The sequence below is a fragment of the Teichococcus wenyumeiae genome, assembly GCF_003696345.1.
GTDB classification, from domain to species: domain Bacteria; phylum Pseudomonadota; class Alphaproteobacteria; order Acetobacterales; family Acetobacteraceae; genus Pseudoroseomonas; species Pseudoroseomonas wenyumeiae.
Genome location: NZ_RFLX01000008.1, coordinates 166,396 through 212,838, shown reverse-complemented (window position 1 = coordinate 212,838; position 46,443 = coordinate 166,396). Strand labels below are relative to the sequence as shown.

Below are 46,443 nucleotides of genomic sequence, written 5' to 3'. Positions count from 1 at the left end.
CATGGACCAGGGCCTGCGCTTCGCCATCCGCGAAGGCGGCCGCACCGTCGGCGCCGGCGTCGTCGCCGAAATCAGCGCGTAAGCGGCGCGGGAAAGTATAGGCACCAGACAATGGACAGCCAGAACATCCGCATCCGCCTCAAGGCGTTCGATCACCGCGTGCTGGATGGCAGCACGCGGGAGATCGTGAACACCGCGAAGCGGACGGGCGCGCGCGTGCGCGGGCCCATCCCGCTGCCGACGGAAATCGAGCGTTTCACCGTGAACCGTTCGCCGCACGTCGACAAGAAGAGCCGTGAGCAGTTCGAGATTCGGACGCATCGGCGCCTGCTGGATATCGTCGATCCCACCCCGCAGACTGTGGACGCGCTGATGAAGCTCGACCTGGCGGCTGGTGTGGACGTCGAGATCAAGCTCTGAGGCCGGGGAGTAAACTACCATGGCCGCGAAGAATGGTCGCACCGGCCTGATCGCCAAGAAGCTGGGCATGACCCGGCTGTTCAATGACGATGGCTCCACCGTGCCCGTCACCGTGCTGCACCTGGATCAGGTGCGCGTGGTGGCCGTCCGCACGGCGGAGAAGGACGGTTACGATGCGGTTCAGCTGGGCTTTGGCCTGGCGAAGCCGAAGAATGTCTCGAAGCCCAACAAGGGCCACTTCGCCAAGGCGGGTGTCGAGGCACCGAAGAAGGTCGCCGAGTTCCGCGTTGGCAGCGATGCCACCCTGGAAGTGGGCGCGAAGCTCTCTGCGGAGCACTTCGTGAAGGGCCAGATCGTCGACGTGACGGGCACGTCCAAGGGTAAGGGTTTCGCCGGCGCCATGAAGCGCTGGAACTTTGCCGGCTTGGAAGCCTCGCACGGCGTGTCGATCTCGCACCGCTCGCACGGTTCGACGGGTAACCGTCAGGACCCGGGCAAGACCTTCAAGAACAAGAAGATGGCGGGTCATCTCGGCGTCGAGCGCATCACCACGCAGAACCTCGAAGTCGCGGGTTTCGACCTCGACAAGGGCCTGCTGATGGTGAAGGGCGCGGTGCCGGGCGCCAAGGGCGGCTATGTGCTGGTGCGCGACGCTGTGAAGCACGCGCGTCATGCCGACGCGCCGTTCCCCGCGGCCGTGGCCTGAGGAAGTAGAGCAATGCAGGTTCCGGTCATCACGCTGGATAACGGCAAGGCGGGCGATATCGATCTGCCCGACGAGATGTTCGCGGCTTCCCCCCGCGCCGACATCATGGCGCGCGTGGTGCATTGGCAGCTCGCCAAGCGCCGCGCCGGCACCCACAAGGTGAAGGGGATGGGTGAGGTTTCTGGCACGACCAAGAAGCCTTACCGCCAGAAGGGCACGGGTAACGCCCGTCAGGGCTCGCTGCGCGCGCCGCAGTACCGCACCGGTGGTGTGGTGCACGGCCCCGTCGTGCGCGACCATGGCTACTCGCTGAACAAGAAGGTCCGTCGCCTGGGCCTGATCAGCGCGCTGAGCCAGAAGGCCGCCGAGGGCAAGCTGATCGTGCTCGACACGGCCAGCCTGGGCGCCGATGCCAAGACCTCCGCCATGGCCGCCAAGGTCAAGGCGCTGGGCTGGAAGAGCGCGCTGGTGGTGGATGCGACGGTGGAAGAGGGCTTCAGCCGTTCCGTCCGCAATCTGAAGCACGTGAACGTGCTGCCGACGGTCGGCGCGAACGTGTACGACATCCTCAACCATGATGTGCTGGCGGTGACCCGCTCAGCCATCGAGGCCCTGAAGGAGCGTCTGTCGTGAGCGAGACTGCGAAGACGAAGAAGCCCGTCCTTTCGCGCGAGATGATGTATCAGACCATCCTCTCGCCGCTGGTGACGGAGAAGGCGGCCGGTCTTGGCGAACAGGGCCAGGTCTCCTTCAAGGTCCTGCTGTCCGCGACGAAGCCGGAGATCAAGGCTTCGGTCGAGGCTCTGTTCGGGGTGACGGTTGTCTCCGTGAACACCTCGGTCGTGAAGGGCAAGACCAAGCGGGTGCGCGGCCGTGAGGGCGTGCGTTCCGATTGGAAAAAAGCGGTCGTCCGCCTGGCCGAAGGCCAGAGCATCGACCTGACGACGGGGCTCGCTTAACGCCATGGCGCTGAAGCACTTTAACCCGGTCACCCCGAGCACGCGCGGCACGATCCTCATCGATCGTTCCGAGCTGTTCAAGGGCAAGCCGGTCAAGCAGCTGACGGAGGGCAAGAGCCACTCCGGCGGCCGCAACAATCATGGTCGGATCACCGTCCGGTTCCGTGGGGGTGGGCACAAGCAGTCCTACCGCATCGTCGACTTCAAGCGGCGCAAGTTCAATGTGCCCGCGACGGTCGAGCGGCTGGAATACGACCCGAACCGCACGGCCTTCCTGGCGCTGCTGAAGTACGAGGATGGGGAGCTTTCCTACATCATCGCGCCGCAGCGCCTGAAGGTGGGCGACACGGTCGTTGCTGGTGAGAAGGTCGACATCAAGCCGGGCAACGCGATGCCGCTCGGCGCGATCCCGGTCGGCACCATCATCTACAACATCGAGATGAAGCCCGGTGCGGGTGGCAAGATTGCGCGTTCGGCTGGCACCTATGCCCAGCTGGTCGGCAAGGATGCCGGTTACGCGCAGATTAAGCTGATGTCCGGTGAGCTGCGCCTGGTGCGCGGTGAGTGCATCGCCGCCATTGGCGCGGTGTCCAACCCGGACAACCAGAACCAGCAGATGGGCAAGGCAGGTCGCAGCCGCTGGCTGGGCCGCAAGCCGCATCAGCGCGGTGTTGTCATGAACCCGGTCGACCACCCGCATGGTGGTGGTGAAGGCCGGACCTCGGGTGGCCGCCACCCGGTGACGCCGTGGGGTAAGCCGACCAAGGGCTACAAGACCCGCACCAACAAGCGCACGGACAATCTGATTGTCCGCCGCCGCAACGTAACGAAGGGCTGACCGCGATGTCGCGCAGCGTCTGGAAGGGGCCGTTCGTCGACGGCTACCTGCTGAACAAGGCGGAAGCGGCCCGTGCCTCCACCCGCAACGAGATCATCAAGATCTGGTCGCGCCGGAGCACGATTCTGCCGCAGTTCGTCGGTCTGACCTTCGGTGTCTACAACGGCAAGAAGTTCATCCCGGTCCAGGTCTCGGAGAACATGGTGGGGCACAAGTTCGGCGAATTCTCGCCGACCCGTACCTTCACCGGGCATTCTTCGGACAAGAAGGCGAAGAGGGGCTAAGGCATCATGAGCAAGCCGAAGCATCCCCGCACTCTGACCGAGACCCAGGCTCAGGCCGTCACGCGGAACATCCGCGTGTCGCCGACCAAGCTGAACCTGGTCGCCGGTCTGATCCGCGGCAAGAAGGCGCAGGACGCGGTTGCGATCCTGACCTTCTCGAAGCGCCGGATCTCCGACACGGTGAAGAAGACGCTGGAAAGCGCCATCGCCAATGGCGAGAACAACCACTCGCTGGACGTCGACCGCCTGGTCGTGTCCCGCGTGGAGGTGGGCCGCGCCATCGTGATGAAGCGCTTCCAGGCGCGTGGTCGCGGCAAGGCCGCCCGCGTCGAGAAGTGGTTCAGCCATCTCTCGATCACGGTGGCCGAGGCGCAGGCTGACGCCGCGCCCGCAGAGCAGGAGGCCGCGTAACATGGGCCATAAAGTCAACCCGATCGGGCTGCGGCTCGGCATCAACCGGACGTGGGATTCCCGCTGGTTCGCCGATGCCGACTATTCCCGCCTGCTGCACGATGACATCAAGCTGCGGAACACGCTGAAGACCCGCCTCAAGGGCGCCGGCGTTTCGAAGGTGATCATCGAGCGTCCGGCGAAGAAGCCCCGCGTGACGATCCACGCCGCCCGTCCGGGCGTCGTGATCGGCAAGAAGGGCGCCGACATCGAGGTGCTGCGCAAGGACCTGGCCAAGCTGGCCGGAGCCGAGGTGGCGCTGAACATCGTCGAGATCCGCAAGCCGGAGATCGAGGCGCAGCTGGTGGCCGAGAGCATTGCGCAGCAGCTGGAGCGCCGCGTGGCCTTCCGCCGCGCGATGAAGCGCGCCGTGCAGTCCGCGATGCGCCTCGGCGCCGGCGGCATCCGCATCAACTGCGGTGGCCGTCTGGGCGGAGCCGAGATCGCGCGCATGGAATGGTATCGTGAGGGCCGGGTGCCGCTGCACACGCTCCGCGCCGATATCGATTACGGCACGGCTACGGCGAAGACCACCTACGGCACCTGCGGTGTCAAGGTGTGGATCTTCAAGGGCGAGATTCTGGGCCATGACCCGATGGCGCAGGACAAGCGCGCCGCCGAGCAGGCGCCTCAGCGCTAAGGGATTGGCACCATGTTGAGTCCGAAGCGTACGAAGTTCCGCAAGGCGCACAAGGGCCGCATCAAGGGTCTCGCGAAGGGTGGCTTCAGCCTCACCTTCGGGGCCTACGGCCTGAAGGCGCTGGAGCCTGAGCGGGTCACCGCGCGTCAGATCGAGGCGGCCCGCCGCGCGATCACGCGTGCGATGAAGCGCGCTGGCCGCGTGTGGATCCGCATCTTCCCCGACGTTCCCGTGTCCACGAAGCCTGCGGAAGTCCGCATGGGTTCTGGTAAGGGTGCGCCGGAATACTGGGTGGCCCGTGTTAAGCCTGGCCGCATCATGTTCGAGATCGACGGCGTTCCGCTGGAAACCGCTCGCGAGGCCCTGAGCCTTGGTGCGGCCAAGCTGCCGATCAAGACCAAGCTGGTCACCCGCTTGGGTGCGGCGGAGCTCTGATCGATGACGAAGATTGTGGATGTCCGGGGCAAGACCCCGGACGAGCTCAAGGCGATGTTGCTGGATCTGCGGAAGGAGCAGTTTAACCTCCGCTTCCAGCGCGCAACAGGTCAGCTTGAAGCGGTTTCCCGCATCAAGGTGGTGCGTCGCGACATTGCCCGTGTTAAGACGGTGCTGGCCGAGCAGTCTCGCTCGGCAGCCAAAGCCTGACGAGGAGACCCCGGCAATGCCGAAGCGCGTCCTCACCGGGCGGGTGACTAGCGACAAGCAGGACAAGACCATCACGGTCCTGGTCGAGCGTCGTGTCATGCATCCGCTCTACAAGAAGTTCATCCGGCGCTCGAAGAAGTACGCCGCGCATGACGACGCGAACCTGTGCAAGGAAGGCGACCTCGTGACCATCGAGGAATGCCGTCCGATCAGCAAGCGCAAGACCTGGTTGCTGGTCCAGCGCAACGGCGAAGCCGTGGCCCCGCCGGCCGGCTTCGACGCCGCTGCCGAGCCGGCCACGGTCTGAGGTAGCGATCGATGATTATCGTCGAATCCAACCTGGAGGTCGCCGACAACTCCGGCGCCCGCCGGGTTCAGTGCATCAAGGTGCTGGGCGGCTCGAAGCGCCGTACCGCGTCGGTGGGCGACATCATTGTCGTCTCCGTCAAGGAAGCGATTCCGCGCGGTAAGGTGAAGAAGGGCGACGTGCAGCGCGCGGTGATCGTGCGCACGGCCTATCCGGTGCGTCGTGGCGATGGCACGGCCATCCGCTTCGACCGCAACGCCGCCGTTCTGATCAACAAGCAGAACGAGCCGATCGGCACCCGCATCTTTGGCCCGGTGGTCCGTGAGCTGCGCGCGCGCAAGTTCATGAAGATCATCTCCCTGGCGCCGGAGGTCCTGTAAGCATGGCCGCCAAGATCAAGAAGGGTGACCAGGTCCAGGTCCTGACGGGCAAGGACAAGGGCAAGCGCGGCGAAGTGCTGCGCGTGCTGCCCGAGGACAACCGCGCGGTTGTCCAGGGCATCAACATCGTGAAGCGCCACACCAAGCCCCGCGGTGCGGGTCAGGAAGGCGGGATCGTGGAGAAGGAGGCGACCATCGACCTCTCGAACCTGTCCCTGCTCGACCCGAAGTCCGGCAAGCCGACCCGCGTCGGCTTCAAGGTGCTTGAGGACGGCAAGAAGGTCCGGGTGGCCCGTCCCTCCGGCGAGGTGATCGACGCATGAGCGAGGCGAAGGAGCTTCCCCGCCTGCAGACGCACTACGCCGAAGTGGTGCGCAAGAAGATGATGGAAGAATTCGGCTACGGCAATCCGATGGAAGTGCCGAAGCTGGAGAAGATCGTCATCAACATGGGCGTCGGCGAAGCCGCCGGCGACCAGAAGAAGCTTGATGTCGCGGTTGCCGAGCTGACGCTCATCGCCGGCCAGAAGCCGGTGAAGACGAAGGCGAAGAAGGCCATCGCCGGCTTCAAGATTCGTGAAGGTCAGGCCATCGGCACCAAGGTGACGCTGCGTCGCGCCCGGATGTACGAGTTTCTCGACCGTCTGGTGACGATTGCGCTGCCCCGCATGCGTGACTTCCGCGGCCTTCCTGCTACGAAGGGCTTTGACGGCCGGGGCAATTTCGCCCTGGGCCTGAAGGAGCAGATCGTGTTCCCCGAAATCAGCTATGATAAGGTGGACACCATCCGCGGCATGGACATCGTGTTCGTCACGACGGCGAAGACGGACAAGGAATGCAAGGCCTTGATGAAGGCCTTCGATCTTCCTTTCGTCAACTGAGTTTGGAAAACCGCCCCGGCTGGCAGTAAGGCCAGACCGGGCAGGTTCCGGAGGATTAGAACCGCATGGCCAAGACATCGGCTGTCGAGAAGAACAAGCGCCGAGAGCGCCTCTCGAAGCTGCACGCTGGCAAGCGCGCTGCCTTGAAGGCCGTGGTGATGAACCGCGAGCTGCCGGTTGAGGAGCGCTTTGACGCGACGCTGAAGCTCGCTGAGCTGCCGCGCAACGGTGCGAAGAACCGTGTGCGCCTGCGCTGCGAGCTGACGGGTCGTCCGCGCGCCAATTATCGTAAGTTTAAGCTCAGCCGTAACATGCTCCGTGAGCTGGCCTCGAATGGCCAGATCCCGGGTCTTGTTAAGGCCAGCTGGTAAGGCAGGGGGCACACCATGTCTCTCTCCGATCCGCTCGGCGATATGCTGACGCGCATCCGCAACGGTCAGCGCGCGCGGCAGAGCCGTATCGTCTCGCCCGCCAGCCGTCTGCGTTCCGATGTCCTGGAAGTGCTGAAGCGCGAGGGTTATATCCGCGCCTGGCGTTCCGAGCAGGTGCGCCCCGGCGTGTCCATGCTGGACATCGAGCTCAAGTATTCGGAAGGCGAGCCCGCCATCAAGGAGATCACCCGCGTCTCCAAGCCTGGTCGGCGCGTCTACACGAAGATCAAGGAGCTGCAGAAGTTCTACAACGGACTTGGCATCTCCATCCTGTCCACGCCGTCCGGCGTGATGAGCGACAATGAGGCCCGCGCTGCCAATGTTGGCGGCGAAGTCCTCTGCCGCGTGTTCTGAGGGAGGGAGAAGCATGTCGCGCGTCGGCAAATATCCCGTCTCCGTTCCCGCTGGTGTCACCGTCTCGTTGAACGACGGCGTCGTGACGGCCAAGGGCAAGCTCGGTGAGCTGTCCCTGCCGATCGCCACGGAGGCCGTCGAGGTCGAGGTGAAGGGCAACGAGGTTTCGGTCTCCCCCAAGGGGTCCGATCGCCGCGCCCGCACCATGTGGGGCACCACCCGCAGCCTGATCAATGGCATGTGCGTCGGCGTCTCCACCGGCTTCTCGAAGTCGATGGAAATCACCGGCACCGGCTATCGCGCCGCGATGCAGGGCAGCGACCTCGTGCTGAACCTCGGTTACAGCCACGAGATCCGTTACCCGGTTCCGGCCGGCATCAAGATCACCGTTGAGCGTCCCACGGCCGTCAAGGTCGAGGGTGCGGACAAGCAGCGCGTCGGCCAGGTGGCCGCCGAGATCCGCGGCTTCCGTGGCCCCGAGCCCTACAAGGGCAAGGGCGTGCGCTACGACAACGAGACGATCCTCCGGAAGGAGGGGAAGAAGAAGTAAATGGCGAACAAACTCGCTCTGCAGGTCCGCCGCCGCGCGCGCCTGCGCTTCCAGCTTCGTCTCAAGAGTGGTGGCCGGCCGCGTCTGTCGGTCTTCCGCTCGGGTCGTCACATCTACGCCCAGGTCATCGACGACCGCGCCGGCCGTACGCTGGCCGCCGCGTCTTCGCTGGAGAAGGTGCAGCGCGACAGCCTGCGCACCGGCGCCGACAAGGATGCCGCGACCGCCATCGGCAAGCTGCTGGCGGAACGCGCCATCGCCGCCGGGGTGACCGAGGTCGTCTTCGACCGTGGGCCCTACCTGTATCACGGCCGGGTGAAAGCCCTGGCGGACGGCGCCCGTGAGGGCGGGCTGTCGTTCTAAGGAGCACAGAAGATGGCACGTGAACCGAGGAGCGGCGGCAGCGACGACCGTCGCGGCCGTGGCCGTGGTCCCGATCGCAACGCCGAGCGCGAGCCCGGCGATGAGCTGAAGGACAAGCTGGTCACCATCAACCGCGTCGCCAAGGTGGTGAAGGGTGGCCGTCGCTTCTCCTTCGCAGCCCTGGTTGTTGTGGGCGATGAGAAGGGCCGGGTTGGCTGGGGCGCCGGCAAGGCACGCGAAGTGCCGGAGGCGATCCGCAAGGCCACCGAGCGCGCGAAGAAGACGATGATCCGCGTCCCGATGCGTGAGGGTCGTACCCTGCATCACGACGTGGTCGGCGACTTCGGCGCGGGCAAGGTGATCCTGCGCGCGGCGCCGGCTGGTACCGGCATCATCGCCGGCGGCCCGATGCGCGCGGTGTTCGAGACCCTGGGCATGGGCGACGTCGTCGCGAAGTGCACGGGTTCCACGAACCCGCACAACATGGTCAAGGCGACTTTCTCCGCCCTGGCGCGCTGCACCAGCCCCCGCGCTGTTGCCTCGCGTCGTGGCAAGAAGGTTTCCGATCTGCTGGGCGCCCGCAAGGACGAGAGCGGCACGGAGGCTGTGGCCAATGGCTGAGAAGAAGACCGTTCGGGTGACGCAGGTCGCGTCGCCCATCGGCCGCAAGCCCGGTCAGCGCGAGACGCTGATCGGTCTCGGCCTCAACAAGATCCGCCGTTCGCGTGAGCTGGAAGATACTCCGGCCGTGCGCGGCATGATCCGCAAGGTCGCGCACCTGATCCAGGTGGGCGAGACCACGGAGAAGTAAGATGAAGCTGAACGAACTGCGCGACAATGAAGGCGCGCGCAACAAGTTCAAGCGCGTTGGTCGCGGCATCGGTTCCGGTAAGGGTAAGACCTCCGGCCGTGGCGTGAAGGGCCAGAAGGCCCGTACCGGCGTGTCGCTGAACGGCTTCGAGGGTGGTCAGCTCCCGATCTACCGTCGTATGCCGAAGCGTGGCTTCGTGAACATCTTCCGCAAGGAATATGCGCCGATCAACCTCGGCACCCTGGAGCAGGCGCTGGAGTCCGGCCGCCTGACGGGGACGGAGATCACCGAGGACGCGCTGAAGGCCGCTGGCCTGGTGCGGACTGGTGGCAAGGTCGTCGGCGTGCGCCTGCTGGCGCGCGGCGAGATCAAGCGCGCCATCACCGTGACCGTTTCCGGAGCCTCGGCGGCGGCGATCGCCGCGGTGCAGGCCGCCGGTGGCAGCGTCACTGTGACGGCCCCGGCCGCCGCGGAAGAAGCGCCCCAGGCGTAACGCCTTGCGCCCCCGGCTTCGGGGGCGCTAGGTGCTACATCGAAGGGCTGGCAACGGCGCCGTGGGGCATGCTCCCGGCGCCGCAGTCATGTTGAAGGGTCAGAACTCATGGCGTCCGCCGCCGAGCAGCTTGCAGCCAACCTCAACCTCGGCGTGCTCTCCAAAGCCACCGAGCTGAAGAAGCGCATCTGGTTCACGCTGGCTGTGCTTATCGTCTATCGCATCGGCACCTATGTGCCCGTGCCGGGCGTGGATGCGACCGTGATGGCCGATATCCTGCGCCAGCACGGCAGCGGCATCCTGGGCATGTTCGACATGTTCACGGGCGGCGCGCTGGGGCGCATGACCGTCTTCGCGCTCAACATCATGCCCTACATCTCGGCCAGCATCATCGTGCAGCTGCTCAGCAGCGCCGTGCCGACGCTGGAGGCCCTCAAGAAGGAGGGCGAGTCCGGGCGCAAGAAGCTCAACCAGTATACCCGCTACCTGACGGTGGTGATCGCCGTCTTCCAGGCCTGGGGGCTTGCCATCGGGCTGGAAAGCATGCGGGGCACGATGGGACAGAGCGCGGTCTTCGAAACCGGCATGTTCTTCCGCATCTCCTGCGTCGTCACCCTGGTGGGCGGCACGCTCTTCCTGATGTGGCTGGGCGAGCAGATCACGGCACGCGGCATCGGCAATGGCATCAGCCTGATCATCTTCGCCGGCATCGTGGCCAATCTTCCTTCCGCAGCCATCGCCACGCTGGAGCTGGGCCGCACGGGCGCGCTCTCCACGCTGTTCATCATCGCCTTCCTGCTGATCGCCCTGGCCGTCATCGCCTTCGTGGTCTTCATGGAGCGGGCGCAGCGCCGCATTCCGGTGCAGTACCCGAAGCGCCAGGTCGGCAACCGCATGTTCGGCGGCGAGAACACCCACCTGCCGCTGAAGCTGAACACCGCCGGCGTCATTCCGCCGATCTTCGCCTCCTCCCTGCTGCTGCTGCCGGCGACCTTCGCGGGCTTCGCGGGCGGGCAGCAGACGGATAGCTGGCTGACCACCATCGCCAATGCCCTGGCCCATGGCCGGCCGGCCTACATGGCGCTCTATGTCGCGCTGATCATCTTCTTCGCCTTCTTCTACACGGCCGTGGTGTTCAACCCGACCGAGACGGCGGACCAGCTGAAGAAGAATGGCGGCTTCATTCCGGGCATCCGCCCGGGCCAGGCCACGGCCGATTATCTCGACCGCGTGCTGACCCGGCTGACCGGCATCGGCGCCATCTATCTCTGCATCGTCTGTCTGCTGCCGGAGATCCTGATCAGCCAGTACGGCGTGCCTTTCTACTTCGGCGGCACCTCCCTGCTGATCATCGTTTCCGTGACCATGGACACGGTGGCGCAGATTCAGTCTCATCTCTTCGCGCACCAGTACGAGGGCTTGATTCGCAAGTCCCGGCTGGGTGGGCGCGGTGCTCCCCGCGCACGCTGAGCGCGGGTCCTGCTGGGGAAACGCTTCGATGAACCTGATCCTGCTCGGCCCGCCGGGCGCCGGCAAAGGCACCCAAGCCAAGCGCCTGGAAGAACGCTACGGGATCGCGCAGATCTCGACAGGCGACATGCTGCGGGCCGAGGTCAAGAGCGGCAGCGAGATCGGCTTGCAGGCCAAGGGCATCATGGAGCGCGGCGAGCTGATGCCGGACGCCATCATCACCGCCATGCTGGCGCTGCGGGTGGAGAAGCCGGACGCGGCCAAGGGCTTCATCCTGGACGGCTTCCCGCGCACCACGCCCCAGGCCGAGGCATTGGACGTGATGCTGAAGGAGAAGGGGCTTCAGCTCGACCACGTGATCGAGCTGAAGGTGGATGACGGCGCGCTGGTCGAGCGCATTGCCGGCCGCTTCACCTGCGCCAAGTGCGGCGAGGGCTATCACGACAGCTTCAAGCCGACCCGGCTCTCCGGCATCTGTGATGTCTGCGGCAGCACCGACTTCACCCGCCGCGCGGACGACAAGGCCGAGACGGTGGCCGCCCGGCTGGAAGCCTACCACCGGCAGACGGCGCCGCTGCTGCCCTACTACCAGGCGCAGGGCAAGTTGAAGCAGGTCGACGGCATGGCCGCGATGCACGAGGTCTCGGCCCAGATCGCGGCGATCCTGGGCGAGCCGTCCTGAAGTTTCATGCCCTCTTGACTCTTTTGTGTCAGGGGGGCTAAACCGCCGCCTCTTGCGGACGGGGTTCTCCTCGGCCGCGAGGCTGTTTGCGTTTCGTGCTAAGCGGGGCGCAGACGATCACCTTGGCCGGCATCATACGGGTGTCTGGCAGGACGAACGGGAGCCCACAGGGGCTCCGGGAGCAGGTACGTGGCGCGCATTGCAGGCGTGAACATCCCCACCAACAAACGCGTTCTCATTTCCCTTCGCTACATCTACGGCATCGGTCCGGCGAATGCGAAGGTGATCTGCGAGCAGCTCGGCATCCCCGAGGACCGGCGCGTCAACCAGCTGACGGACGAAGAGATCGTCAAGCTGCGTGAGACGATCGACCGCGATTATCGGGTCGAGGGCGATCTGCGTCGCGAGAACGCGATGAACATCAAGCGCCTGATGGACATGGCCTGCTATCGCGGCCTGCGTCACCGCAAGGGCCTGCCGGTCCGCGGCCAGCGCACCCACACGAACGCCCGTACCCGCAAGGGCAAGGCCGTGGCGATCGCCGGCAAGAAGAAGGTGACGAAGTAACATGGCCCGTCAGCCCAGCGGTCGCCCCCGCAAGAAGGAACGCAAGAATATTGCGTCCGGCGTGGCCCACGTCCTCGCTTCCTTCAACAACACCATCGTCACCATCACGGACAGCCAGGGCAACGCCATCGCGTGGTCCTCGGCCGGCAGCCAGGGTTTCAAGGGCAGCCGCAAGTCCACGCCGTATGCCGCCCAGGTCGCGGCCGAGGACGCGGGCCGCAAGGCGCGCGAGCACGGCATGGAGACGCTGGAGATCATGGTGTCCGGTCCCGGTTCGGGGCGTGAGTCGGCTCTGCGCGCTCTGCAGACCGTCGGCTTCTACGTCACCGCCATCCGCGACGTGACGCCGATCCCGCACAACGGCTGCCGTCCGCGCAAGCGTCGGCGCGTCTGAAGGCACACGGCTGCAGGAGGCAACCACATTGCTCGAGCGCAACTGGCGTTCCCTGATCCGTCCCGAGAAGCTCGACGTCGAGCTGGGGGCGGAGCCGTCCCGCACCGCGACCGTGGTGGCGGAGCCGCTGGAGCGCGGCTTCGGCATGACGCTCGGCAATGCGCTGCGGCGGATCCTTTTGTCGTCGCTGCAGGGTGCCGCCGTCACGGCCATCCGCATCGACGGCGCGCTGCATGAATTCTCCAGCCTGCAGGGTGTGCGGGAAGATGTCACCGACATCGTCCTGAACATCAAGCGCTTGGCGATCCGCATGCAGAGCGAGGGGCCGAAGCGCCTCCAGCTCACCGCGACCGGCCCCGGCGAAGTTACCGCCGGCCAGATCCAGACCACTGGCGACATCGAGATCGCCAACCCGGATATGGTCATCTGCACGCTCGACGACGGCGCCAAGCTGTCGATGGAGCTGACGGTGGATGTGGGCAAGGGCTATGTCCCGGCCAGCGAGAACCGTCCGGAAGACGCCCCCATCGGGCTGATCCCGGTCGATGCCATCTATTCCCCTGTCCGCCGCGTGGCGTACCAGGTGCAGCCGACTCGCGTGGGCCAGCGCACCGACTACGACAAGCTGGTGATGACGGTGGAGACGGACGGCACGGTGGCGCCCGATGACGCCATCGCGCTGGCCGCGCGCATTCTGCAGGACCAGCTCCAGCTGTTCATCAACTTCGATGAGCCGCGCGAGCGCAAGGTGGAAGAGGTGCAGGACGACCTGCCCTTCAACCGCAACCTGCTGCGCAAGGTGGATGAGCTGGAGCTGTCGGTCCGCAGTGCCAACTGCCTGAAGAACGACAACATCGTCTATATCGGCGACCTCGTTCAGAAGACCGAGCAGGAAATGCTCCGCACGCCGAACTTCGGCCGCAAGTCGCTGAATGAAATCAAGGAAGTCCTCGCTTCCATGGGCCTCTCCCTCGGCATGACCGTGTCGGGCTGGCCCCCGGAGAATATCGAGGACCTCGCGAAGAAGATCGAAGAGCCGTTCTGATTTTCGGCCACCTGAAGGAATAGACCCATGCGTCACGGGGTTGCCGGCCGGAAGCTCGGCGTCACCTCTACCCACCGTATTGCGATGCTGCGCAATATGGCGACCAGCCTGATCAAGCACGAGCAGATCACCACGACCCTGCCGAAGGCGAAGGAACTGCGCCCCTACGTGGAGCGCATCATCACCCTCGGCAAGCGCGGCGACCTGCATGCCCGCCGTCAGGCTTTTGCCCAGATCCGCGATGAGAAGGTGGTGGCCAAGCTCTTCACCACCATCGCGGAGCGCTACAAGGGCCGTCAGGGCGGTTACACCCGCGTCCTGAAGGCCGGCGTGCGCTACGGCGATGCCGCCGACATGGCGGTGATCGAGCTGGTGGAGCGCGATGTCGCGGCCAAGGGCCTGGACAGCGGCCCGAAGGCCGAGGTTGAGGCCGAGGGCCAGCAGGACGCGGCGTAAGCCACGGACTGCGGATGCGGCCAGTCCGCATCCAAGCACCGGATACAGAAAGGGGCGGGTGGGCAACCACCGGCCCCTTTTTCTTTGCGCCGCATCATATCTTCACCGGCGGGCTGTCTTGCGGGCCAGCGGCGGCCGGGTAAGACTTCGCGGCATGCCCCGCCCCCCAGCGCCTCCGGACTTCCGACCATGACGGCCGCCCTGATGGGCGCGGCCGTGCAGGGCCCGGAAACGCCGGAACTTCCGGCGGATCTGCGGGGCCGCATCGCCTTCCTGGCGGCGCCGACCGAGGTCGCCACGGCGGCGCGGGACCGCCTCGCGGCCCTCTATGGTGATCCCGATCCTGACACGGCCGCCGTTGTTGTCGCGCTCGGCGGCGACGGCTTCATGCTGGAAACCCAGCACCGCTTTCTGGGTCGCAACCTGCCGACCTATGGCATGAACTGCGGCAGCGTCGGCTTCCTGATGAACGGCTATCATGAGGAGAACCTGCCGCAGCGCCTCCAGGCGGCGCAGGCGGCGACGCTCTATCCGCTGCGCATGACCACCGTGGCGGGGGATGGCACGCGGCAGGAGGCCCTGGCCATCAATGATGTCAACCTGCTGCGCGAGACCCGCCAGGCGGCCAAGATCCGCATCCTGGTGGATGGCAAGGAACGGCTGCCGGAGCTGATCTGCGACGGCATCCTGGTCTCCACCCCGGCGGGCAGCACGGCCTACAACCTCTCCGCCCATGGCCCCATCGTGCCGCTCGGCGCCAACCTGCTGCCGATGACGCCGATCTCCGCCTTCCGCCCCCGCCGCTGGCGTGGTGCCCTGCTGCCCAGCGAGGCCGTGGTGCTCTTCGAGATCCTGGAGCCCACCAAGCGGCCGGTGGCCGCTGTGGCCGATTATGTCGAGGTGCGTGACGTCCGCTCCGTCGAGGTCCGGGAGGACCGCAACAGCCGCCTCACGTTGCTGTTCGACCCGGACCACGGCCTGTCCGAGCGCATCATCGCGGAACAGTTCACAGTCTGATCGGGAGAAAGACCCATGAAGCTCCATTGGTGTCCCAGGACACGATCCCTGCGCGCCTTGTGGATGCTGGAGGAAGCCGGCGCGGCCTATGAGCGCGTGCTGGTGGATATCCACGCCGGCGAGCAACGGGACCCGGCCTTCCTGGCCCTGAACCCGATGGCGAAGGTGCCGGTGCTGGAGCAGGGCAGCATCGTCATCGCCGATTCCACCGCCATCTGCGCCTGGCTGGCCGACCGCATGCCGGAAGCAGGGCTGGCGCCGCCGCTGAACCACACCGACCGCGGCCGCTACCTGCAATGGCTGATCTTCCCCTCGGCCTATATCGAGCCGGCCATGGTGGAGCGGCATGGCGGCTGGCAGGGCAACCCGCAGGCCTATGGCTGGGGCGACTTCGACCGTGTCATGGCCACGCTGGATGCCGGGCTGGCCCAGGGCCCCTGGCTGCTGGGCCAGCAGTTCTCGGCCGCCGATGTGGTGCTGGGCTCGGCGCTGCGCTGGGGGCTGCTGTTCGGCCTGATCCCCGGCACGCCGCTGCGGTCCGATTACGTCCGGCGCTGCGAGGCGCGGCCGGCGCTGCAGCGGGCGCTGGCGATCGATGCCGGGCCGGAGGAGGCGCTGGCCAGTACCGGCGCCGGCCCAAGGCCGCCGCGGAACTGAGGCCATAAAAAAAACCCCGCCACGCGGCAGCGCGGCGGGGTTTTTTCTGCGGGACCTGATGCCGCCGGCTGTCAGCCGGTGGTGTCGTTCAGGTGGCAGGCGCTCCGGTGGCCCGGGGCGATGGTCTTCAGCGCCGGCCGCTCCACCCGGCAGCGCTCGAAGGCATGCGGGCAGCGCGGGTGGAAGTGGCAGCCCGGGGGCGGGTTGAGCGGCGAGGGGATCTCGCCCTTCACGCCCGCGAAGCTCTTCTTGCGCGCCTCAATCCGCGGCACCTCGGAGAGCAGGGCCTGGGTATAGGGGTGGTTCGGGCGGGCGAAGACTTCCTCGGAAGGCGCCTCCTCGACCACCCGGCCCAGATACATGATCACCACGCGGTCGGAGAGATGCTCCACCACGCCGAGGTCATGGCTGATGAACAGGTAGGTCAGGTTCAGGTCGCGCCGCAGGTCCATGAACAGGTTCAGGATCTGCGCCTGGATTGACACGTCCAGCGCCGCCACCGATTCGTCGCAGACAATGAACTCGGGCTGCACCGCCAGCGCGCGGGCGATGCCGATACGCTGCCGCTGGCCGCCCGAGAACTGGTGCGGGTAGCGCCGCTTCAGCGACGGGTCCATGCCCGCGCGGCGCATCTGCTCGTCCACGTACTGCTCGTAATCCGCGCGCTTGGTCAGGCCATGCACCAGCGGCGCCTCGCCGATGATGTCGGCGACCCGCAGGCGCGGGTTCAGCGAGGACATCGGGTCCTGGAAGATCATCTGCGTCTGCAGCTTGGCGCGGCGGCCGTCGGCGCCGGTCAGCTCCGCCAGTTCCTTGCCATGCCAGCGGATGGTGCCCTCGGTGGCCGGCATGATACCGGCGACCATGCGGCCCAGGGTGGACTTGCCGCAGCCGGATTCGCCGACCAGGCCGACCACCTCGCCCTTGGTGACGGTGAGGTCGACATTGTCGACCGCGTGCACCGTCTCCTCCTTCATCGGCGCGCCCAGCTTCTTCAGCAGCTTGCCGGTGAAGTCGAGCTTCTTGGAGAAGCGCTTGGAGACGCCCTTCAGCTCAATGATGGGGGTGCTGCTGCTCATGCGGCTTCTCCCTGGGCAGGCGCGGGAAACATCGGGTGGAAGCAACGCACGTCGCGGCCGGGGGCCACCTCGCCGAAGGGCGGCTCCTGCGTGCAGACCTCGGTGGCGCGGGGGCAGCGGGCGCGGAAGGCGCAGCCGGGCGGCAGGCGCAGGATATTGGGCGTCATGCCCGGGATCTGCCGCAACGGCTCGCCGCGCTTGTTGCGGCTGGGCACGGAGCCGATCAGGCCGGCGGTGTAGGGGTGCAGCGGCATGTCCAGCACCGGCGCCACCTCGCCCTTCTCGACGACGCGGCCGGCATACATGACGGCGATGTCGTCGGCGAGGCCGGCGACCACGGACAGGTCGTGGGTGATCCAGATCATCGCCGTGCCGGTCTCGGCGCAGAGCTTCTGCACCTCGGCCAGGATCTGCGCCTGGATGGTCACGTCCAGCGCCGTGGTCGGCTCATCCGCCACGATCACCTCGGGGCGGTGCAACAGCGCGATGGCGATGGCCACGCGCTGGCGCATGCCGCCCGAGAACTGGTGCGGATAGGCCTTCAGCCGCTCGTCGGGGGAGGGGATGCCCACCATGCCCAGCGTGTCGCGGGCGCGCTGGCGGGCTTCCTCCTTGGAGACCTTGGCATGCGCCTGAACCGTCTCGATCATCTGCGTGTCGATGCGCAGGACCGGGTTCAGGGTCATCATCGGGTCCTGGAAGATCATGGCGATGCGGTTGCCGCGCAGCTTCCGCATCTCCTCTTCCGAGAGCTTCGCCAGGTCCTGGCCATGGAACAGGATGGACCCGCCCACGATGCGGCCGGGCTCGTCCACCAGGCCGAGGACGGAGAAGCCGGTGACCGTCTTGCCGGAGCCGGACTCACCCACCAGCCCCAGCACCTTGCCGCGGCGGACAGTGAAGGAAACATCGTCCACCGCCTTCACCACCCCGGCGCGGGTGAAGAAGTGCGTCTTCAGATTGCGGACCTCCAGCGTGGGGGCGGCCACGCCGGGCGTCGTCGTGTGGGACATGCGTGTTCTTACTTCTTCAGCCGCGGGTTCAGCACGTCGCGCAGATGGTCGCCCACCAGGTTGATCGAGACGATGGTCACCAGCAGCGCGATGCCGGGATAGAAGCTGATCCAGTACTTGCCGGAGAGCATGTACTCGTAGCCGTTGGAGATCAGCAGGCCCAGCGAGGGTTCGGTGATCGGCACGCCCAGGCCGAGGAAGGAGAGGGTGGCCTCGAGCGCGATGGCGCGGGCCACCTGCATGGTGCCCACCACGATCAGCGGCGGCAGGCAGTTGGGCAGCAGGTGGCGGAAGATGATGCGCCAGGTCGGCAGCGCCAGGCACTGCGCGGCCTCGATGTATTCGCGGCGGCGTTCCACCAGCGCGGTGCCGCGCACCGTGCGGGCGTAATAGGCCCATTCCACAATCACCAGCGCCAGCACCACGTTCATGATGCCCTTGCCCAGGAAGGCCAGGATCATCAGCGCGGCGAGGATGGAGGGGAAGGAGAGCTGCAGGTCGACCAGGCGCATGATGACCGTGTCGGTCTTGCCGCCCGCATAGGCCGCCAGCAGGCCCAGCGAGGCGCCGACGAGGCAGGCCACGATGGCCGAGCCCGCGCCGACCGCCAGCGAGATGCGCAGGCCATACATGATGCCGGAGAGCATGTCGCGCCCCTGGTCATCGGTGCCCAGCCAGTAGGTGAAGCCGGCGCCGCCGACCGTGCCCGGCTCCAGCCGGCCATCCATGATGTCCAGCTGCGCCAGGTCATAGGGGTTCTGCGGCGCGATGAAGGGCGCCAGCAGGGCGATGGTCACCGCCAAGACGAAGACCACCAGGCCGAAGACGGCCGTCTTGCTCTCGAAGAACTCCGAGACGAAGCGCCGGAAGGGCGTCTCAACCTTGAGCGGCGCGCCGGTGACGGTGGCGGTGGGCAGCCCGCCCTGGGGGAGGGAACTCGCGCTCATGTCACTTGTTCTCCAGCCGCACGCGCGGGTCGAGGGCCGAGTAGGACAGATCGACCAGCAGGTTGATGGTGATGAACATCATCACGATGATCATCAGGTAGGCGACGATCACGGGCCGGTCGAGCACGTTGATGCTGTCGATGATCAGCTTGCCCATGCCCGGCCAGGCGAAGACGCTCTCGGTCACGACCGAGAAGGCGATGGTGGAGCCCAGCTCCAGGCCGACCACGGTGACCACCGGGATCATGATGTTCTTGAAGACATGCACGAAGATGACGCGCTGGTTCGTCAGGCCCTTGGCCCGGGCGAACTTCACGAAGTCCATCAGCATGGTCTCGCGCACGCCGGCGCGGGTCAGGCGGATCACGAGGCTGATCTTGAACAGCGCCAGGTTCAACGCCGGCATGGCGAGGTGGCGCAGCCCGTCCCAGGTCAGGAAGGACCAGCGCGTGCCCATCACTTCCACGGTCTCGCCGCGGCCGGTGGAGGGCAGCCAGCCCAGCTGCACCGCGAAGACCATGATCATCATCAGGCCCACCCAGAAAGTCGGCAGGGAGAAGCCGAGGATGGAGCCGGTCATGATGGTCTTGGCAGCCGGCGACTTCGGCTTCAGGCCGGCATAGAGGCCGAGCGGGATGCCGATGATCAGCGCCATGATGGTGGCGCCCAGCGCCAGTTCCAGCGTCGCCGGCATGCGCTGCATGATCAGCTGCAGGGCGGGCTCGTTGAAGACGAAGGAGCGGCCGAGGTCGCCGCGCAGCGCATTGCCCAGGAAGGACAGGTACTGCATCCACAGCGGCAGATCGAGGCCGAGGGCCTTGATGGCGCGCTCACGTTCCATCTGGTCGGCATCGGGGGAGATCAGGATCTCCACCGGGTCGCCGATGGCATAGACGCCGACGAAGACGATGAGGGACATCGCCAGCATGACCAGGGCGGCCTGCAGCAGCCGCCGTGCGAGATAAAGGGCCATCCTGTTACTTCGCCGCCGGCCGGACGTCCTGGGCGCGGGTCAGTTCATCCGCGCGGGCGTCGTGGACCAGATTGGGCTTCATGGCCCAGACATTCTTCTGGATATGGATGGGCATGATTCCCACGTCTTCCATGGTGATACGGGTGGCGTCCTGCAGCAGGGTCTCGCGCTTGGCGTCGTCGAGTTCGCTCAGCGCGGCTTCCAGCTTGGCGTCGGCCTCCGGGTTGCTGTAGCGGCCGCCATTGGAGCCGCCCCAGCCCTTCTCCCGCGACGGCGTCGCGGTCAGGGAGCGGAGCGGCGAGGATGCCTCGGCCGAGGCGGTGCCCCAGCCGGACAGGAAGGCGCCGAATTCCTGCCGGGTGCGGCGGGCCGCGAAGGTGGTCCAGGGCATGGCTTCGACATTGGCCTGCACGCCGATGCGGGACCACATCTGGCCCACCGCCTGCAGGATGCGGGCATCGTTCAGGTAGCGGTCGTTGGGGCCGGCCAGGGTGATGCGGAAGCCATTGGGGTAGCCGGCATCGGCCAGCAGCTTCTTGGCCGTGTTCACATCGGACCTGACGGGCTCCAGGCCGGGCACATAGCCGAAGGTGCCGGACGGCAGGAACTGGGCGGAGGGCAGGGCGCTGCCTTCCATGACGCGCTGCACGATGGCGGGGCGGTCGATGGCGATGTTCAGCGCCTGGCGCACCCGCAGGTCGCGCAGCGGGTTGCGCGGCAGCGGCTTGCCATCGTTGTCGGAGAGGTAGGGGCTCTCGCCGTCGCGGGACTGGTCGGTGCCCAGGAAGATGATGCGCAGGCCGTCCTTCTCGCTCAGCTTCACGCGGCTCTCGCGGCGCAGGCGGGCGATGTCGTTGGTCGGCACCTGGTCGATCATGTCCACGTCACCGGCCAGCATCGCCGCCATGCGGGCGCCGTTGTTGGTGATGATGCGGTAGGAGACGTGCTTCCAGACGGGCTTCGGCCCCCAGTAGTCCTCGTTGCGCTCCAGCTCCAGCCGGTCGCCGGAGCGGAAGGACACGAAGCGGAAGGGGCCGGCGCCGATGGCGACCTTGCCGGAATTGAAGTCCTCGGTCGTCGCGCCCTCATGCGTCTGCTTGTCGAGCATGGCGACCTGCCCCAGGTCGGTCGGCAGCAGGGGGTAGGGGCCGTCGGTCTTCAGGCGGATGGTCAGCGGGTCGACGATCTCCACGCCCTTCACCGCGCGGGTGTAGATGGCGTAGGAGGAGGGGCTGTTCGGCACCGTGGGCGGACGGGCGATGGAGAAGGCCACGTCCTCGGCGGTGAAGTCATTGCCGTTGTGGAACTTCACGCCCGGGCGCAGCTTGAATTCCCAGGTGTCCGGCGCCACCGGCTTCCAGCTCTCGGCCAGGCCCGGCTGGAGGCGGCCATTGGCATCGAAGCCGGTCAGGGCGCCGAAGAGCATCTCCGCCACGGCATAGTTCGGCGACAGCGCGTGGTATTGCGGGTCCAGCGATGTGACCTGGGCACCGACCGCGATGGTGATGTTCTGGGCCTGCCCTGCCGCGGGCAAGCCGACCGCCAACGCAGAAACGGCGGCCAGCAGGGCCACCCTGTTGCAGATCTTCATTCAATTCCCCCAGAGGCTGCCGCCTTCTTGCCTTGATACTGTAGCAGGCGCCTCAAGGAATCGCCAGTTTAGTGCATAATTATCGCAATTTGATTGCAACCGTTCCGATACTGCCCCAGTCCTTGGCAAGATCCGGAACGCGGTGCCTGCGCGGCAGGCTATTCTTCGGTGGCTTCGGCCACCGGCAGGATCGAGGTCTCCTTGGCCGAGCCGATGGCCAGGATGGTCTCGGTGCGGATGACGCCGGGATGGCCTCGCACCGCATCGGCCACGAAGCGCTCCACGGAGGCCAGGTCGGGCAGGCGCAGCTTCAGCAGATAGGTCCAGCCGCCGGTGACGCGGTGGCATTCCAGCACCGGCTCGGCGGCGCGCATGGCGGTGCGGAAGGCGGTTTCCTCGCGCCCCGCCTGCATCTCCACGAAAACGAAGGCCAGCATGGGGCAGCCGATGGCGGCCGGGTCGAGGTCGGCGCGCCAGCCGCGGATGGTGCCGCGCTCCTCCAGCCGCTTCACCCGCTCCGCCGTGGCCGAGACGGAGAGGCCCGCCACCTTGGCCAGTTCCGCCAGGCCTGCCGCCCCATCCTCCTGCAAGGCGACGAGGATGTTCCGGTCGATTTCATCCATGGCGGGAGATTATCCGGTCCAGCGGCATCTGGAAATAAAAAGGGCGGAGAGGTTGCCCTCTCCGCCCCCATTCAGCGACTGCCGCGCTTAGATGTAGTGCTCGGCCAGCGGCGTGAAGCCGTTGAAGGCCTGGCTGGCATAGGTGGTGACATAGGCACCGGTCGCCAGCAGCTCCACCCGGTCGCCGCAGTCGAGCGCCAGCGGCAGGCGGTAGTTGGACTTCTCGTACAGCGTGTCCGTGCTGTCGCAGGTCGGGCCGGCAATGGTCACCGGGCCTTCCTCGCCGCCGTCATGCGGGGTGCGGAAGGCGTACTTGATGGCCTCGCCCTCGGTCTCGGCCAGCCCGCCGAAGCGGCCGATGTCGAGATACACCCAGCGCACCGGGTCGTCCTTCTCCTTACGGGAGACCAGCACGACCTCGGAGGAGAGCACGCCGGCATCGCCCACCATGAAGCGGCCCGGCTCGATCACCATCTCCGGCAGCGCATTGCCGAAGGCTTCCACCATGGCGCCCATGATCACGTCGCCGATCTCGCCGATCTCCGGCACCTCGGTGCGGTAGCGCACCGGGTAGCCGCCGCCCAGGTTGATCATGCGCACGTTCACGCCGGCGGTCTTCAGGTCGGTGAAGAGCAGGCCGACCTTGGCGATCGCCGCCTCATAGGCCGCCGTGCGGGTCTGCTGGCTGCCGACATGGAAGGAGATGCCGAAGGCATCCAGGCCCATCTCATTGGCCTGCACCATCAGCTCCTTGGCCATCTCGACCTCGCAGCCGAACTTCTTCGACAGCGGCCACTCGGCGCCGACATTGCCCACCAGGATGCGGCAATACACCTTCGCGCCCGGCGCCGAGCGGGCGAGCTTCTTCAGCTCGGCCTCGGAGTCGAAGGCGAACATGCGCACGCCGGCCTCGTAGGCGGCCTTGATGGCGCTTTCCTTCTTCACGGTATTGCCGAAGGAAATGGCGGAAGGCTCGGCCCCGGCGCGCAGGCAGGCCTGCACCTCTTCCCACGACGCGGCGTCGAAGGAGGAGCCCAGTCCGACCAGGCGGCCCAGGATCGGCTCGGCCGGATTGGCCTTCACCGCGTAATAGATCTGCGCCAGCGGCAGGGCGGCCTTCAGGCGCCCATAGTTCTCCGCGACGCGGTCCACGTCCACGACCAGGCAAGGCGTCGCCGGCATGACGTCGCGCAGAAAGCGGGAGACCTTGTCGGTCATCGCACCACCCCCATCCCAAATATGGAAGGACTACCCTCGGCTATGGAGGAGCAGCCCCAAGTTGACGAAACGGTCGAACGAACCAGCGACCAAAGAGAGGCCGGCTTGGGGCTCGCGCCTTTCGCCGGGGTTGCCAGAACGCTTGACGTCGTTGCGTAAACCTTTGGCCGGTCTTGCCGGCTTGGGGCCTAGAGGCACGTGCGTACTGCGTCTGCGGCGGCATATAGAGATGTCGCCTGCGGGGTGAAAGAGGTTTTCGGGGTAGGCCCGGTTTTTTTCCGCATACCTCCCCCGCATGGCCGGAAAGTTACCTTAAGGCCAGCCAGCACACGGGCTGCCTTCCCGGTGAAAGGCCGGCTTCAGGGGAAATGCTCCTCCCCCGAAGCGGGAACGGGGCCATGAAGGCGGAGGAAGGCATCGACGGCCTCGGCGGCGATGCGGGGCAGCACCGCCTCGGCCTCCGCTTCCTCCACCAGCGCCAGGGTGGCGCGGATGAAAAGGTCGCCGCGCAGCAGGGTCAGGAACAGTTCCGCCGCCCGGCCGGGGTCGGTGCTCCCGGGCAGACGGCCATGCGCCTGTTCCCCCGCCATCCAGCCGGTCAGCCAGAACTGCATGGCCTGTGGCCCGGCATTGTAGAAGGCCCGTGCCAGGGCAGGGAAGCGCACCGCCTCGGCGATCACCACCCGGTGCAGCGCCCGCACCTGCGGCCGCAGCAGGAAGCGCAGCCAGTGCAGGGCCAGTTCCGTCAGCGCCTGGCGCAGCGGCAGGCCATGGCTCGCCAGCAGGGTATCGGCACGCTGGCGCATCTGGGCGCAGCCATCGGCGATGATCGACTCGAAGAGCGCTTCCTTGCCCGAGAAATGCGCATAGAGGGTCGCCTTGGACACGCCGGCGGTGCGCGCCACGGCATCCATCGACACGGCGGCATAGCCTTCGGCCATGAACAGCTCCGCCGCCGCCGCCATGACGGCGCGCCGCTTCGGGCTCTGTTGCTCCGGCAGGATGTCGAGGATGGCGGACATGACATCTCAGTAAGGTGTCGTCGCGTCCTGTTCAAGGGTGAACTGAACGGTTCAGTCTTGACACGGAGCGGCAGCATGTGCATCTGCTGCGGGACAGAAATGAACTGTACCGTTCAGTTCAAGGACTTTCTCCTCCATGAATGCTCCCGTGACCAAGCCGGCTCCTCTGGATGCCGGCCAGTCCACCGCCGCCGATGCCAAGCCGCGCCGGCCCTTGCGCCGGCTGCTGCTGCGCGTGGGGCCGGTGGTGCTGCTGATCGCCGCCGCGCTGGGCGGCACCTGGTACTGGCAGACCGGCCGCTTCCTGGTTGAGACCGACGATGCCTATGTGCAGGGCGACATCAGCGTGCTCGGGCCGCGCGTCGCCGCCGATGTGGTCGCCATCGCGGTGGCCGACAATCAGCCGGTGAAGGCCGGCGACCTGCTGATCTCGCTGGACGAGCGCGACCTGCGCAATGCCCGCGACCAGGCCGCCGCCACCCTGGCCGAGACCGATGCCGCCATCGCCACGGCGCGGGAGCAGCTTGCGCAGCAGCAGGCGCAGATCGATGCCGCCGGCGCGCAGGTGGAGCAGGCGCGGGCCGAGCAGACCCGCGCCGCCGCCGATGCCCGCCGCACCCAGTCCCTGGTGGGCAGCGGCTTCGCCTCCCGCCAGTCGGCCGACCAGACGGTGGCGGACCAGCGCAAGGCGGAGGCCGCCGTAACGGCGGCGCAGGCGCAGCTATTGGTGCAGCGGCAGTCGCTGGGCGTGCTGGCGGCGCAGCTGCGGCAGGCCGAGGCGCGCCGCACCCAGGCCGCCGCCGCCCTGGCCCAGGCGGAGACCAACCTCTCCTACACCAGCATCCGCGCGCCGGTGGACGGCATCGCCGGCAACCGCGCGGCGCAGATCGGCCAGCATGTGCAGCCGGGGCAGCAGCTCATCGCCGTGTCGCCGGCGGGGGCGCGGCTCTACGTGGTGGCCAATTTCAAGGAAACCCAGCTGGCGCTGATGCAGCCGGGCCAGCCGGTGGAGGTGACGGTGGATGCCATTCCCGACACCGTCTTCCATGCCCGCGTGAACAGCTTCGCCCCCGCCACCGGCAGCCAGTTCAGCCTGCTGCCGCCGGAGAATGCCACCGGCAACTTCACCAAGATCGTGCAGCGTGTGCCGGTGAAGCTGGTGCTGGAGGAAGGGCAGGATGCCACCGCCCTGGCGCGGCTGCGCCCCGGCCTCTCCGTGGTGGCGGAAGTCGATACCCGCGCCGATCCGCATGCCCCGCGGGGCCTCTGGGCCGCGGTCCGCAACCTGTTCTGAAAGCCGCCGCGCCATGAGCGCCACCACGATGCCGGCCGCCGCCGCCGCCGCGCCCGCCATGACCCCCAAGGTCCGCCTGGGCTTCATGGCGATGGTCTTCGGCATGTTCATGGCGATCCTGGACATCCAGATCGTCTCGGCTTCCATCTCCGAGATCCAGGCCGGCCTCGCCGCCAGCCCGGACGAGGCAAGCTGGGTGCAGACCTCCTACCTGATCGCCGAGATCGTGATGATCCCGCTGTCGGGCTTCCTGTCGCGCCTGCTGTCTACCCGCGTGCTGTTTACGGCCTCGGCCACCGGCTTCACCATCTTCTCGCTCGCCTGCGCCTTTTCCTCCAACCTCGGCACCATGATCGTCTTCCGCGCCGCCCAGGGCTTCATCGGCGGCGCGATGATCCCGACGGTTTTCGCGGCTTCCTTCATGCTCTTCCCGCCGGCCAAGCGGGCGGGGGCCACCGTGATCATCGGCCTGACCGCGACGCTGGCGCCCACCATCGGTCCGACGCTGGGCGGCTGGCTGACCGAGAGCTTCTCCTGGCACTGGCTCTTCCTGATCAACGTGCCCGTCGGCATCGCCATCGCCACGGCGGTCTGGCTGACGGTGGATATCGACAAGCCCGACCGTTCCCTGCTGGCCAAGTTCGACTGGTGGGGGCTGGCCGCCATGGCCGCCTTCCTGGGCAGCCTGGAATACGTGATGGAGGAAGGCCCGCGCTGGGACTGGCTGGCGGACGGGACCGTGCGCAACCTGGCGGCGGTCTGCCTCGTCTCCGGCATCGTCTTCTTCTGGCGTGCCTTCACGCGGCCGGAGCCGATCGTGGACCTGCGCGCCTTCACCGACCGCAACTTCGCCATCGGCTGCCTCTTCAGCTTCACCATGGGCATCGGCCTCTATGGCGCGGTGTATCTCATCCCGCTCTTCCTGGGCCGGGTGCGCGGCTACAACTCCATGCAGATCGGCGAGGTGATGTTCATCACCGGCCTCTGCATGTTCCTGGCCGCCCCCTGGGTGGGCAAGGCGCTGGCGCGCTTCGACCCGCGCATCCTGCTGGCCTGCGGCCTGATGCTGTTCTTCCTCTCCATGTGGCTGACGGCGCGGCTGACGGTGCAAAGTGCCTTTCCAGACATGGCCTTCCCGCTCGGCCTGCGCGGCGTCGCGATGATGATGTGCATGGCGCCGGTGAACCAGATCGCGCTGGGCACCATCGCGCCGGCCCGGCTGAAGAACGCCTCCGGCCTTTACAACCTGATGCGCAACCTGGGCGGCGCGGTCGGGCTGGCGGTGATCAACACGCTGGTAAAGGACCGCTCCTTCCTGCACCGCGTGCATCTGGGGGAGGCGGTGAACTGGGCGCGGCCGGAAGCCCTGCAATCGCGTGACAGCATCGCCGCCACCATGGCCGGCCAGATGGGGGAGGGCGCCTCGCAGCTCGCCGCCATGGCGCGGATCAAGGCCATGGTGACGCAGCAGGCGCTGGTGCTGGCCTATAACGACGTGCTGATCGTCATGGCCTTCTGCTTCCTGATCTCCCTGCCGCTGGTGCCCTTCCTGCGCCGGCCGCGGCAAGGCGGCGGTGGCGATACGCACTGACGCCGTTTCGTCACGCCACTGTCAAAGGCGGGCAATACGGGGACAGTAACAGCCGGGCGACGATCAATGGAGATCCCGCCCATGCGCAGCCTTCTTCTGGCCGCCAGCGCCCTGGTGGCGCTCGCCGGCGCCGCCAAGGCCGCCGATGACCAGCGCTTCGAGGCCCGGCTGGCCGGCCATGCCGTGCTGCCGGCCATGACCATGGCGCTGCCGCCGGCCGATGCGCCGCGCGATGCCATGCTCTCCGGCAAGTTCGCCGGCGCCAGCACCGACCGCAACGATGCCCCCGGCTCCGTCGCCGGCACCACTGGTCCGGCGCCGGATGGCCGCCCCACCGGCCTCTCGCTGCCCTTCGTCGGCCAGCCGGTGCAGGGCTTTTCCGGCATCAAGCCGGTGGCGGGCGAGCCTGGCGCCTATTGGGTGCTGACCGACAACGGCTTCGGCAACAAGCGCAACAGCGGCGACGCGCTGCTGGCCTTCCGCAAGATCCGCCCCGACTTCCGCAGCGGCCAGGTGGCGGTGCTGCAGACCGTCTGGCTGACCGACCCGGACCGCCGCGTGCCCTTCCGCATCGCCAATGAGGGCACCGACGCCCGCTACCTGACCGGCGCCGATTTCGATCCCGAGAGCATCCAGCCCGCCCCCGATGGCAGCGGCTTCTGGATCGGCGAGGAATTCGGCCCCTTCATCCTGCGCGTCGATGCCCAAGGGCGGGTGCAGCGCGTGGTGCCCACGATGCTGGATGGCAAGCCGCTGATGGGCCCGGACAATCCCGCGCTGTCCGTGGGCGCCACCCCCACGGCGCGGGTGAATTTCCGCGCCCGCCGCTCCGGCGGCTATGAGGGCATGGCGATGCTGCCGGATGGCAGCCGCCTCTGGGCGCTGCTGGAGCAGCCGCTGCTGGCCGGGGATGGCGACCAGCCCGAAGGCGCCTTTATCCGCATGATGGAGTTTGATACGCAAAAGGGCGACTGGACCGGCCGCAGCCTGAAGTTCCGCCTGGCCGAGGGCGCCGCCGCCATCGGCGACTTCAACATGATCGACGACCGCCGCGCCCTGGTGATCGAGCGCGACAATGGCGAGGGCGACCCCTCCCTGACCTGCCGCGACGGGCAGCGGCCGCCGGCCTGCTTCGCCACGCCCGCGCGGGTGAAGCGCGTGACGCTGGTGGACCTGGGCGCGCCGGATGCCGAGGGCTTCGTGCGCAAGATCGGCCATATCGACCTGATGGAGATCCAGGACCCCGAGAAGCTGGCCCGCACGCGCGGCGACCGCGGCCCCGGCGCGGCGCCGGACCGCCTGAGCTTCCCCTTCTTCACCATCGAGAACGTGGCGATGGTGGATGAGGACCACATCATCCTGGGCAACGACAACAACCTGCCCTTCAGCGCCGGCCGCCACCTGACGCGGGCGGATGACAACGAGTTGCTGCTGTTGCACGTGCCGGCGCTGCTGCGGGCCCGCTGAGCGCATGCCGCCGGGTGGGGGCCTTGCGGTCCGCGCCCGGCACCCTTACCCCTGGCCTGGGCCAAGTTGATGCGTGGCCCGCGCCGCCCCGCCCCGGGGAGGCCGCATTTTTCCCGTGGTGGAGACCCTCCCGCATGATCTTCCGCGATGCCACCGCCGCCGACCTGCCGGCCCTGGTCGCGATCTATGCCCACCATGTCCTGCACGGCACTGGCACATTCGAGGAAGTGCCGCCGGACCAGGACGAGATGGCCGCACGCCTCGCCAAGGTGCAGGGGCACGGCTGGGCCTGGCTGGTGGCGGAGGATGAGGGCGAGGTGAAGGGCTTTGCCTATTTCGCCGCGCTGCGGGACCGCTCGGCCTATCGCTTCTCGGCCGAGGATTCGATCTATGTGCGCGACGACGTGCGCGGCCAGGGGGTCGGCAAGGCGCTGGTGGCGGCGCTGCTGGAGCGTGCCGAGGCCGCCGGCTTCCGCCAGATGTTCGCGGTGGTGGGGGATTCCGACAATGTCGGCTCCATCGGCCTGCATCTCTCGCTGGGCTTCAAGCAGGTCGGGCTGCTGCGGGCGGCGGGGCTGAAATTCGGCCGCTGGGTGGACGTGGTCTACCTGCAGCGCAGCCTGGGCGCCGGCGACAAGACGCTGCCCTAACAGCCGCCCTTCCGCTCCCTGAGGCGTGTAGTCGCGCCCTGGTTGCGGCATGCCAAGCTCCCGCCACCGGCGCGGTCCAAGGACGCCGGATTGGGAGAAAGCACCATGCTGCATCTGCCGGCCACCAGCCGCCGCGCCATGCTGGGCGCTTCTGCGCTTGCCACCCTGGCCTTGCCCGCCATCGCCCAGAACACCGCGCGGGACTTCAATCCCGACGGCCCACCCACCCGCTACCCCGATGCCGATGTGGTGGCGCTGGACCAGAAGCGCTTCACCGCCAAGCTGGGCAACAGCCGCATCCAGCGCCTCCACACCGGCCTGGGCTGGGCGGAAGGGCCGGCCTGGCACGCCACCGGCCGCTTCCTGATCTGGTCCGACATCCCCAATGACGAATGCCTGCGCATGACGGAGGAGGACCGCCACGTCTCCCGCCGCTTCCGCAGCCATTCCGGCTATTCCAACGGCAATACCTTCGACCGCGAGGGCCGGCAGATCGCCTGCCGCCACTACTACCGGGACGTGGTGCGCTACGAGCCGGACGGGAAGCTGACGGTGCTGGCCGCGCGCGGGCCCAATGGTGCCTTCAACGCGCCCAATGACGCCGTGGTGCATCCGCAGGACGGCGGCATCTGGTTCACCGACCCCGGCTATGGCGGCCTGATGGACTACGAGGGCAACCGGCTGCCGGAAGCCGCCAATTCACCGCGCCCGCTGATCAAGGAGGCCATCTACCGCATCGACCCCGGCAGCGGGCAGGTGGAGAAGGTGGCGGACCAGCCCTTCAAGCCCAACGGCCTCTGCTTCAGCCCGGACTACCGCACCCTTTACGTCGCCGATACCGGCGTCAGCCACTACCCGGAAGCCAAGAGCATCATCTGGGCCTTCGACGTGCAAGGGAAGCAGCTGACCAACCCCCGCACCTTCTGTTCCATGGAGATGGACGGCAAGACCGGCATGGGCGACGGCATTCGCTGCGACGAGGCCGGCAATCTCTGGGTCGGTGCCGGCTGGGTGGGGGATGGCTACGACGGCGTGCATGTCTTCGCCCCCGACGGCCAGCGCATCGGGCTGATCAAGTTGCCGGAGATCTGCGCCAACCTCTGCTTCGGCGGCACGCGGCGCAACCTGCTGTTCATGTGCGCCAGCCAGTCGCTCTACGTGCTGCCGGTGGAAACGCGCGGGGCGCATTTCTGCTGAGGCCGCGCCCGGGGGCCTTCCCCCGGGCTGGCTTTCCCCGCCCGGCGGTAGCCGGGCCAGCCGCGGCTTGGCCGCCGCCATTTCCGGCTGGCGTGATCGTGGCATCCGTGACGCAATGCGCGCGACGTGGAGTTCTTGCGCCATGACCGCGAATGCGCGCCGCTATGCCGGGCCGATCATCGATTCCCACCATCACCTCTGGGACCTGTCCCTGGGGCGGCATCCCTGGATCGCCCAGGCCAGCGTCGGCGCCCTCGGCGATATCCGCTACCTGCAACAGGACTATCTGATCGCCGATCTGCTGAAGGACATGGCGGGGCAGGGCGTCACCGGCTCGGTGCATGTCGAGGCGTTGTGGGACCGCGCGCGGGACCCGGTGGAGGAAACGCGGTGGCTGGAGGGGCTGGAGCGGCCGGGCCGGATCGCCGGTCGCTACATCGCCCATGTGCCTCTGGCGGCCGGGGATGCCGAGGCCGTGCTGGAGCGGCATCTCGCCGCCTCGCCCCGCATCGCGGGGCTGCGCGAGACCATCCGCTGGCACCCCGACCCTGCGAAGCGCTGGACGGACAGCGGCATCCTCTCGAACCCGCTGTGGCGCCGCAACCTGGGGCTGCTGCGGCGGCACGGGCTGGTGCTGGAACTGCTGATGAACCCGTATCAGGCGCGGGAGCTGGCGGAGCTGGCCGCCGCGCATCCGGACCAGATGTTCATCGTCAACCATTGCGGCTCGCCGCTCGACCGGGACGAGGCCGGGTTGCAGCGCTGGCGGGACGGGCTGCGGGCCATGGCGGCGCAGCCCAACATCGCCATCAAGCTTTCCAATGCCAGCGCCTATGCGCCCAGCGCGGCGGTGGCGGATCTGCGGCAGGTCATCCTGCCCATCATCGAGGCCTTCGGGCCGGGCCGCGCCCTGTTCGGCACCGATTATCCGGTGGCCCGCCGCACCATCACCTATGCCGCCATCTGCGACAGCCTGCGCGAGATCCTGCTGCCCTTCAGCGAAGCGGAGCAGCGCGCGATCTTCCATGACAACGCGGCGCGCCTCTACGGATTTTCCGGTCAGGATCAGTGAAGAAGATGAAACGTCGCAACTTCCTCGCCGCCTCGGCCTCGCTGGCGGCACCGCTGGGCATGCCGCGGCTGGCGCGGGGCCAGTCCGCGAAGCCGCTGCGCTTCGTGCCGCAGGCAGACCTGGCCGTGCTCGACCCGGTCTGGACCTCGGCCTATGTCACCCGCCACCACGCCTACATGGTCTTCGATACCCTCTATGGGCAGGACGAGCGGATGCGCCCGGTGCCGCAGATGGTGGCAGGGCACGAGGTCTCGGACGATCGGCTGCGCTGGACGCTGACGCTGCGCCCGGGCCTGACCTGGCATGACGGCACCCTCGTCCTGGCGCGGGACTGCGTGGCCAGCATCGAGCGCTGGAGCAAGCGCGACACCTATGGCCGCACCCTGATGGCGGCGACGGAGGAACTCTCCGCGCCGGATGACCGGACCATCCGGTTCCGCCTGAAGCGGCCCTTCCCGCAATTGCCGGCCGCCCTGGCCAAGACCGCCAACAACATGGCGGCGATGATGCCGGAGCGCCTGGCGCGCACCGACCCCTTCAAGCAGGTGGCGGAGATGGTGGGCAGCGGCCCCTACCGCTTCCTGGCCGATGAGCGCGTGCCGGGCGCCCGCGCCGCCTATGCCCGCTTCGAGGGCTATGTGCCGCGGGAGGATGGCGCGCCCTCCGGCACCGCCGGCCCGAAGCGGGCCTCCTTCGAGCGCGTCGAGTGGATCGTCATGCCCGAGGCCTCCTCGGCCGCCGCGGCACTGAGATCCGGCGAGGTGGACTGGTGGGAACTGCCGCCGCCCGACCTGCTGCCGCTGCTGAAGCGCGACCGCAACATCGCCGTCGAGGTGATGGACAAGTCGGGCTACCTGGGCAGCCTGCGGATGAACCACCTGCAGCCGCCCTTCAACAACCCCGCGATCCGCCGCGCCGTGCTGGGCGCCGTGTCGCAGGCTGATTTCATGCAGGCGGCGGCGGGCACCGACCCCAGCCTCTGGGCTGAGGGTGTCGGCATCTTCTGCCCCGGCACGCCCATGGCGAATGACGCGGGCCTGGAGGTGCTGACCCGCCCGCGCGACCTGAAGGCCAGCCGCGAGGCCATCCGCGCCGCCGGGTACCGGGACGAGACCGTGGCGGTGATGGCGGCGACGGACCTGCCCATCCTCAAGGCCGTCGGCGACGTGACCGCCGACCTGATGCAGAAGCTGGGCTTCAAGGTGGATTACCAGACCACCGACTGGGGCACCGTGGTGCAGCGCCGGCTGAGCAAGGAGCCGCCGGAGAAGGGCGGCTGGAGCGTCTTCAGCAACTTCTGGGGCGGGCTAGACCTGGCGATGCCGGCGACCCACGGCCTGCTCTGGAGCAATGGCGAGCATGCCTCCTTCGGCTGGCCGGATAGCCCACGGATCGAGGAACTGCGCGCGCAGTGGCTCGATGCGGTGGACCAGGCCGCGCAGCAGAGGATCGCGGCCGAGCTTCAGCGCCAAGCCTTCCAGGACGTGCCCTATGTGCCGCTGGGGCAGTATTTCTACGCCACGTCCTACCGCAAGGATCTGGCGGGGGTGCTGCCGGGCTTCCCGGTCTTCTGGAACATCCACCGCGCCTGACGGCAGGGGCCGGGAGCATCTCCCGGCCTGCCTAGCCAGGGCGGAAGCGGGCGAGGGTGACGCTGTCGCCTTCCAGCGCGGCCGCGATCGCATCCCGCCCGGCGGCGGTGGCGGCCAGGGCCACAACCTCCTTGAACCAGGGTGTCTCACCCCGCATGCGGGCCAGGAAGAGCCGGTCCAGCGCGATGGCGGCGGGGCTGCGCGGCTGGCAGCAGGCGCAGCCGATGGGATGCGCCGTGGCCACCGGCGTCGCATAGCGCTCCACCCGCGCGGAGGCGGCGGGCAGGGCGGCACCATCCTCGGCCAGCACCACGGCGCCAGGAGGTGCCTCGGCGGCATGCGCCAGCAGACGGACAGGGGTGCGGGCATCCAGGGACCACGTCATGGTGCTAGACATAAAGAAGTCTTTATGTCATCCGCAACCCCATGGAGCCCCTGCTCACCCAACTGCGTGCCGCGGCCGAGCCGACGCGCCTGCGCCTGCTGGCCCTCTGTGCCCGTGGCGCCTTCTGCGTCAGCGAGCTTTGCGCCATCCTGGGCCAGTCCCAGCCGCGCCTGTCGCGCCACCTGAAGCTGCTGGTGGAAGCCGGGCTGCTGGAGCGGCTGCCGGAAGGCGCCAATGCCTATTTCCAGGTGGGGCATGACGGCGCCCTGGCGCGCCAGTTGCTGGCCCGGCTGCCGGAGGATGACGCCACCATCGCCGCCGACCGCCGCGCCAGCGCCCGCATCGCCGCCGAGCGTGCCCGCGTGGCCAGTGAAAGCTTCCGCCGCCATGGCGCCGACTGGGACGAGATGCGCGCGCTCGGCCTGCCGGCCCCCGCCATCGAGGCGGCGCTGATAAAACTGGTGCCGAAGCGGGTGGCGCGGGCGGTGGATATCGGCACCGGCACCGGCAAGCTGCTGGACGTGCTGGCGCCGCGCGCCGATGCGGTGCTGGGCCTGGATGCCAGCCGGGAGATGCTGGCGCTGGCCCGCGCCCGCCTGGCGGAGCGCGACATGGCCCATGCCAGCGTGCGCCTGGCCGACATGTACCGCCTGCCGCTGCCGGATGCCGGCTTCGACCTGGCCACCCTGCAGATGGTGCTGCATTACGCCGAGGACCCCCAGGCCGCCCTGGCCGAGGCCGCGCGCGTGCTGAAGCCCGAGGGGCTGCTGGTGGTGATCGACCTCGCCCCGCATGAGCGGAGCGATCTGCTGACCGGGCTGGCGCATCGCTGGCCCGGCTTCGACGACGCGGCGCTGGCCGGCTGGCTGGGCGCCGCCGGCTGCGCGCCGCTGCCGCCGGTGGAAGTTGCGGGGCCGCTGGCCGTGCGGCTCTGGCCGGCACGGCGCCTGGCGGCACCGGTCGCCGCCCTCTCCGAAACGTCGCTGAACTTCTGAAGGAAGGCCCTGGACCTATGGCCCGTCCCCACCTGCTCGATGCCCTGCGCGACCGTGTTCTGCTGTGCGACGGCGGCATGGGCTCGCGCGTCCAGGCCCTGACCCTGGAAATCGAGAAGGATTTCTGGGGCAAGGAGAATTGCACCGAGGTCCTGAACCTCTCGCGCCCCGAGCTCGTGCGGGAAATCCACCGCGGCTATTACGAGGCCGGGTCGGATATGGTGCTGACCAACAGCTTTGGTGGTTCGCCCATCACGCTGGAGGAATTCGAGCTGGGCAGCCGGGCTTTCGAGATCAACAAGCTCTCGGTCGAGCTGGCGCGCGAGGCGGCGGAGACCTTCGCCGATGGCCGCGACCGCTGGGTGATCGGCGATATCGGGCCGGGAACAAAACTGCCGAGCCTGGGGCATATCGACTACGACACGCTGGAAGCGGCACTGACGGAACAGTGCCGGGGGTTGATCGCCGGTGGCGCCGACGCGCTGCTGACCGAGACCAACCAGGACACGCTCTTCATCAAGGCCGCCGTGAACGCGGCCAAGATCGCCAGGGCCGAGGCCGGCAGCGACATCCCCATTTTTGTCCAGGTGACGGTGGAGACCACCGGCACGCTGCTGGTGGGTTCCGACATTGCCGCCGCCGCCACGGCCATCCATGCGCTGGACGTGCCGCTGATCGGGCTGAACTGCGCCACCGGCCCGCAGGAGATGGCGGAGCATGTGCGCTGGCTGGCCGCCAACTGGCCCGGCCTGCTCTCCTGCCAGCCCAATGCCGGGTTGCCGGAACTGGTGGATGGCAAGACGCACTACCCGCTGGGCGCCGCCGAGATGGCCTCCTGGATGGAGCGCTTCATCAGCGAGGACGGCATCAACCTGATCGGCGGCTGCTGCGGCACTTCCACGCCGCATATCCAGGCGCTGGATGCCATGCTGCGCAAGCGCGGCGGCGCGGCGCTGCGCCCGGCGCCGGTGGCGCGCAAGTCGTTCTGGGTGCCCTCGGTCGCCAGCCTCTATGGCCAGGTCTCGCTGCGGCAGGAGAACAGCTACTTCTCCATCGGCGAGCGCTGCAACGCCAACGGCTCCAAGGCCTGGCGGGAGCGGCAGGCGGCGCATGACTGGGACGGCTGCGTCGCCATGGGGCGGGAGCAGGTGGGCGAGGGCTCCAACTCGCTCGATATCTGCACCGCCTTCGTCGGCCGCGACGAGATGGGCGAGATGAACGAGGTGATCCGCCGCTTCACCGGCAGCGTCAACGCGCCGCTGGTGATCGATTCGACGGAAACGCCGGTGATCGAGGCCGCCCTGAAGCTGCATGGCGGCAAGCCCATCATCAACTCGATCAACTTCGAGGATGGCGAAGGGCACGCGACCGAGCGCCTGAAGCTGGCCAAGAAGTTCGGCGCCGCCGTCATCGCGCTGACCATCGATGAAGTCGGCATGGCGAAGACGCCGGAGGACAAGCTCCGCATCGCCGAGCGGCTGGTGGACTTCGCCTGCAACAAGCACGGGTTGCCGCAGAGCGACCTGCTGATCGACCCGCTGACCTTCACCATCGCCACCGGCAACGAGGACGACCGCAAGCTGGGCCTCTGGACGCTGGAGGGCATCCGCATGATCCGGGAGAAGTTCCCGGACATCCAGATCATCCTCGGCCTGTCCAATATCTCCTTCGGCCTGAACCCGGCCTCGCGGCATGTGCTGAACAGCGTCTTCCTGGACCATGCGGTGAAGGCGGGCATGACCGGCGCCATCGTGCATGTCTCCAAGATCAAGCCGCTGCACAGCATCCCGCCGGAAGAGGTGAAGGTCGCGGAAGACCTGATCTTCGACCGCCGCAGCGAAGGCTACGATCCTTTGCAGAAGCTGCTGGAGATGTTCGCCGGCCGCAAGGCGGCGGATTCCGCCAAGAAGGTGAAGGCCGAGACGGTCGAGGGCCGCCTGAAGGACCGCATCGTCGATGGCGACCGCAAGGGCCTGGACGAGGAACTGGCCGACGCGATGGCCAAGGGCATCAAGCCGCTCGACATCATCAACGGCATTCTGCTGGAAGGCATGAAGGTCGTGGGCGAGTTGTTCGGCGCCGGCAAGATGCAGTTGCCCTTCGTGCTGCAAAGCGCGGAGACGATGAAGGCCGCCGTCGCCTATCTGGAGCCGCACATGGAGCGCGTGGAGGGCCAGGAGAAGGGCACCATCGTGCTGGCCACCGTGCGCGGCGATGTGCATGACATCGGCAAGAACCTCGTCGACATCATCCTGACCAACAACGGCTACAAGGTCGTCAACCTCGGCATCAAGGTGCCGCTGAACGACATGATCGCCGCCGTGCAGCAGCACAAGGCGCATGCCATTGGCATGTCCGGCCTGCTGGTGAAGTCCACGGTGGTGATGAAGGAAAACCTCGAAGAGATGTCGCGCCAGGGGCTGGAGGTGCCGGTGCTGCTGGGCGGCGCCGCGCTGACGCGCAACTTCGTCGAGGATGATTGCGTCAACGCCTATAGCTCCGGCCGCGTGGCTTATGCGCGCGATGCCTTCGACGGGCTGCACCTGATGGACCGGGTGATGGGCAGCGACTTCGACGGCTATCTCGGCACCTTGCAGCAGAAGCGCGCCGGCAAGTCCCGCAACACCACCCGCGTGCTGGGCACCGCCGACCCGCGTGGCTTCGCACCTGTGGACCTGAACTATGCCCAGGAACGCCGCCGGCGCCTGACGGCGGATGAGCCGGTCCCTGTGCCGCCCTTCTGGGGCAGCCGCATCCTGCAAAGCGACCCGAAGGCGGTAGTGCCCTTCGTCAACGAGCGCTCGCTCTACCAGTTCCAGTGGGGCTTCCGAAAGCAGGGCCGCAGCCTGGAGGATTTTATCGGCTGGGCGAAGCAGGAACTGCGCCCGGTGCTGAAGCGCATGCTGGCGCTGTCGGAGCAGGAGAATATCCTCAAGCCCCAGGCCATCTACGGCTACTGGAAATGCGCGGGCCAGGGGAATGACGTCATCCTCTTCGAGGAGGACGGCATCACCGAGGCCGCACGCTTCACCCTGCCGCGCCAGCCGAAGCAGGATGGCGACTGCATCGCCGACTTCATCCGCGATATCGAGGATGGGCCGGAGCATCGCGATGTCATCGGGCTGCAGGTGGTGACCGTCGGCCAGAAGGCCAGCGACATGGCGCGGGACTGGTTCGAGGCCAACCGCTACCAGGACTACCTCTACCTGCACGGCCTCTCGGTGGAGATGGCGGAGGCCATGGCGGAATACGTCCACAAGCGCATCCGTGCCGAGCTCGGCTATGCCGGTGAGGATGACCGCGACATGGAGAAGATGCTGGCGCAGAGCTATCGCGGCGGCCGCTATTCCTTCGGCTATCCCGCCTGCCCGCGGCTGGAGGATCAGGCGCCGCTGCTGAAGCTGCTGGGCTCCGACCGCATCGGCGTCTCGATCAGCGACGAGTGGCAGCTGCATCCGGAGCAGTCCACCAGCGCCATCGTGCTGCACCACCCGCGCGCGAAATACTTCTCGGTCTGAGGTGGCGGAGGCCGGGGGGACCATAACCCCCGGCCGGCCGGTTACATCTTGCCGATCTGCTCGGCCTGGGCGCCGGAGCCCTCGCGTGCCGGGCCCAGCACCGGCGCCTCGCCCAGCGGCGTGGACTGGATGGTGCTGAACTGCGCCTTGCCGTCCATCGAAGGGCCGGTGTTGAAGCGGCCTTCCGGCGGCGGCTCGCCATTCACATTGGTACCCATGTAGACGTAGGAGAATTCCTGCTTCTCCAGCGACTGGTCGAAGCTGTTCGGGATCGGCAGCGCGGCCGGGCCGCCCAGTTCCTCGATCGCCGCCAGCCATTGCTGCTGGTGCATGGTGTCGCGCGCGATCAGGAAGCTCAGCATGTCCTTCATGCCGGGGTCCTTGGCCGCGTTGTAGAGGCGCACGGCGAGCGTCCGGCCCGTGGCCTCGGCGGTGACATTGGCGAACATGTCGCCGGCCACGTTGCCGCTGGCATAGATATGCGAGCAGTCGAAGGGAATGCCGTCGGAATTCACCGGCATCGCCGCCAGGCCGGAAGACAGCAGGTGCTGCTGCAGCATGCCTTCAACGACATGGCGCGGACGCTCACCGCCCATCACCGCATTCACCACCGGATTGGCGGCGGCCGCGGTTTCCTGCAGGGTCAGCGGCGCGTTCTCCAGGTTCAGTGCGACAGCGGTGGCCAGCATCTCGATATGGCCGATTTCCTCCGTCGCGGTATGCAGCAGCATGTCACGATATTTGGGGTTCGGGCTGCGGTTGCCCCAGGCCTGGAAGAAGTATTGGAGACAGACGCGGATCTCACCTTCCACGCCACCGATCGCCTGTTGCAGCTGCCGTGCGAACAGCGGATCGGGGGTCTCCACCCGCACCGGATACTGCAAGCGCTTGTCATGGAAATACATGCGGTATGCCTCCTTGTTGCAGACGGAGGGGACAAATCAATGCTGTTACAAAGGTTCCAGGCTTCCCTGTTTGCTCACGGATTTGTCCAGGTCGGCCTTGGCATTTTTTCAGTTGCTCCGCGTGGCCGCTCCGGTCTTAGAAGCGCCACCGGATCCGGCAGCATGGGATTTTAGACGGATGGACCGTGCGATGCGGCTCGCGGCGGGAAGTGTGATCGTGGCACTGGCGGTGCTGGGGCTGAAGGCTGTGGCCTGGTGGCTGACCGGCAGCGTGGCACTGCTGGCGGATGCGCTGGAATCCGTGGTGAATGTCGCGGCCGCCCTGGCGGCGCTGGCGGCGGTGTCCTTCTCTGCCGCGCCGCCCGACGCCAATCATCCCTACGGCCATGCCAAGGCCGAGTATTTCTCGGCGGTGCTGGAAGGCGCGCTGATCATCGTGGCCGCGCTGCTGATCCTGCGCGAGGCCTGGGGCGCCTTGAGCGCACCGCATATGCCGGACATGCCGGGGCTTGGCCTCGGTGTTTCCATTGTCGCCACGGCCGCCAATGCCGGCTGGGGCCTGATGCTGCGGCGGGAGGGGCGCCGCCTGCGCTCGCCGGCGCTGCTGGCGGATGCGCGGCATCTCTTCGCCGATGTCGTCACTTCGGTAGGCGTGGTGGTCGGCGTGGCGGCGGTGGCGGCCACCGGCATTCTGTGGCTGGACCCGCTGCTGGCGGCGCTGACAGCGGTGAATATTCTGTTCTCCGGCTGGCAGCTGCTGCGCGAGAGCGTGGGCGGGCTGATGGACGAGGCGGTGGAGCCGGCGCTGCTGAACCGCATCCGCGCGCTGATGTCGCAGGAGGCGCAGGGCGCGCTGGAGATGCACGACCTGCGCACCCGCCATGCCGGCCGCACCACCTTCGTGGAGTTCCACATGGTGGTGCCGGGGGACATGACGGTGAGTCATGCGCATGAGATCTGCGACCGGATCGAGGCGGCGCTGAAGGCCGAGCTGGGCGCCGCCATCATCACCATCCATGTGGAACCGGAAGTGAAGGCCAAGCACCACGGCGTGCTGGTGCTGTGACCGCCCCGGCGCCGCGCGGGCCGATGCTGCTGCGCGGCGTGGCGGTGCTGCTGGCGGTGCTGTTGCATGGCGCGGTGCTGGGGGCGCTCTGGCCGCGCGGCCGCCCGCCGCCGCTGGTGGTGGAGGCCGTGCCGGTCACGCTGACCGGCGCGTCGGGAGAGGCGGAGGAAGGCGCCGGCGCCCCGCCAGCCCCCAGCGCGCCCCTGCGGGAGAGCCCCCCGCCGCAGCCCGCGCCGGAGAGCGTGCCGGCGCAACCCGCGCCGGAGCCCGTCGCACCGGCCGCAGCACCAGCTTTGGCCGAGCCTGCCCAGGCCGAGGCCATGCCCCCCGTGCCGCCGGCCCCGGCCGAATTGCCGCTGCCTTTGCCCGCGCCCCCCGCGCCGCCGCCGCAGATGGCCGCCGCCCCGGCGCCTTCCCAGCCGCCGCGCCCGCCCATGCCGCCAGCCCCGCCGCCGCAGCCGGTGGCGCCGGGGCAGGTGCGGCTGGGGGCGGGGGTGGCGCTGAACATCGCCCCCGGCCCGGAGACCCGCGCGGCCCGGCCACGCGATATCGCCTGCAGCGACAACATCGAATACCCACCGGACCTGCGGCAGGCCGGCATCGGCGGCGAGGTGGTGCTGCGCCTGCGGCTGACCGACAAGGGCCGGGTGATCGAGGCGAAGCTGGCGGAAAGCAGCGGCCATCCCCAACTGGATGAGGCCGTGCAACGCAGCGTCCGCCGCTGCCGCTTCGACCCTGCCTTGCGCGACGGCGTGCCGGTCTGGAGCAACCTCACCTTCCGCGCCACCTTGAGACCCGATTAGGAGCCCCGCCGCATGGTCCGTCTCGATATCATCACCACCCGCGGCGGCGATGCCGGGCAGACCTCGCTGGGCGATGGCAGCCGCGTGGCCAAGGACGCGCTGCGGATCGAGGCCATCGGCGCGGTGGACGAGGCCAATGCCACGCTGGGCCTGCTGCGGCTGCACACCGCCGGCCGGCCAGAGGATGCCATGCTGGCGCGCATCCAGAACGACCTCTTCGACCTGGGCGCCGACCTCTGCGTCCCTGGGTTGGAGGAGGAAGGGCGGCTGCGCATGGCCGACAGCCAGTGCGCCCGGCTGGAAGCGGAGATCGGCGAGATGAATGCCGCCCTGCCGCCGCTGCGCTCCTTTGTGCTGCCGGGCGGCACGCCGGCGGCGGCGCATGCGCATCTGGCCCGCACCGCCGCGCGGCGGGCGGAGCGCGTGGTGGTGGCGCTGGGCGTGGCGGAGCCGGTGAACCCGGTGGTGCTGCGTTACCTGAACCGGCTCTCGGACCATCTTTTCGTGCTGTCCCGCCGGCTGAATGCCGGGGGCGACGTGCTCTGGGTGCCGGGGCAGGCGCGACAGGCCTGAGCCTGCCTCAGAACAGCCCCGTCAGAACAACCAGGTGAAGGCCGCCATGCCGAAGAGGCAGATGGCCGCCAGGATGCCGGTGGCCAGCAGGTTGCCGGCGATGGACAGCCCGACGCCCCAGCCGGTGACGCGGTTGTCCTGTTCCACGATGCCCAGTGCCATGACGATGGTACCGAAGGCCGGCGGGCCATTGGTGCCCGGGCCAGGCAGGATCAGCATCAGCGCGGTATAGACTGTCAGCCAGCCCGCCAGCCGCTCCCCCGCCGGGCTGGTGAACCAGCCATCGTGCGGGTGCAGGAAGCGCTCCACCCGCCCCAGCGTGCCGGAGGAGGCGGAGGCCAGCCGCAGCAGGTCCGTGCGCCGGATGGTCCGCCGCGCCAGGAAGCGCGGCAGGCGCGGCGTGCGCAGCCCGATGCCCATCTGCGCCCCCAGCAGCAGCATGGGCAGGCCGAAGACGGTGGCCATGCCCGGCAGCAGGCTGGGCAGGCAGAGCAGCAGGATCAGCAGCCCGAAGGCGCGTTCCCCGAAGCCCTGCGCGATATCCCCCAGGCTGATCCGCTCACCCGGAAAGGCATCCGCCACTTCCGCCACGACGCGGGAGATGGTCGAAGCGGGGCAGGCGGCTTGCTCCGGCGAGGCCGGGAGCGAGGCCGGCGGCAGATTGTCAGGCATCAGGCTTCGGCATCCTTCGCGGCGCTGCTGTTCCTGCCAGATGGGGCGGCGGTGCCGCAATATGAACCGCTCTTCATCTCTTGCCACAACCAAACTGCCGTCTCGCCAGCCATGCGCCCCATCCCCATCTCTGCCCCCGAGGAACGGGAAAGGGCGAGGATGGAGGCGGTGGACCTGGCGCTTTGCCTGGCGGTGGATGTCTCGGCGAGCGTGGATTTCGATGAATTCGGCCTGATGGTGGGCGGGCTGGCGGAGGCTTTCCGGCAGGAGCGCATCATCGCCGCCGCCACCGCCGGGCCGCGCGGCGCCATCGCCGTGGCGCTGCTCTTCTGGTCCAGCCGGCAGGAACTGGCGGTGCCCTGGATCCGGGTGGCGGGCGCGGAGGCCGGCCACGCCCTGGCGGATGCCATCGACAACAGCCCGCGCCTGCCGGCCCCCGGCGCCACGGCGCTGGGGCCCGGCATGGCGGCGGGGCTGGGGCTGCTGGGCCGCTTCGGCGGGCGGGCGGAGCGGCTGGTGATGGATGTCTCCGGCGACGGGCGGCACAACCTGGGGCGGCCGCCCGGCCCGGTGCGGGATATCGGCGTCGATGCCGGCATCACCATCAACGGCCTGGCGGTGCTCAACGAGGAACCCGACCTGCTGGCGCATTACGAGAGCGAGGTGATCGGCGGCCCCGGCGCCTTCGCCATGAGCTGCGCCGATTACGCCGATTTCGCCGAGGCCATCCAGCGCAAGCTGTTCCGCGAGATCCGCGGCGGCATGGTGGCCTGATCTTGAGAAAGCCTCGCAACTGTCTGGACGCGCGGCGGTGGCGGGGATAAGCCGGCGCCAGCATGTTCCGCCGCCGCGACCCCGAACCCGCGCCCCTGCCGCCCGTGACCCTGGCGGAGATCCGCGCCGCCAGCGCGAAGGAACTGGCCGCCGCCTTCGCCGGCCCGCCAGAGGAAGCGGCCCGCTGGATCGCCGCCGCCGCCCGTGCCGGGCATCTGGATGCGGTGATCCTCTACGGGCAGATCCTGGCCGATGGGCGCGGGCTGCGGCAGGACCGGGTCAGCGCCCTGGGCTGGTTCCGCGTCGCCGCCGAGGCGGGGGATGTGCGCGGCATCAACATGGTCGGCCGCTGCCATGAGCTGGGCTGGGGCACGCCCATCGATTTCGGGCGCGCCGCCCATTTCTACGCCCAGGCCGCCGGCCGCGGATACGACTGGGCGCAATACAACCTCGCCGGGCTTTACGTGCGCGGCGCCGGCGTGCCGCAGGACCGTGCCAGGGCGCTGGAGCTTTTCCGCGCCGCCGCCGCCCAGGGCCATGCCAAGTCCCTGACCGTGCTGGGCCGCTTCCTGGAGGAAGGCTGGGACGGCGTGCCGCGCGACCCGGCCGCCGCCTATGCGCTCTATGTGCGGGCGGCGAAGGCAGGCGATTTCCGCGCGCAGTTCAACCTGGGCACGCTGCTGGTGCAGGACGGGCGGCTGGAGGAGGCGCTGGGCTGGTTCCGCCAGGCTGCCGCCGCTGGCTCGCCGGACATGCTGGCGCATATGGCGCGCAGCCTGGGCGCCCGGCCCGAGCCCGCGCTACGTGCCCTGGCCGCCGAGGTGGCGGCGCGGCTGGGCTGAGGCCGCCGCGTCCTCGGCCGCGTGGATGCGGCGCAGATAGCTCGCGAAGCGCCGCGCATCGGCCAGCAGCGCCGCATCCTCCGGAATGGCGCCGGTGGCGTAGCGCAGCGCCAGGATCGAGGCCTGCTCATAGGAAGCGCCCAGGGTGGAGCCGCCCAGCGCCAGGGCCGGCGCCCGCCCGGGCTCATCCACCACCCCCAGCGCCTGGCGGCCCCAGTCCCGCAGCCCGGCCATCTCTTCTGGTGGACGCGGGCGGAAGCCGCCGGGCCCCCAGGTGGTGGAGCCATGCGCCAACGAGAGGTAGAGCCCGTCCCCCGCCGCGGCGAAGAGATAGACGCAGTACCAGCCATCCCGCGCCTTGGGGGAACGGGCGCGGGAGAAGAAGCGCACCCAGGGCGTCGCACTCTTGGAGCCCAGCCCGTCCCGCCCCTCGATGCGCAGGTCCTCGCCATAAGGGCCCAGCGCCGCCGCCAGCGTGGCGTGATGCGCCAGCAGCGCCTGCGGCAGCACGCGGCGGACCAGCCGGCCGCGCCGCTGCATGGCCGGCGTATTGGCGGCGCTATAGGCGGGCTGCAGCGCCAGGATGGCCTCGATGGCGTCCTTCAGCATGCCGCAGCGTCAGTGGATTTCCTTGGACTGCTGCAAGGCCTGCTTCAGCCGTGCCACCGAGAAATCGGGGGAGGCGCAGAGGTCGAGGATCACCTTCTCCCGCCGCGCAAGGAGATCGATGGCGGCGGGCAGCTTCGCGACGGCCTCGGGCGGGATGACCACGGCGCCGTGCCGGTCCGCATGCACCACCGCGTCATGGGCGCAGGCCATGCCGTGGATGGAGACATCCTGCCGATAGGCGACCATGTGGACATAGGCGTGGCTCGGATTCACCACGCCGCCGATGATCTGAAATTCCGGCGCCAGCATGTCGAGGTCGCGGAAGGAGCCATTGGTAACGCAGCCCTGCGCCCCCAACGCCTTGTGCACGGCGGTATGCACCTCGCCCCAGAAGGCACCGACGCCCGGGGTGTCGTCCAGGTCCTGCAGCACCACGATGGTCGGCATGGCCGCATCGGCCACGTATTCATACCAGCCGGTGCGGATGGCGTGGTCCTCGGCGGCGGGGCGGCCGGAAGGGGCGGCGGCGCGCAGGGTGCCGGTGCGGGCCAGGCCGCAGATCGGCTTCAGCGTCACATCCGCCGCCACCATGGGGCGGATGGTGAAGCCATGGCCGCGCCGCTCCGGCACCACCAGCTCCAGCGCGTTGCAGATGGTGGGCGTGTCCCAGGCCCGCAGGGCCTCCAGGTCGGCTGCGGTGAAGGGATAGCTGGCCATGGTGTTTCCTCGCCTGACAGGGCCGGTTGATCCGGGCTCCTTGGCGAGGATCGCGCCCTCTACGCGGATGGTCAAACCGGCTAGCGGCGCTGCATCTCGATGCGCCGGCGCTCCTGCTCGATCCGCTGGCGCTCGCGCTCCACCTGCCGGCGCTGTGCCTCCACCTCCTGCCGCTGGCGGTCCAGATCACGCTGCTGGCGGCTGCGGTCGTCGACGCGGCGGCCGCGCTCGTCCTGCGAGCGGCGGTTCTCGTCCATGCGGCGGCGGTCGTCTTCCCGGCGCCGGCGGTCCTCGTCATCGGCGCGGCGGCGGTCTTCCTCCCAGCGCCGGCGGTCCTCGTCCTCGCGGCGGCGGTCATCCGGCTGCCGCTGGTTGTTGTTGCCCAGGAAATTGTTCAGCAGGTCCTGCGGCGTCTGCGCCAGCGCCGCGCCCGGCGCGGCGAGGCTCAGGGCCAGCAGGGGCAGCAGGGATCGGCGTCGCATCGGCCATTCCTCGCGCTGGCGGTTCATTCCACCTGGGCAGAAGACGCATGGGACATCGCTTCAGTTGCCGCCATGCTTTGATTCCCGCGGCCGCTTGCCTTATCTGAGGCGCTTGCATGCGGTGGATGTTGCCGCGCCTGCCATCCCATCCGATACGCCCCTTTCCGCCCATTGGGGCGTCATTGCCGGAATCCCATGACCGATACGCCGATCTCCCGCATCCGTAACTTCTCGATCATCGCCCATATCGACCACGGCAAGTCCACGCTGGCCGACCGGCTGATCCAGGCCACCGGCGCCATCTCCGCGCGCGAGATGAAGGAGCAGATGCTCGACAGCATGGAGCTGGAGCAGGAGCGCGGCATCACCATCAAGGCCGCCTCCGTCCGGCTGGACTACAAGGCCAAGGACGGCAATGCCTATGTCCTGAACCTGATGGACACGCCGGGCCACGTCGACTTCGCCTACGAGGTCTCCCGCTCGCTGGCCGCCTGCGAGGGCTCCCTGCTGGTGGTCGATGCCTCCCAGGGCGTCGAGGCGCAGACCCTGGCGAACGTCTACCAGGCCATCGACGCCAACCACGAGATCGTCCCGGTCCTCAACAAGATCGACCTGCCGGCCGCCGAGCCGGAGCGGGTGAAGCAGCAGATCGAGGACGTGATCGGCCTCGATGCCTCGGACGCCGTGGAGATCAGCGCCAAGTCCGGCCTGAACATCGAGGGCGTGCTGGAAGCCATCGTCACCCGCCTGCCGGCCCCCACCGGCGACCTCAACGCGCCGCTGAAGGCGCTGCTGGTGGATAGCTGGTACGACCCCTATCTCGGCGTCATCATCCTGATCCGGGTGAAGGACGGCACCATCCGCAAGGGCCAGAAGATCCGCTTCATGGCGGAAGGCACGACCCAGACGGTGGACAGCGTCGGCATCTTCACGCCCAAGATGGTGCCGGTCGACTACCTCGGCCCGGGCGAGAT

The 46,443-nt window shown here is 68.1% G+C and carries 59 protein-coding genes (1 of these 59 only partly in view); 45 read left to right on the top strand and 14 right to left on the bottom strand.

Translation table 11 applies throughout. The features are described from left to right. The 30 genes from EBE87_RS13315 to EBE87_RS13170 all read left to right on the top strand — a co-directional run. Positions 1-82 (top strand): EF-Tu C-terminal domain-related protein (locus tag EBE87_RS13315; protein ID WP_199707311.1); only part of this gene is annotated, 82 nt, incomplete at its 5' end. 29 nt (positions 83-111) lie between these two features. After that, on the top strand, positions 112-420 hold the full coding sequence (gene rpsJ / locus EBE87_RS13310) for a 30S ribosomal protein S10 (protein WP_007004401.1): 309 nt from the start codon (positions 112-114) through the stop codon (positions 418-420). Between the two features lie 19 nt (positions 421-439). Then, on the top strand, positions 440-1,126 hold the full coding sequence (gene rplC, locus EBE87_RS13305) for a 50S ribosomal protein L3 (RefSeq protein WP_120637978.1): 687 nt from the start codon (positions 440-442) through the stop codon (positions 1,124-1,126). Positions 1,127-1,138: 12 nt separating this feature from the next. After that, positions 1,139-1,759 (top strand): 50S ribosomal protein L4, encoded by a 621-nt coding sequence (gene rplD, locus EBE87_RS13300; protein ID WP_120637979.1) that lies wholly within the window; start codon positions 1,139-1,141, stop codon positions 1,757-1,759. A 41-nt stretch (positions 1,760-1,800) separates the two neighbouring features. Next, positions 1,801-2,085 carry a 50S ribosomal protein L23 gene (locus tag EBE87_RS13295; protein WP_120638018.1) on the top strand — a complete coding sequence of 95 codons (285 nt, stop codon included), beginning with the start codon at positions 1,801-1,803 and terminating at the stop codon, positions 2,083-2,085. Positions 2,086-2,089: 4 nt separating this feature from the next. Next, the gene (gene rplB / locus EBE87_RS13290) at positions 2,090-2,923 is read left to right on the top strand and encodes a 50S ribosomal protein L2 (protein WP_120637980.1); all 834 of its coding nucleotides are present in this window, start codon (positions 2,090-2,092) and stop codon (positions 2,921-2,923) included. 5 nt (positions 2,924-2,928) lie between these two features. Beyond that, positions 2,929-3,207, top strand: coding sequence for a 30S ribosomal protein S19 (gene rpsS / locus EBE87_RS13285; protein WP_007004406.1), 279 nt, complete (start codon positions 2,929-2,931; stop codon positions 3,205-3,207). Between the two features lie 6 nt (positions 3,208-3,213). Continuing rightward, entirely contained in the window at positions 3,214-3,618 is a 405-nt protein-coding gene (gene rplV / locus EBE87_RS13280; RefSeq protein ID WP_120637981.1) for a 50S ribosomal protein L22, read from the top strand. Position 3,619: 1 nt separating this feature from the next. Continuing rightward, positions 3,620-4,297 carry a 30S ribosomal protein S3 gene (rpsC, locus tag EBE87_RS13275; RefSeq protein ID WP_120637982.1) on the top strand — a complete coding sequence of 226 codons (678 nt, stop codon included), beginning with the start codon at positions 3,620-3,622 and terminating at the stop codon, positions 4,295-4,297. A gap of 12 nt (positions 4,298-4,309) precedes the next feature. Then, positions 4,310-4,732 carry a 50S ribosomal protein L16 gene (gene rplP / locus EBE87_RS13270; protein WP_007434871.1) on the top strand — a complete coding sequence of 141 codons (423 nt, stop codon included), beginning with the start codon at positions 4,310-4,312 and terminating at the stop codon, positions 4,730-4,732. Positions 4,733-4,735: 3 nt separating this feature from the next. Continuing rightward, the gene (gene rpmC / locus EBE87_RS13265) at positions 4,736-4,942 is read left to right on the top strand and encodes a 50S ribosomal protein L29 (protein WP_120637983.1); all 207 of its coding nucleotides are present in this window, start codon (positions 4,736-4,738) and stop codon (positions 4,940-4,942) included. Between the two features lie 16 nt (positions 4,943-4,958). After that, complete coding sequence (gene rpsQ / locus EBE87_RS13260) at positions 4,959-5,249, top strand: 30S ribosomal protein S17 (protein ID WP_120637984.1); 291 nt, start codon at positions 4,959-4,961, stop codon at positions 5,247-5,249. A gap of 11 nt (positions 5,250-5,260) precedes the next feature. Then, positions 5,261-5,629, top strand: a complete 369-nt coding sequence (gene rplN / locus EBE87_RS13255; protein WP_120637985.1) for a 50S ribosomal protein L14 — start codon at positions 5,261-5,263, stop codon at positions 5,627-5,629. Between the two features lie 2 nt (positions 5,630-5,631). Further along, complete coding sequence (gene rplX, locus EBE87_RS13250; RefSeq protein WP_120637986.1) at positions 5,632-5,952, top strand: 50S ribosomal protein L24; 321 nt, start codon at positions 5,632-5,634, stop codon at positions 5,950-5,952. Further along, a complete protein-coding gene (rplE, locus tag EBE87_RS13245; RefSeq protein WP_120637987.1) occupies positions 5,949-6,509 on the top strand; it encodes a 50S ribosomal protein L5 in 561 nt (186 codons plus the stop codon). The genes rplX and rplE overlap by 4 nt, the downstream gene beginning before the upstream one ends. 65 nt (positions 6,510-6,574) lie before the next feature. Next, positions 6,575-6,880 (top strand): 30S ribosomal protein S14, encoded by a 306-nt coding sequence (gene rpsN / locus EBE87_RS13240; RefSeq protein WP_120637988.1) that lies wholly within the window; start codon positions 6,575-6,577, stop codon positions 6,878-6,880. Positions 6,881-6,895: 15 nt separating this feature from the next. Continuing rightward, positions 6,896-7,294: a 30S ribosomal protein S8 gene (gene rpsH, locus EBE87_RS13235; protein WP_120637989.1), complete on the top strand. Its 399-nt coding sequence runs from the start codon at positions 6,896-6,898 to the stop codon at positions 7,292-7,294. 13 nt (positions 7,295-7,307) lie between these two features. Further along, positions 7,308-7,844, top strand: a complete 537-nt coding sequence (gene rplF / locus EBE87_RS13230; RefSeq protein ID WP_120637990.1) for a 50S ribosomal protein L6 — start codon at positions 7,308-7,310, stop codon at positions 7,842-7,844. Further along, on the top strand, positions 7,845-8,207 hold the full coding sequence (gene rplR, locus EBE87_RS13225) for a 50S ribosomal protein L18 (protein ID WP_120637991.1): 363 nt from the start codon (positions 7,845-7,847) through the stop codon (positions 8,205-8,207). Positions 8,208-8,219: 12 nt separating this feature from the next. Further along, the gene (rpsE, locus tag EBE87_RS13220; RefSeq protein WP_120637992.1) at positions 8,220-8,828 is read left to right on the top strand and encodes a 30S ribosomal protein S5; all 609 of its coding nucleotides are present in this window, start codon (positions 8,220-8,222) and stop codon (positions 8,826-8,828) included. Further along, a complete protein-coding gene (rpmD, locus tag EBE87_RS13215; protein ID WP_120637993.1) occupies positions 8,821-9,018 on the top strand; it encodes a 50S ribosomal protein L30 in 198 nt (65 codons plus the stop codon). The genes rpsE and rpmD overlap by 8 nt, the downstream gene beginning before the upstream one ends. Before the next feature lies 1 nt (position 9,019). Next, complete coding sequence (rplO, locus tag EBE87_RS13210; protein ID WP_120637994.1) at positions 9,020-9,511, top strand: 50S ribosomal protein L15; 492 nt, start codon at positions 9,020-9,022, stop codon at positions 9,509-9,511. Between the two features lie 108 nt (positions 9,512-9,619). Next, positions 9,620-10,981 (top strand): preprotein translocase subunit SecY, encoded by a 1,362-nt coding sequence (secY, locus tag EBE87_RS13205; protein ID WP_120637995.1) that lies wholly within the window; start codon positions 9,620-9,622, stop codon positions 10,979-10,981. 28 nt (positions 10,982-11,009) lie between these two features. Then, positions 11,010-11,663 carry an adenylate kinase gene (locus tag EBE87_RS13200; RefSeq protein WP_120637996.1) on the top strand — a complete coding sequence of 218 codons (654 nt, stop codon included), beginning with the start codon at positions 11,010-11,012 and terminating at the stop codon, positions 11,661-11,663. Positions 11,664-11,852: 189 nt separating this feature from the next. Beyond that, positions 11,853-12,230, top strand: coding sequence for a 30S ribosomal protein S13 (gene rpsM, locus EBE87_RS13195; RefSeq protein WP_120637997.1), 378 nt, complete (start codon positions 11,853-11,855; stop codon positions 12,228-12,230). Position 12,231: 1 nt separating this feature from the next. Beyond that, entirely contained in the window at positions 12,232-12,624 is a 393-nt protein-coding gene (rpsK, locus tag EBE87_RS13190; protein ID WP_007434887.1) for a 30S ribosomal protein S11, read from the top strand. Positions 12,625-12,652: 28 nt separating this feature from the next. Further along, the gene (locus EBE87_RS13185) at positions 12,653-13,669 is read left to right on the top strand and encodes a DNA-directed RNA polymerase subunit alpha (protein WP_120637998.1); all 1,017 of its coding nucleotides are present in this window, start codon (positions 12,653-12,655) and stop codon (positions 13,667-13,669) included. Positions 13,670-13,696: 27 nt separating this feature from the next. Then, the gene (gene rplQ, locus EBE87_RS13180) at positions 13,697-14,125 is read left to right on the top strand and encodes a 50S ribosomal protein L17 (RefSeq protein ID WP_120637999.1); all 429 of its coding nucleotides are present in this window, start codon (positions 13,697-13,699) and stop codon (positions 14,123-14,125) included. Between the two features lie 204 nt (positions 14,126-14,329). Beyond that, positions 14,330-15,142, top strand: a complete 813-nt coding sequence (locus tag EBE87_RS13175; RefSeq protein WP_233553170.1) for an NAD kinase — start codon at positions 14,330-14,332, stop codon at positions 15,140-15,142. Between the two features lie 15 nt (positions 15,143-15,157). Continuing rightward, positions 15,158-15,799 (top strand): glutathione S-transferase family protein, encoded by a 642-nt coding sequence (locus tag EBE87_RS13170; protein WP_120638001.1) that lies wholly within the window; start codon positions 15,158-15,160, stop codon positions 15,797-15,799. A 71-nt stretch (positions 15,800-15,870) separates the two neighbouring features. Here the strand turns inward: EBE87_RS13170 and EBE87_RS13165 are convergent, their stop codons facing one another. The 8 genes from EBE87_RS13165 to EBE87_RS13130 all read right to left on the bottom strand — a co-directional run bounded on the left by EBE87_RS13165 (position 15,871) and on the right by EBE87_RS13130 (position 24,265). Continuing rightward, on the bottom strand, positions 15,871-16,878 hold the full coding sequence (locus EBE87_RS13165) for an ABC transporter ATP-binding protein (protein ID WP_120638002.1): 1,008 nt from the start codon (positions 16,876-16,878) through the stop codon (positions 15,871-15,873). Beyond that, the gene (locus tag EBE87_RS13160) at positions 16,875-17,891 is read right to left on the bottom strand and encodes an ABC transporter ATP-binding protein (protein ID WP_120638003.1); all 1,017 of its coding nucleotides are present in this window, start codon (positions 17,889-17,891) and stop codon (positions 16,875-16,877) included. The genes EBE87_RS13165 and EBE87_RS13160 overlap by 4 nt, the downstream gene beginning before the upstream one ends. An 8-nt stretch (positions 17,892-17,899) precedes the next feature. After that, entirely contained in the window at positions 17,900-18,838 is a 939-nt protein-coding gene (locus EBE87_RS13155) for an ABC transporter permease (RefSeq protein WP_120638004.1), read from the bottom strand. A gap of 1 nt (position 18,839) precedes the next feature. After that, the gene (locus tag EBE87_RS13150) at positions 18,840-19,811 is read right to left on the bottom strand and encodes an ABC transporter permease (protein WP_120638005.1); all 972 of its coding nucleotides are present in this window, start codon (positions 19,809-19,811) and stop codon (positions 18,840-18,842) included. A 4-nt stretch (positions 19,812-19,815) separates the two neighbouring features. Further along, positions 19,816-21,402 carry an ABC transporter substrate-binding protein gene (locus tag EBE87_RS13145; RefSeq protein ID WP_120638006.1) on the bottom strand — a complete coding sequence of 529 codons (1,587 nt, stop codon included), beginning with the start codon at positions 21,400-21,402 and terminating at the stop codon, positions 19,816-19,818. 158 nt (positions 21,403-21,560) lie between these two features. Further along, positions 21,561-22,025, bottom strand: a complete 465-nt coding sequence (locus tag EBE87_RS13140; RefSeq protein ID WP_120638007.1) for an Lrp/AsnC family transcriptional regulator — start codon at positions 22,023-22,025, stop codon at positions 21,561-21,563. Between the two features lie 87 nt (positions 22,026-22,112). Beyond that, complete coding sequence (locus EBE87_RS13135; protein ID WP_120638008.1) at positions 22,113-23,243, bottom strand: type III PLP-dependent enzyme; 1,131 nt, start codon at positions 23,241-23,243, stop codon at positions 22,113-22,115. A 359-nt stretch (positions 23,244-23,602) separates the two neighbouring features. Continuing rightward, entirely contained in the window at positions 23,603-24,265 is a 663-nt protein-coding gene (locus tag EBE87_RS13130; RefSeq protein ID WP_120638009.1) for a TetR/AcrR family transcriptional regulator, read from the bottom strand. A gap of 136 nt (positions 24,266-24,401) precedes the next feature. Between EBE87_RS13130 and EBE87_RS13125 the strand changes: the two genes are divergently transcribed. From EBE87_RS13125 to EBE87_RS13095, 7 genes are all read left to right on the top strand, one after another. Continuing rightward, a complete protein-coding gene (locus tag EBE87_RS13125; protein WP_120638010.1) occupies positions 24,402-25,559 on the top strand; it encodes an HlyD family secretion protein in 1,158 nt (385 codons plus the stop codon). Positions 25,560-25,572: 13 nt separating this feature from the next. Continuing rightward, positions 25,573-27,150 (top strand): DHA2 family efflux MFS transporter permease subunit, encoded by a 1,578-nt coding sequence (locus EBE87_RS13120; RefSeq protein WP_120638011.1) that lies wholly within the window; start codon positions 25,573-25,575, stop codon positions 27,148-27,150. 81 nt (positions 27,151-27,231) lie between these two features. Then, the gene (locus EBE87_RS13115) at positions 27,232-28,617 is read left to right on the top strand and encodes an esterase-like activity of phytase family protein (protein WP_199707308.1); all 1,386 of its coding nucleotides are present in this window, start codon (positions 27,232-27,234) and stop codon (positions 28,615-28,617) included. A gap of 134 nt (positions 28,618-28,751) precedes the next feature. Beyond that, on the top strand, positions 28,752-29,267 hold the full coding sequence (locus EBE87_RS13110; protein WP_120638013.1) for a GNAT family N-acetyltransferase: 516 nt from the start codon (positions 28,752-28,754) through the stop codon (positions 29,265-29,267). A 105-nt stretch (positions 29,268-29,372) separates the two neighbouring features. Next, entirely contained in the window at positions 29,373-30,464 is a 1,092-nt protein-coding gene (locus tag EBE87_RS13105; protein ID WP_120638014.1) for an SMP-30/gluconolactonase/LRE family protein, read from the top strand. Positions 30,465-30,606: 142 nt separating this feature from the next. Beyond that, positions 30,607-31,536, top strand: coding sequence for an amidohydrolase family protein (locus tag EBE87_RS13100; protein WP_158600864.1), 930 nt, complete (start codon positions 30,607-30,609; stop codon positions 31,534-31,536). A gap of 5 nt (positions 31,537-31,541) precedes the next feature. Next, entirely contained in the window at positions 31,542-33,128 is a 1,587-nt protein-coding gene (locus EBE87_RS13095; RefSeq protein WP_120638019.1) for an ABC transporter substrate-binding protein, read from the top strand. A 31-nt stretch (positions 33,129-33,159) separates the two neighbouring features. On the opposite strand, the gene EBE87_RS13090 is transcribed toward EBE87_RS13095, so the two are convergent. Beyond that, positions 33,160-33,525, bottom strand: coding sequence for a hypothetical protein (locus tag EBE87_RS13090; RefSeq protein ID WP_120638016.1), 366 nt, complete (start codon positions 33,523-33,525; stop codon positions 33,160-33,162). A gap of 29 nt (positions 33,526-33,554) precedes the next feature. On the opposite strand from EBE87_RS13090, the gene EBE87_RS13085 reads away from it, so the two are divergent. Both EBE87_RS13085 and metH read left to right on the top strand, forming a co-directional pair. Then, positions 33,555-34,508 carry an ArsR/SmtB family transcription factor gene (locus EBE87_RS13085; protein ID WP_122140029.1) on the top strand — a complete coding sequence of 318 codons (954 nt, stop codon included), beginning with the start codon at positions 33,555-33,557 and terminating at the stop codon, positions 34,506-34,508. Between the two features lie 17 nt (positions 34,509-34,525). Then, positions 34,526-38,026 (top strand): methionine synthase, encoded by a 3,501-nt coding sequence (gene metH, locus EBE87_RS13080; RefSeq protein WP_120640864.1) that lies wholly within the window; start codon positions 34,526-34,528, stop codon positions 38,024-38,026. 41 nt (positions 38,027-38,067) lie between these two features. On the opposite strand, the gene EBE87_RS13075 is transcribed toward metH, so the two are convergent. Continuing rightward, complete coding sequence (locus tag EBE87_RS13075) at positions 38,068-38,931, bottom strand: manganese catalase family protein (RefSeq protein WP_120640863.1); 864 nt, start codon at positions 38,929-38,931, stop codon at positions 38,068-38,070. A gap of 178 nt (positions 38,932-39,109) precedes the next feature. Here EBE87_RS13075 and EBE87_RS13070 point away from each other — a divergent pair, with 178 nt between their 5' ends. From EBE87_RS13070 to EBE87_RS13060, 3 genes are read left to right on the top strand one after another with little or no spacing between them, the layout of a single operon-like run. Next, entirely contained in the window at positions 39,110-39,997 is an 888-nt protein-coding gene (locus tag EBE87_RS13070) for a cation diffusion facilitator family transporter (protein WP_120640862.1), read from the top strand. After that, positions 39,994-40,800, top strand: a complete 807-nt coding sequence (locus EBE87_RS13065; protein ID WP_122140028.1) for an energy transducer TonB — start codon at positions 39,994-39,996, stop codon at positions 40,798-40,800. The genes EBE87_RS13070 and EBE87_RS13065 overlap by 4 nt, the downstream gene beginning before the upstream one ends. Positions 40,801-40,812: 12 nt before the next feature. Next, positions 40,813-41,373: a cob(I)yrinic acid a,c-diamide adenosyltransferase gene (locus EBE87_RS13060; protein ID WP_120641221.1), complete on the top strand. Its 561-nt coding sequence runs from the start codon at positions 40,813-40,815 to the stop codon at positions 41,371-41,373. A gap of 21 nt (positions 41,374-41,394) precedes the next feature. Here the strand turns inward: EBE87_RS13060 and EBE87_RS13055 are convergent, their stop codons facing one another. After that, complete coding sequence (locus EBE87_RS13055; protein ID WP_120641220.1) at positions 41,395-42,045, bottom strand: exopolysaccharide biosynthesis protein; 651 nt, start codon at positions 42,043-42,045, stop codon at positions 41,395-41,397. 159 nt (positions 42,046-42,204) lie between these two features. Here EBE87_RS13055 and EBE87_RS13050 point away from each other — a divergent pair, with 159 nt between their 5' ends. Both EBE87_RS13050 and EBE87_RS13045 read left to right on the top strand, forming a co-directional pair. Beyond that, positions 42,205-42,819, top strand: coding sequence for a DUF1194 domain-containing protein (locus EBE87_RS13050; RefSeq protein ID WP_122140027.1), 615 nt, complete (start codon positions 42,205-42,207; stop codon positions 42,817-42,819). A gap of 62 nt (positions 42,820-42,881) precedes the next feature. Continuing rightward, positions 42,882-43,661, top strand: a complete 780-nt coding sequence (locus EBE87_RS13045; protein ID WP_120639538.1) for a tetratricopeptide repeat protein — start codon at positions 42,882-42,884, stop codon at positions 43,659-43,661. Here EBE87_RS13045 and EBE87_RS13040 read toward each other — a convergent pair. The 3 genes from EBE87_RS13040 to EBE87_RS13030 form a co-directional block, all read right to left on the bottom strand. Continuing rightward, on the bottom strand, positions 43,620-44,270 hold the full coding sequence (locus EBE87_RS13040) for an MrcB family domain-containing protein (RefSeq protein ID WP_120639539.1): 651 nt from the start codon (positions 44,268-44,270) through the stop codon (positions 43,620-43,622). The two genes, EBE87_RS13045 and EBE87_RS13040, sit on opposite strands and share 42 nt — an antisense overlap. A gap of 9 nt (positions 44,271-44,279) precedes the next feature. Continuing rightward, positions 44,280-44,987 (bottom strand): RraA family protein, encoded by a 708-nt coding sequence (locus EBE87_RS13035; RefSeq protein WP_120639540.1) that lies wholly within the window; start codon positions 44,985-44,987, stop codon positions 44,280-44,282. A gap of 80 nt (positions 44,988-45,067) precedes the next feature. Continuing rightward, positions 45,068-45,469, bottom strand: coding sequence for a hypothetical protein (locus EBE87_RS13030; protein WP_147426130.1), 402 nt, complete (start codon positions 45,467-45,469; stop codon positions 45,068-45,070). A gap of 195 nt (positions 45,470-45,664) precedes the next feature. Here EBE87_RS13030 and lepA point away from each other — a divergent pair, with 195 nt between their 5' ends. After that, positions 45,665-46,443, top strand: the 5' portion of a protein-coding gene (lepA, locus tag EBE87_RS13025) for a translation elongation factor 4 (protein WP_120639542.1). Its footprint extends 1,027 nt past the window's final position; the window shows 779 of its 1,806 coding nt (coding positions 1-779); it begins with the start codon at positions 45,665-45,667; its stop codon lies off the right edge, out of view.

Excerpts from the sequence above, each read along its gene's own strand:
- rpsJ (WP_007004401.1), top strand. The coding sequence starts at position 112 with ATGGACAGCCAGAACATCCGCATCCGCCTCAAGGCGTTCGATCACCGC.
- rplC (WP_120637978.1), top strand. The coding sequence starts at position 440 with ATGGCCGCGAAGAATGGTCGCACCGGCCTGATCGCCAAGAAGCTGGGC.
- rplD (WP_120637979.1), top strand. The coding sequence starts at position 1,139 with ATGCAGGTTCCGGTCATCACGCTGGATAACGGCAAGGCGGGCGATATC.
- EBE87_RS13295 (WP_120638018.1), top strand. The coding sequence starts at position 1,801 with ATGATGTATCAGACCATCCTCTCGCCGCTGGTGACGGAGAAGGCGGCC.
- rplB (WP_120637980.1), top strand. The coding sequence starts at position 2,090 with ATGGCGCTGAAGCACTTTAACCCGGTCACCCCGAGCACGCGCGGCACG.
- rpsS (WP_007004406.1), top strand. The coding sequence starts at position 2,929 with ATGTCGCGCAGCGTCTGGAAGGGGCCGTTCGTCGACGGCTACCTGCTG.
- rplV (WP_120637981.1), top strand. The coding sequence starts at position 3,214 with ATGAGCAAGCCGAAGCATCCCCGCACTCTGACCGAGACCCAGGCTCAG.
- rpsC (WP_120637982.1), top strand. The coding sequence starts at position 3,620 with ATGGGCCATAAAGTCAACCCGATCGGGCTGCGGCTCGGCATCAACCGG.
- rplP (WP_007434871.1), top strand. The coding sequence starts at position 4,310 with ATGTTGAGTCCGAAGCGTACGAAGTTCCGCAAGGCGCACAAGGGCCGC.
- rpmC (WP_120637983.1), top strand. The coding sequence starts at position 4,736 with ATGACGAAGATTGTGGATGTCCGGGGCAAGACCCCGGACGAGCTCAAG.
- rpsQ (WP_120637984.1), top strand. The coding sequence starts at position 4,959 with ATGCCGAAGCGCGTCCTCACCGGGCGGGTGACTAGCGACAAGCAGGAC.
- rplN (WP_120637985.1), top strand. The coding sequence starts at position 5,261 with ATGATTATCGTCGAATCCAACCTGGAGGTCGCCGACAACTCCGGCGCC.
- rplX (WP_120637986.1), top strand. The coding sequence starts at position 5,632 with ATGGCCGCCAAGATCAAGAAGGGTGACCAGGTCCAGGTCCTGACGGGC.
- rplE (WP_120637987.1), top strand. The coding sequence starts at position 5,949 with ATGAGCGAGGCGAAGGAGCTTCCCCGCCTGCAGACGCACTACGCCGAA.
- rpsN (WP_120637988.1), top strand. The coding sequence starts at position 6,575 with ATGGCCAAGACATCGGCTGTCGAGAAGAACAAGCGCCGAGAGCGCCTC.
- rpsH (WP_120637989.1), top strand. The coding sequence starts at position 6,896 with ATGTCTCTCTCCGATCCGCTCGGCGATATGCTGACGCGCATCCGCAAC.
- rplF (WP_120637990.1), top strand. The coding sequence starts at position 7,308 with ATGTCGCGCGTCGGCAAATATCCCGTCTCCGTTCCCGCTGGTGTCACC.
- rplR (WP_120637991.1), top strand. The coding sequence starts at position 7,845 with ATGGCGAACAAACTCGCTCTGCAGGTCCGCCGCCGCGCGCGCCTGCGC.
- rpsE (WP_120637992.1), top strand. The coding sequence starts at position 8,220 with ATGGCACGTGAACCGAGGAGCGGCGGCAGCGACGACCGTCGCGGCCGT.
- rpmD (WP_120637993.1), top strand. The coding sequence starts at position 8,821 with ATGGCTGAGAAGAAGACCGTTCGGGTGACGCAGGTCGCGTCGCCCATC.
- rplO (WP_120637994.1), top strand. The coding sequence starts at position 9,020 with ATGAAGCTGAACGAACTGCGCGACAATGAAGGCGCGCGCAACAAGTTC.
- secY (WP_120637995.1), top strand. The coding sequence starts at position 9,620 with ATGGCGTCCGCCGCCGAGCAGCTTGCAGCCAACCTCAACCTCGGCGTG.
- EBE87_RS13200 (WP_120637996.1), top strand. The coding sequence starts at position 11,010 with ATGAACCTGATCCTGCTCGGCCCGCCGGGCGCCGGCAAAGGCACCCAA.
- rpsK (WP_007434887.1), top strand. The coding sequence starts at position 12,232 with ATGGCCCGTCAGCCCAGCGGTCGCCCCCGCAAGAAGGAACGCAAGAAT.
- rplQ (WP_120637999.1), top strand. The coding sequence starts at position 13,697 with ATGCGTCACGGGGTTGCCGGCCGGAAGCTCGGCGTCACCTCTACCCAC.
- EBE87_RS13175 (WP_233553170.1), top strand. The coding sequence starts at position 14,330 with ATGGGCGCGGCCGTGCAGGGCCCGGAAACGCCGGAACTTCCGGCGGAT.
- EBE87_RS13170 (WP_120638001.1), top strand. The coding sequence starts at position 15,158 with ATGAAGCTCCATTGGTGTCCCAGGACACGATCCCTGCGCGCCTTGTGG.
- EBE87_RS13165 (WP_120638002.1), bottom strand. The coding sequence starts at position 16,878 with ATGAGCAGCAGCACCCCCATCATTGAGCTGAAGGGCGTCTCCAAGCGC.
- EBE87_RS13160 (WP_120638003.1), bottom strand. The coding sequence starts at position 17,891 with ATGTCCCACACGACGACGCCCGGCGTGGCCGCCCCCACGCTGGAGGTC.
- EBE87_RS13155 (WP_120638004.1), bottom strand. The coding sequence starts at position 18,838 with ATGAGCGCGAGTTCCCTCCCCCAGGGCGGGCTGCCCACCGCCACCGTC.
- EBE87_RS13150 (WP_120638005.1), bottom strand. The coding sequence starts at position 19,811 with ATGGCCCTTTATCTCGCACGGCGGCTGCTGCAGGCCGCCCTGGTCATG.
- EBE87_RS13145 (WP_120638006.1), bottom strand. The coding sequence starts at position 21,402 with ATGAAGATCTGCAACAGGGTGGCCCTGCTGGCCGCCGTTTCTGCGTTG.
- EBE87_RS13140 (WP_120638007.1), bottom strand. The coding sequence starts at position 22,025 with ATGGATGAAATCGACCGGAACATCCTCGTCGCCTTGCAGGAGGATGGG.
- EBE87_RS13135 (WP_120638008.1), bottom strand. The coding sequence starts at position 23,243 with ATGACCGACAAGGTCTCCCGCTTTCTGCGCGACGTCATGCCGGCGACG.
- EBE87_RS13130 (WP_120638009.1), bottom strand. The coding sequence starts at position 24,265 with ATGTCCGCCATCCTCGACATCCTGCCGGAGCAACAGAGCCCGAAGCGG.
- EBE87_RS13125 (WP_120638010.1), top strand. The coding sequence starts at position 24,402 with ATGAATGCTCCCGTGACCAAGCCGGCTCCTCTGGATGCCGGCCAGTCC.
- EBE87_RS13120 (WP_120638011.1), top strand. The coding sequence starts at position 25,573 with ATGAGCGCCACCACGATGCCGGCCGCCGCCGCCGCCGCGCCCGCCATG.
- EBE87_RS13115 (WP_199707308.1), top strand. The coding sequence starts at position 27,232 with ATGCGCAGCCTTCTTCTGGCCGCCAGCGCCCTGGTGGCGCTCGCCGGC.
- EBE87_RS13110 (WP_120638013.1), top strand. The coding sequence starts at position 28,752 with ATGATCTTCCGCGATGCCACCGCCGCCGACCTGCCGGCCCTGGTCGCG.
- EBE87_RS13105 (WP_120638014.1), top strand. The coding sequence starts at position 29,373 with ATGCTGCATCTGCCGGCCACCAGCCGCCGCGCCATGCTGGGCGCTTCT.
- EBE87_RS13100 (WP_158600864.1), top strand. The coding sequence starts at position 30,607 with ATGACCGCGAATGCGCGCCGCTATGCCGGGCCGATCATCGATTCCCAC.
- EBE87_RS13095 (WP_120638019.1), top strand. The coding sequence starts at position 31,542 with ATGAAACGTCGCAACTTCCTCGCCGCCTCGGCCTCGCTGGCGGCACCG.
- EBE87_RS13090 (WP_120638016.1), bottom strand. The coding sequence starts at position 33,525 with ATGTCTAGCACCATGACGTGGTCCCTGGATGCCCGCACCCCTGTCCGT.
- EBE87_RS13085 (WP_122140029.1), top strand. The coding sequence starts at position 33,555 with ATGGAGCCCCTGCTCACCCAACTGCGTGCCGCGGCCGAGCCGACGCGC.
- metH (WP_120640864.1), top strand. The coding sequence starts at position 34,526 with ATGGCCCGTCCCCACCTGCTCGATGCCCTGCGCGACCGTGTTCTGCTG.
- EBE87_RS13075 (WP_120640863.1), bottom strand. The coding sequence starts at position 38,931 with ATGTATTTCCATGACAAGCGCTTGCAGTATCCGGTGCGGGTGGAGACC.
- EBE87_RS13070 (WP_120640862.1), top strand. The coding sequence starts at position 39,110 with ATGGACCGTGCGATGCGGCTCGCGGCGGGAAGTGTGATCGTGGCACTG.
- EBE87_RS13060 (WP_120641221.1), top strand. The coding sequence starts at position 40,813 with ATGGTCCGTCTCGATATCATCACCACCCGCGGCGGCGATGCCGGGCAG.
- EBE87_RS13055 (WP_120641220.1), bottom strand. The coding sequence starts at position 42,045 with ATGCCTGACAATCTGCCGCCGGCCTCGCTCCCGGCCTCGCCGGAGCAA.
- EBE87_RS13050 (WP_122140027.1), top strand. The coding sequence starts at position 42,205 with ATGGAGGCGGTGGACCTGGCGCTTTGCCTGGCGGTGGATGTCTCGGCG.
- EBE87_RS13045 (WP_120639538.1), top strand. The coding sequence starts at position 42,882 with ATGTTCCGCCGCCGCGACCCCGAACCCGCGCCCCTGCCGCCCGTGACC.
- EBE87_RS13040 (WP_120639539.1), bottom strand. The coding sequence starts at position 44,270 with ATGCTGAAGGACGCCATCGAGGCCATCCTGGCGCTGCAGCCCGCCTAT.
- EBE87_RS13035 (WP_120639540.1), bottom strand. The coding sequence starts at position 44,987 with ATGGCCAGCTATCCCTTCACCGCAGCCGACCTGGAGGCCCTGCGGGCC.
- EBE87_RS13030 (WP_147426130.1), bottom strand. The coding sequence starts at position 45,469 with ATGCGACGCCGATCCCTGCTGCCCCTGCTGGCCCTGAGCCTCGCCGCG.